The sequence below is a fragment of the Mesorhizobium sp. LSJC285A00 genome (assembly GCF_000503155.1).
Taxonomy (GTDB): domain Bacteria; phylum Pseudomonadota; class Alphaproteobacteria; order Rhizobiales; family Rhizobiaceae; genus Mesorhizobium.
In genome coordinates this window covers 57672-115342 of the sequence record NZ_AYVK01000010.1, presented here as the reverse complement: position 1 = coordinate 115342, position 57671 = coordinate 57672, and the positions used below count along the sequence as shown (strand labels likewise).

Here is a 57671-nt window from a genome sequence, read left to right as displayed (position 1 = left end):
GAGAGCATGCCGGCCTCGCTCGATTCGACCACCTGCCAGCCGTCGAGGCCGAAATTGGGATCGGCAATGGCGTCCATCATCAGCTGATTGGATCCGGGCTCGATCCCGTACATCTTCTTGCCGAACTTGTCGGCGAATTTGTGCAGGTCCGACAGGTCCTTGACGCCGGCGTCCCAGACATAGGTCGGCACGGCAAAGGTGTATTTGGCGCCGACCAGATTGACGCGCACATTCTCGATGGAGCCGTCCTTCTTGTAGGGCTCGTAATAGGTGACCATGGCCGGATCCCAGTAGCCGAGGAACAGGTCGAGGTCTTTGTTCTTCATCCCCTCGTAGATGACGTTGATGCCGAGCACCTCGCTCTGCGGCTCGTAGCCGAGCGCCTGAAGCAATACCTTGGCCACGCCGGTGGTGAAGGCGAGATCGTTCCAGCCGGGCTCGGCCATGCGGACCGTTTTGCAGCTTTCGACCTCGGCGGCCCGGGCCGCCTGCGAAGCCAGCGTCAGGGCCGCGACACAGACGCCATTCGCAAGCATGCGCAACATTCCGGTTCTCCTCTTTCCGACTTTGACCTATTGGTCACTTTATTGTCCTGCTGGTCAATTGTTGATCTGAACGGACGAAGATGTCAATATGGATTCGCAATGGATGGGTCGACCCAGTGAAGCTCACGCCTCTCAGCGACATACGCCGCAAGGAATTGCGCCAGGCGGCGTTCGCCGTTCTGGAGCGCGAAGGAATCGCCGGTGCGACGCTGGAAAAGGTCGCGGCCCAGGCCGGCGCCTCCAAGGGCATCGTGCTGCATTATTTCCGCAACAAGCAGGAGTTGTTCGAGCACGCCATGCGCGAGGCGAACGCCGTGCTCTGCCACGCCGTGGTCGCCCGGCTGCAGCGGGCGCGCACGCCGATGGAACGGCTGGACGCGGTGATCGAGGGCAATTTCGAGGAGCATCTGTTCCTGCCGCCGCTCTGCCATGCCTGGCTGTCGCTCTGCGCCGAAGTGCCCCGCGACGAGCAGCTGGCGCGCATCCAGAAGGTCATCCATGCGCGCATGCGCTCGAACCTCTTGTCCGGCCTGCGCGGCCTCGCTTCGCCGGAACTGGCCGACGAAATCGTCGTTGGCATCACCGCTTTGATCGACGGGCTATGGCTCAGGCTCGGTCTGCAGCCGGGCAGCGTCACGCGCGAGCAGGCCGTGCGCCAGGTCAAGGATTTCGTCGCGGGGCGGCTTTGCCCCGCGCCAGCCTAGGCCCTTCGGCCTTGCCTCGGTCGGATAAAGTTCATAGCCGGCGGGGTCGTACCCTTGACCGCCCAATTGCGGGAGCATGGCGATGCGACTCCAACGAAGCGGGCGCTGGTCACCCGTGGGTCGGACGGCATCGGCCTGGCAATTTTTCGGAAGCTTTCGCCCGCGAAGGCGCGGATGGCTGATCGTGGGGCGCGACCCCGGCAAGCTGGAAACCTTGTGCAACACGCCGCGGTCGAAACGCTGTCGACCGATCTCGCCACCAGCGAAAAGGAGATCAAGTTCACTTATCCCTTATCTGCATTTGGACAAAGTTGGGGGCACGACCACGGTAGAGAATCCTCGTTACCACTAACAGCCAGATTTCGATCCGACGCTAGTTCGTCGGCAAGTTGCGATCAAACAACAATCGTTTGTAATTCAGAACAACCGCTCCCACCGTGAAAACTACGTCAGGATGGCCTAGCTCCCGCGCCCGCGCCCGCCTAGGACTGCCACATATTTTCCCAGTCCATCATTGCCGCCACCCCGCATGACGACGATAGCAAAAGCACGTCTCCTCGATAGTGGTCTAACGAAGTAGCGGTCTCCCGCTACCAACGCCCAACGGCCGGTCCGAAAAGGCTGACAACACCGCCTATTTTGCACGCCGGGACCGCCATTTTCCGCTAAAGCCGAATGCACCCCTTCCCTCTGCACTGAAGGCCCGATTACGGCCAACGCATGCTGAGGTATCGACTTGTAGGATTCAGAAGTCGTGAAGCGGTGTTCGTTGACGTCACGTCCGGTGACCGCCGAGCGCATCGAGCGAGCGCTCGATCGCATCGCGGAGATCATTGTGGCGCGAGGGGACCAAGGCGAGGCCTGGCTGCCGTTATATGAACATCTGGAACGTGCTCTGCGAGACCACAAGGCGAGGGAAAAGCGTATGGCGGCTGTGCGCGAGCGCGTCACACGATCGAGGGGTCAAAGGGAAGCACGATCTTCATAAGCTCTTCCTGCCACATCTTCATGTCGCCACCCTCGCCATATTTTGGCCGGTCGATCGTGTGGCCCATAAGCATACGCCGAAGTTCCTCGTCCAGCCTGCCGTTCTTCATACGGTCTTCGAACGAATGGCGCAGCGAATAGACCGTATGATCCTCGGTGGGAAACAATCCGTGGCTCTTGAAGTGCTTGTTAAGCAGGGCTGACAACGATGCCTCGCGGTCCTTGTACCGTGGGAAGCCCTTTGAATATTTCTTGAACACCTCAAGCGCCACGCCGACCAGTGGTATCTTGCGCACTGACGAGGCGGTCTTGATTTCTCGCGGATCGTCAGGGTCGTCGCGCGGTTCGACCGAGATGTGCGGGACATCGTGGTCAAGATTGATGACGCCGGCATGTAAATTCGCAAGCTCGCTCGGTCTCGCGCCTGTCTCCGCAAACGCAAGGACGATACCCCGCGCGTCCTCGTTGAGCGTTGTGAGCGCGCCCGGCGCAAAATCTTGTCCCGGATCCAGTCGGTCGGGAATGGCGGCCGGCTGCGCTTTGACTTGTCGCTAAATGAGAGATCGGCGAAGGGGTTTTTCTGTTCGGGGAAACCGAGATGCCGGTAGTAGTCGGCGTAGAGGGTTCGCAGGTTCCCCATGTTTCGGTTGCCAGTAGACGCCGAACGGTCTGCCCTCCCTGTCTGGGGCGCGATACGATTCAGCCAGTAGTTATGCACCACTCGAGCGTCGTCGCGCGTGATCTCACCCATGCCTTGTCGCCGACCAGGCCGATAAACACATCGACGCTCATCTCGCGTTTTGCCTTCCAGCGCTTCTTCTGATCGGGGCTTTTGGTACGGATTTCGTCGCGGGTGATCTCGTCGAAATAAAGCTCCAGAGCCTCTGATATCTTGTCGTCAGGACGGGCAGCGGTGCCGCCGACTGCGTCCACCGATGGTGATGTGGCGGGTGCTCCGATCGTGCTCTCGACTCTCTGCAGGATCGTGTCGAGCGGCTCGGCGATGAGAATCTCGGCAAGCGGCCGATAAACGAACCCCAACGATTCGGCGCGCTTGATCGCTTGGCCGTATCGGGCGCGCGCCGCCTGTGGATTTTCGCCCAGGATTAGTGACGCCCACAATGCATTGTCGGCTGCCTCGTGAAGATCTCTGGCTGTGCGCGCCTTTATTCGCTCAGTGGTATCGAGGGCACGGCGCACGAACTCACCCCGTTCGTCGAGGTGCCTGACCTCTTGTGGCACCCGGCGTCGGCAATGGAAGTGATCCCCCCTGAGTTGCAGGAAGCGGTCGGGATCATGCTCTTCGCGTCGTCTGCCCAGTGTTCAACACGGCGTTTGTGTCACGATACGTATCACATTATGTATCACAAACGGCGCGAAAGCGCAACCTAGGCGAACCTTTCGCCGAAATTTGCCCGAAATTTGCCAATGAATTCAAATGCTTATTCGGAAGGTCGGTGGTACCGTTGGCTGGGATCGAACCAGCGACCTCCGGATCCACAATCCGGCGCTCTAACCATCTGAGCTACAACGGCACGTTCATGAGCCAGATCGTGGTGAAAATTCATTCTCCGAGATCCGCTCTGTCGTTCGGCGATGCGTCCAATACGGTCTATCAGAGACTAATTCAAGGCCTTTGATAAGGCAAAGCCGGTTCCGCCAACAGGCGCCGGTTTCTTCGGCAAAAGAAAAAGGCCGGCGGGAGGAGGTGCCGGCCTTTTCCTGTTACGAGCCAGCGGGAGGAGGTGCTGGCTGGTCACCCCGGAGAGCAGAGGGAGGAGGTTCCACTCGCCGGGTATTCATCTGGACAACTCTATCGCACACCTATTTGTCTGACGAAATGCGACGTTTTGATGCATCGCAGAGTTGTGCGCAATTATTAGGCGGCCTTGATGTCCTTCAGGGCCTTCTCGAAAGCGGTCTTGACCGGCTTGGAGACGTCTTCGGCAGCCTTCGAAGCAACAGCCTGGAAGTCCTTAGCCTGCTCGACGGTGGTCTCGACGCGCTTGCGCAGGAAGGCGGTCTGCAGTTCGACCACTTCCGACAGCGACTTGGCGCCGATGAGGGCCTCGAGATGCGAGAAGCCGGCTTCGGCATTGGCGCGCAGAGCGGCGATGGTCTTGAGCGACAGGTCGCTGGAAACGGTCTTGGCAGTCTCGAAGGTCGATTCCAGGACTTTCTGGGTCTCTTCGGCGCCGGTCTTCAGCTTGGAGTAGGCTTCCTTCGACTGCTCGACGCCCTTTTCGGCGAAAGCGCGGATCTGGTCGGTTGCCTTGGAAGCGTCGAAGCTCGGGAATTCGACGTTTTCGATGGTCTCAGCGGTCTTGGCCTTGGTCATTTTCCATCCTTTCGGGGTAGCGGCTTTGACAAAAAGCCGTCTCGTTCATGTATGATGGCAATATAGCGGTTTTTTTGTGCGATGCAATATCTTTGTTGCAGTGCACCATAAATTTCTTCCCATGCGTCACCCAAGAGGTTATCCAGGGACATTCCGAGAGGCTGTTAACCAAGTGGCCAGAGATTCCACCTGCTTCCCGCCATGGCTTGTGGACCTTCGCCGCGCGGGCTTTTATTAACAAAGCGTTAACTGCAAATTGCCCGCCTTGTGGTTCGCCAAGAGGGGTTCGCCAAGAGGTTTCACCGAAAGGGTCCGCCAAGCGCATGCCTTCCGAGAACTACTCTTTCCTCGATGTCGCCGTGCTTGATGCGGTTCGCCAGCGCTTCGCCGCCGGCGACGCGATCGCGATTCTGTCGGCCGACCTCGAACAGGTGATCTGGGCCAACGGCCCGGGCGCTGCGGTGTTCGGCTATCCCGATATCGAGGCCATCATCGGCGCCTCGGCTCAGCTGCCGCTGATCGCCAGGCGCCAGATCATGGCGACCGCGGGCTTCCCGCAGATCGGCAGCGACCGCGCCATTACGGTACGGCTGGCGACCGGCATCACCAGCCGCGCCGTCGGCTTCCTGGCCAGTGCGGTGACTATGCCGGACGGCGAAAGCGCCATTATGCTGGTGGTGCCGGCAGCGCAGGCCGGCTCGCGCAGTGCTGCCGACATTGCGGCCCGCGCCATCAGCGGCTTTACCGAAGACGGCCATTTCATCGCCTTTGTCGACGCCGCCGGCACTGTCGAGGCGGCTTCGGATGGCTTTGGCGCGCTCGCCATCCGGCCTGAGACGCTGGCCGCGCTTGTCGCCGACGTGGCGAGCCAGGACGACCGCATCGTCAAGCGGCTGGTCCCCGGCGGCGCCACGTCCTATCCGGCCGGCTTCGCGCGCCTGACCGAGTCCAGGCATCTGCTGGTGGTCATCGACGAGGATCAGCTCGGTGAGGAAAACCCTGTCGGCGAGCTGGATGCCGAACCTGCTGCAGCGCAGGTCGACGATGGCCCGGCGCAAGCCGCCGCGGAGAACGCGGTAACGGTGGATGCGGTGGCTGACCACCCCACCGCAAGCGGGAATCAGGGCGCCCCACTCGCGGCCGCGCCTGATGTCGGGGAGACAGGTCCGGCTGCCACCGAGCATGATGCTTCGGCGTCAACCGATACAAAGGCGGACCATCGCGAGCAGACGACCGGCCGCGAGCAGGCGGCGAATGACAGCGCGCCGGCGCAACATGATCATTGGTACTTCCATGCCGGCGAAGAGCCGCAGGCGGGCGAGCCGGACAGCCCGGCGCAGGCCGAGCCGGACTCTGTTTCCCCGGCCGAGAGTGCGCAGTTGGACAGCAGTGCCGCTGCGCCCGCCCTGCCGTCTGACGCAGCCCCACCGGCTACGCCTCCCGCCAAACGTGAGGTCGACCGCTCGGCGCCGCCGCTGCGCTTCGTCTGGCGCACCGACGCCGACGGCAAGTTCAGCGCGCTGTCGCCGGAATTCGGCGACATTGTCGGCAAAGCCGCCGCCGACGTGATCGGCCGCCGCTTCAAGGACGTCGCGACAATTTTCGGCCTCGACGCCTCGGGCGAGATCGCGGGCCTGCTTGAACGGCGCGACACCTGGTCGGGCCGCTCGGTACTGTGGCCGGTTGCCGGCTCCGACCTGAAGATACCGGTCGATCTGGCAGCACTGCCTGTCTATGGCCGCAGCCGCGCCTTCGAAGGTTTTCGTGGTTTCGGCGTCGCCCGCGCCGGCGATGCGGTGGTCGATCCGGAAGCAATCGGCATGGCGCTGGTCCCCAATGGCGCGCCAGCGGCAGCAGCCGAGCCGGCCCCGGAACAGCCCGTGGCGGAAGCTCCCAAGGCGGCCGATCCGTTTGAGGGCGAAGTGCCGGCGCTGACCATCGTGCCGAAGCAGGAACGTCGTTTTGCCGACAAGGTCATCCGGCTGGCCGAGCATCGGCAGCCCGCCAACGACAAGCAGCCGACAAGCGAGAGGGGCCTGTCGACGCTGGAGCGCAGCGCTTTCCGCGAAATCGGCGAGCGGCTGAAGAAGGACAATCCCCCGCCGGAGCAGCCGGAGACTGCCAAGCAGGCCGAACCGGCCAATCCGGATCAGGTAACGCCAGACCAGGCCAAGGCAGATGAGCTCAAGCCGGATCATGTCGAGGCGAACCAGGCTGAAACAGCCGCGCCAGCCCGGCGGCCCGCCGAGGTCTCGAGTCCGGGCGAAGCCGGCCCGGCTGCCGTGGCTGAACCATCGGCAACCGCACCCGAAAATGAAACGGCTGAGGCCGAACCGCCGGAAAGCGATGCCGAGGACGAAAAGGATCTCGCGCGGCTTGACGGCGAGCAGCCGGACGACGGCCTTGCGGACGGCGAAGCAGGCGAGGCGAAGGCGCCGACAGTGTCGCGCTCCCTGCTCGACTATGCCGATCCCGAACCAGGCTCCGTCACCGAAAACAGTACGGAAGCAACGTCGTCCAACGACGAACCTGCGCCGGCTTCCGAACCGGATGATACGCAAGCCCAAGAGATCGTCGAGGCCGCAGAGCCACAGCCGGTTGTTGCCGAGACGCCGGCCAATGCCGGTGAAGACGACAGCATGACGTCGGCCGATTTCCGTGATGCCGAGGACATTGAGGATTGGGCGCCGTCCGACGAGGCGACTGACTCGGCCGTGGAAGACGGGGACAAGGCCGGCGATGCGGACACAGTGCCGGCAGAACCACAGCGCTTGAAAGTGCCGCCGCTCAAGCTTGAGGGGTTCATGCCTTCGGCATTCTCGGCCGGAGATGAACACAAGGCCCCTGACACGTCGATCCTCGGCAAGCTGCCGGTGCCGCTGCTCATCCATTCGGGCGACGAGCTTCATTACGCCAATGAGGAATTCCTCGGCCTGACCGGCTATGACACGCTTGAGGACCTGAGCGACGCCGGCGGGCTCGACGCGCTGTTTGCCGATCCCTATTCAGAAACGGCCGGCGAAAGCGACCACACACTCAAACTGAAGACGCGCGAGGGCCAGGAATTTCCGATCGAAGCCATTTTGCGTTCGGTGCCGTGGCGCGCCGGCAAGGCGCTGATGCTGGTGGTGCGACGTACCGGCGATAACGAGCCGCCGATGGTTGCGCATCTCGCAGCCGAGGAGCAGACGCAGCCCGATGTCTCCGAACTCAAAGCGCGCATTGCCGAGATGCGCACCATCATCGACACCGCGACCGATGGTGTGGTGTTGATCGGCCGCGACGGCGACATCCGCTCGATCAGCCGGCCGGCCGAGGCGCTGTTCGGCTTCGACAGCGACGACGTCACCGGTAAACCGTTCGCCTCGCTGTTTGCCATCGAAAGCCAGCGCGCGGCGCGTGACTATCTGAACGGCCTGTCCGAGCCCGGCGTGGCGAGTGTGATGAACGATGGCCGCGAGGTGATCGGGCGCGAGGCGCAAGGGCGCTTCATCCCGCTGTTCATGACCATCGGCAGGCTGCCCAATGACAGCGGCTTCTGCGCCGTGGTGCGCGACATCACGCAGTGGAAGCGGGCCGAAGAGGATCTGACCCAGGCGCGCGCGGTGGCCGAGCGCGCCTCCTCGCAGAAGACCGATTTCCTCGCCCGCATCAGCCACGAGATCCGCACGCCGCTCAACGCCATTATCGGCTTTTCCGAGCTGATGGTGGACGAGAAGTTCGGCCCGGTAGCCAATGACCGCTACCGCGACTATCTCAGAGACATCAACCGCTCGGGCAACCATGTGCTCGATCTCGTCAATGACCTCCTCGACATTTCGAAGATCGAGGCCGGCCAGCAGGAAATGGACTACGAGGCGGTGTCGCTCAACGATACGCTGGCCGAGACGGTGGCGATGATGCAGCCGCAGGCCAACCGCGAGCGTGTCATCATTCGCTCCAGCTTCGCCTCGCGACTGCCGGAAGTCGTCGCCGACCTCAGAAGCGTGCGCCAGATCGCGCTCAACATCCTGTCCAACGCCATTCGCTATACGCAAGCCGGCGGACAGGTGATCGTGTCGACCGCCTATGAAACCTCCGGCGACGTTGTCATGCGGGTGCGCGATACCGGCATTGGCATGAGCCATGCCGAGATCGAGCAGGCGCTGAAGCCATTCAAGCAGATCAATGCGCTGAAGCGCGGGCGTGGCGACGGCACCGGTCTCGGCCTGCCGCTGACCAAGGCGATGGTGGAAGCCAACCGCGCCCGCTTCACCATCACCTCGACGCCGGGCGAAGGGACGCTGGTCGAGGTCGCCTTCCCGTCGACGCGGGTGCTGGCCGAATAGGGCCGGCCATTCCCGGGCGAGAATCCCGGACAAAGAAAAGGCGTCCAACAGGACGCCTTAAATGGGATTTGCTGTCACAACGGGGGCTTGAGCGAATCTGATCCTCAGGGGACGAGGAACGGGATTTCTCCCTCAAGTTACGTGCGACTATCGACGCCGGGCCTTAATAACTCCTTACCGGCCGTCCAAAAAATTTACGAATGTGTACCACTCATGAAATCTAGGTAAATTCGACCGACATATCTGGTTAACCATACCGGCCGCGTCACTCAGCCAGCTGCGGCAGGTTCCTGAACAGCTCCAGCGCCTCTGGATTGGCCAACGCTTCCTTGTTCTTGATGGCGCGGCCATGCACCACGTCGCGCACTGCAAGCTCGGTGATCTTGCCCGATTTGGTGCGCGGAATGTCGCTGACGGCGACGATCCTTGCCGGCACGTGGCGCGGGCTGGCGCCGCTGCGGATCTTGGAACGAATGCGCTTTTCCAGATCCTCGTCCAGCGTCACGCCGGCGGCCAGCCGCACGAACAGCACGACGCGGACGTCATTGTCGAAATCCTGACCGATGCACAGCGCCTCAAGGATCTCCGGCATCTGTTCGACCTGATTGTAGATCTCCGCCGTGCCGATGCGCACACCCCCCGGATTGAGCGTCGCGTCGGAACGGCCGTGGATGATCATGCCGCCATGCGCGGTCCATTCGGCGAAGTCGCCGTGGCACCAAACATTGTCGAAGCGCTCGAAATAGGCGGCCTGGTATTTCTTGCCCTCAGGATCGTTCCAGAAGCCGATCGGCATCGACGGGAACGCTTTTGTGCAGACCAGCTCACCCTTTTGCTCGCGGATCGGCTTGCCGTCATCGTCCCATACATCGACGGCAAGGCCGAGGCCGGGACCCTGGATCTCGCCGGTCCAGACCGGTTGCGTCGGTACGCCGAGCACGAAACAGGAGACGATGTCGGTGCCGCCGGAAACCGAGGCGAGATGTACGTCCTTCTTGATGCCGTCATAGACGAAGCGGAAATCCTCCGGCGACAACGGTGAGCCGGTCGAGGAAATAGCCCGCACACTCGACAGATCATGGCTGCGGATCGGCTTGAGCCCGGCCTTGCGTACGGAATCGATAAATTTGGCCGAGGTGCCGAAAAAGGTCATCTTCTCGGCATCTGCGAAGCTGAACAGCACATTGCCGTCGGGGTGGAAGGGCGAGCCGTCATAGAGCAGCAGCGTGGCGCCCGAGGCCAGGCCCGACACCAGCCAGTTCCACATCATCCAGCCGCAGGTGGTGAAGTAGAAGAAGCGGTCGCCTTCGACGAGCCCGGCATGCAGCCGGTGTTCCTTGACGTGCTGGACCAGCGTGCCGCCGGCCGAATGGACGATGCATTTGGGAATGCCGGTGGTACCTGACGAAAACAGGATGTAGAGCGGATGCGCAAACGGCAGCCGCTCGAACGTGACCGCTTTGGCGGCAAAGGGTGACAGCGCCTCTTCGAGCGCCACGGCCTTATCGATGACCGCGGCGATGTCACGCGACGTACCGAGATAGTCGACGATCAGGACCTTGGCTACTGTTTCGAGCTTCGCTGCAACGGCAGCGATCTTGTCGGCGACCTCGATTGCCTTGCCATTGTACCAATAGCCATCCGGCGCAATGAATATGACCGGCTCGATCTGGCTGAAACGGTCGAGCACGCCCTGCTCGCCGAAATCGGGGGAACAGGACGACCAGACCGCGCCGATGGAGGCGGCCGCCAGCATGGCGGCGACGGTTTCCGGCATGTTGGGCATCATCGCCGCGATGCGGTCGCCCTTTTTCACCTTGAGCGACAGGAAAAGCTGCTGAAAGCGCGAGGTCAGCTGGTGCAGTTCGCTCCACGACAGCCGCCGCTCGATCTTGTCCTCGCCGCGAAAGACAATCGCGTCGCCGGAACCGATCTTCTTCAGCAGGTTCTCGGCGAAGTTCAGCGTCGCATCGGGAAAGAACGATGCGCCGGGCATCTTGTCGCCATCGACGAGCACGGTCTCGCCCGCATCGGTCCCTTTGTCGCCGACAATGCCGCAAAAGTCCCACAGCAGGCTCCAGAAGCCTTCGCGATCCTCGACCGACCAGCGGTGCAGGTCGGCGTAGGAGGCGAAGGATGTGCCGCTTTTTGCCGCTGCTGCCTTCATGAACGCGGTCAGTGGTGCTGCGTCGATCTGGTCTTGCGTCGGGGTCCAGAGCGGTGCTTCGGCAGCCATGATCGATCCTCCTTGAAGCCCGTCGCGTCGCAAGATAGATATGCTTTTGTTTTGATGCACGTCGTTGTCCCGGAACCGCTGCACTCTTCCGGGCGACATGCACTAGCCTCAGCTTTACAGGCGCCGCTGTCCCAAAAACGCCGCGCCTCGTAGCAGGCTGAAGCTGCATCGCTTATGCCTACCACCGTGCGGCAGAGCAAGATTTTGTTCCGCTAAAACTCGGCCATATGTTCGCAATTGCCATCGCCGGGCCATAAAGACTTGAAATGCCTCAGCCCTAAGTCGTAGTGACGACTGGAAGGCGTGGTGACAACTGGCGGTTACACCCGTCAGGCGATTTTTATCGGAATGAAAGCAACCGGGGCAATATGCCATCACCTTTGATCCGGCGCGGAATATGGGCGATCGGCGTTGCCGTGCTCGTCATCGCGCTGGTCGTCGCCGCTCTGCCGCTGTTTGCCTCGACCCGGATCGTGCGCGATCGCATCGCCTGGGAAATGAGCGCGTGGAGCGGTTTCAGGGTCACCATCGCCGGTTCGCCGCGCATCGAGGTGTGGCCGAAGTTCCGCGCCATATTGAGCGACGTCACGCTGTCGCAGTGGACCGAGACCGACGCGCCGCCGGTGATCGAGGCCGAACGCGTCGAGGTCGACCTTTCGGCCATGGCGGCGCTGCAGGGCGATGTGGTGTTTTCGACGGCGCGGCTGGTGCGGCCGACGATCCGGGTCCAGCGCGCCGCAAACGGCATATTCCTGCCCGCCATACCAACGGGCGGACGCATCACCCGCTCCATCGACACGGCGCGCGGCGTGGTCAACGCCGATCCGACGAAGCCGGATCTGAGCAAGCTGCCCGCCGATCCGTTCGGCACCGTGGAATTCAGGGACGGCCGCATGGTCGCCTCCGTCGGCGGCAAGGACGTCGAATTGCTGACCAGCCTGTCCGGCCAGGCGAGCTGGGCAGCGATGAACAGCAACGCGACCTTGTCGGCGACCGGAATCTGGCGCGGCGAGAGCGTCACCGTCAATGCCGCCTCGCCCAAGCCGCTGGTGCTGTTTGCCGGCGGCGCCGCACCGGTCACGTTTTCGTTCAAGGCAGCGCCGGCCAGCTTCTCGTTCGACGGCACGGCCAGCATGTCGCAAAACGCCTATTTCGATGGCCAGGCGAAATTCGCCGCGCCCTCGCTGCGGCGCGTGCTGGAATGGTCGCAGGCCGGCATTGCTCCTGGTACGGCGATCGGTTCGGTCTCGATTTCGAGCAAGATCACGGCGACCGCCGGCCGCGTCAAATTCGAAAACACCGCGGTGACGCTCGACAACAACCCGGGAATGGGGGCGCTGGATTTTTCGTTCGGCGACGCCTTGCCGGTGATATCAGGCACACTCGCCTTCGATACGCTCGACCTCAGGTCGCTGTTTTCGGCCTTCACGCCGCTGGCGCCGACCGGCGAGACCGGTCCCGGCGAAATCGACACCAGCTTCGCCGACCGGATCAATCTCGATCTGAGGCTGTCAGCGGCGCATGCCTCGGCCGGCGCAATCCAGCTTGCCGACGTCGCCGCCACGGCGCAGGTGAAGAACGGGCTTGCCGTCTTCGATATCTCCGATGCGTCGGCCTTTGGCGGCAACGTGCAAAGTAGCCTGCGTTTCGACCGCAAACCGGAGGGCTCGCAGGTCGAGATCCGGCTGCTCGCCTCCGACATTGACGGCGCCGCTTTCGGCACCGCGGCCGGAATGACGCGGCTGGTGCCGGCCAGCACCGGCACTGTCTCGGTCATTCTCAAAGGGCCGGGCAAATCCTGGGACTCGATCTTCGAGAACGCGGACGGCTCGGTCTCTGCGACGTTCGGGCCTGGCGCGCTGAGCGGGCTCAATTTGCCGGCATTTCTGAAGCACACGGAACAGGGCGGCTTCTTTGCGCTCGACGACGTCTCGGACGGGACACTGCCGATGGACGGCGCCGAGCTCAAGGCCACCATCTCGAAGGGTGTGGCAAGGCTGGACAAGGCCGAGGCCAATTCGGCGAAATACAAGGTCTGGCTGTCCGGCATCGCCTCTTACGGCGGACGCGGGCTGGCGCTTTCGGGGGGTGTCACCCAGGCCGACCCGGCAGCGGCACCGGTCAATGGCCAGCAGGGATCCAACCAGTCGTCATTCTTCGTCGGCGGCACCTGGAGCACGCCGTTCATCTCGCCGATCAGCCGCGGCGTCTCAGGCGAATAGGCGGACCCTTACCGGGACCGCCCTATCCCTCGTTTGACGCAATCAACCGCGCTGCGCGGCCTGTTCGTCGAGCTGGCGTTGCACCTCACGCCGCTTGTTGGCGACCGAAGCGATGATGACGCCTACCGCCACGACGGCGATCAGGATGGTGCAGGCGGCGTTGATTTCCGGCGTCACGCCGAGACGCACCTGGCTGTAGATCTTCATCGGCAGCGTGGTGGCGCCAGGCCCGGAGGTGAAGGAGGCGATGACCAGGTCGTCAAGCGACAGGGTGAAGGCCAGCATCCAGCCGGAGACGATGGCCGGCATGATGACCGGCAGCGTGATCTGAAAGAAGGTCTTTACCGGCGTTGCGCCGAGGTCCAAGGCAGCTTCTTCCAGCGAACGATCGAACGACACCAGGCGCGACTGCACGACGACAGCCACGAAGCACATGGTCAAGGTGATGTGAGCAAGCGTCACGGTCAGGAAGCCACGGTCGAGACCGACGGCAACGAACAGCAGCAACAGCGACAGGCCGGTGATGACTTCCGGCATGACCAGCGGCGCAAACACCATGCCGGAAAACAGGATGCGGCCGCGGAAGCGGGTGTAGCGGGTCAAGGTCAGTGCTGCCAGCGTGCCGAGCACGGTTGCCACAGTGGCGGAGATGACACCCACACGCGCGGTCACCCAGGTGGCGTCCATCAGCCCCTGATTGTGGAACAGCGAGGCATACCATTTGGTCGAGAAGCCGCCCCAGACGGTGACCAGCTTCGACTCGTTGAAGGAGAAGACGATGAGCAGCACGATCGGCAGATAGAGAAAGGCAAAGCCCAGCACGACCGAGGTGACGTTGAAGCGGCTCCAGGTGGCGTTCATTTGTCCTGCTCCTGGGCGCGCGCCTGGGCCTGCTGGAAGAGCATGATCGGCACGATCAGGAGCAGCAGCAGGATGACGGCGACGGCCGACGACACCGGCCAGTCACGGTTGGCGAAGAATTCATTCCACAAGGTCTTGCCGATCATCAGCGTCTGCGAGCCGCCGAGCAGATCGGGAATGACGAACTCGCCAACCGCTGGAATGAACACCAGCAGGCAGCCGGCGATGACCCCGGGCAGCGACAGCGGGAACGTGATCTTCCAGAAGGCTGATGTCGGCGGGCAGCCGAGATCCTTTGCCGCCTCGATCAGCGAGTAATCCATCTTTTCCAGCGACGAATAGAGCGGCAGCACCATGAATGGCAGGTAGGAATAGACGATGCCGATGAAGATCGCCGTGTAAGTGTTGAGGATGATCAGTGGCTGATTGATGATGTGCAGCGACAACAGCAGCTGATTGAGCAGACCCTCGGGCTTGAGGATGCCGATCCAGGCATAGACGCGGATCAGGAACGACGTCCAGAACGGCAGGATTACCAGCATCAGCAAGGTCGGACGGATCGTCGCCGGCGCGCGGGCCATGCCGTAGGCGATCGGGAAGCCGACGAGCAAGGTCAGGATCGTCGAGACTGCAGCGATGATAACGCTGGTCACGTAGGCTTTGAAGTAAAGCGCGTCCTGCGTTAGCCAGACATAATTGTCGAAGCTGAGTTCGCGGAAGCGGACAAAGAACCCGGACATGCCGTCCCTGAAATCGAGCGCCGGCGTGTAGGGCGGCATGGCGATCGCCGACTGCGACAGCGAAATCTTGAAGACGATGATGAACGGGATGAAGAAGAAGAACAGCAGCCAGAGATAAGGCACGATGATGACGAGCCGGCTGACGAAGCCGGCACCGACCCGCGTCAGGAACGGTTTGGCCGCGGCCGATGGACCGGCGTCGGTGAGTGCAATGTTGGACATGGCCGCCCCCTACCGTGTCAGCACGACGCCGGCATCCGGCCGGAAGGAGACCCAGGCGCGGTCGTTCCAGGTCAGCGGATCATCGGTGACGCGTGCAGCGTTGAGCGCGCTTGCCCTGATGATCTGGCCGTCATCCAGCCTGATGTGGTAGACGGTCATGTCGCCGAGATAGGCGACGTCGTAGACCTCGCCCTCAAGCGCATTGACTGCGTCGGCCGGTTTCTTCGACGACACCTTGATCTTCTCCGGCCTGATGGCGAAGACGATGTCGGAACCGGCCTTTGTATCGGTGCTGTTTTCGACGACGATCTGGGCCCCTGTCGCGCCGGTAATGCGCGTGGTGTTTGCCGCACGCTCGGCGACCTTGCCCTCGAACATGTTCACATTGCCGACGAAGTGGGCAACGAAGCGCGAACTGGGGGCTTCATAGACTTCCGCCGGCGTCGCCACCTGCATCACCTCGCCCTTGTCGATGATGGCGATGCGGTCGGCCATGGTCATCGCCTCTTCCTGGTCGTGGGTGACGACGACGAAAGTGAGCCCGAGATTTTGCTGCAGGTCCATCAGCTCGAACTGCGTTTCCTCGCGCAGCTTCTTGTCGAGCGCGCCGAGCGGCTCATCGAGCAGCAAGACTTTTGGCCGCTTGGCAACCGAGCGGGCGAGCGCGACGCGCTGGCGCTGGCCGCCCGACAATTGGTGCGGCTTGCGCTTGGCGAACTGCTCTAGCTTCACCAGCTTCAGCATCTCGGCGACGCGCTTTTCGATATCCGGTCCCGGCATGCCTTCCTGCTTGAGGCCGAAGGCAATGTTCTTTTCCACGCTCATATGCGGGAACAGCGCATAGGACTGGAACATCATGTTGACCGGGCGGCGGTAGGGCGGGATGCCGCGCAAGTCCTGGCCGTCGAGAAGGATACGGCCGGCGGTGGGCTCCTCGAAGCCGGCAAGCATCCGCAGCAACGTCGACTTTCCGCAGCCCGACGCGCCGAGCAGGGCGAAGAACTCGCGCTCGAAAATGGTCAGCGACAGATTGTTGACGGCGGTGAAGTCACCGAACTTCTTGGTGACGTTCTCGAATTGGATATATGGCTTGGCGTTCGGGTCGTTCCATGGCGCGAAATCCCTGCGGATGCTGCCAAGCGATTTCATGTCCCACTCCGTCCTATTTTTTTGCTTCTTGCCCCAGAGAAGAATGGTCCCGGCAGGTGGCTGCCGGGACCATGTCGCATTGCTTACTGGCCGGTGACGATCTTGGTCCAGCTGCGCGTGATCAGGCGCTGGGTCTTGGGATCGTAGGGCTGGACCGTATAGAGCTTTTTCAAGGTCTCGGCGTCCGGATAGACCGCCGGATCATCCAGCAGCGCCTTGTCGACGAACTGCTGCGAAGCCTTGTTGCCGTTGGCGTACAGCACATAGTTGGACGACTTGGCGATCACTTCCGGCTTCATCATGTAGTTGAGAAATTCGAGTGCCTCGGCGGCATGCGGCGCATCGGCGGGAATCGCCATCTGGTCGAACCACATCTGGGCGCCTTCCTTGGGCACGGAATAGCCGATCTCGACGCCTTGCTTGGCCTCGACCGCGCGGTTGCGCGCCTGGAAGACGTCACCCGACCAGCCGACCGCCAGGCAGATGTCGCCGTTGGCGAGCGCGTTGATGTATTCGGACGAATGGAATTTGCGGATATACGGACGCACCTTCAGCAACGTCTCCTCGGCCTTTGCGATGTCGTCAGGTGAGGTGCTGTTCGGATCGAGGCCGAGGTATTTGAGCGCCGCCGGGATGATGTCGGCCGGCGAGTCCAGCACATAGACGCCGCAGTCCTTCAGCTTGGCCAGGCTGTCGGGATTGAAGAACACATCCCAGCTGTCGATCTTGTCGGTGCCGAGTGCTGCCTGCACCTTCTTGATGTTGTAGCCGATGCCGACGGTGCCCCACATGTAATTGATCGAGTATTCATTGCCGGGATCGTATTTGGCGGTCCGCTCCGAAACCGTGTCCCACATGTTGGAAATGTTGGGCAGCTTCGACTTGTCGAGCTTCTGGAACACGCCGGCCTGGATCTGGCGCGCCAGGAAGTTGCCGCTGGGCACGACGACGTCATAGCCGCTGCCGCCGGCAAGCAGCTTGGTTTCGAGGATTTCATTGGAATCGAAGGTGTCGTAGACGACCTTGATGCCGGTCTCCTTGGTGAAGTCGTCAATGATCGAACTGTCGATGTAATCCGACCAGTTGAAGACGTTGACGACGCGATCCTCGGCATGGCCGCCGACGGCGAAAAGCGTCAGAAATGCCGAGGTTGCCGAAAGCCAGAGCGCTTTGCGGATCATGCTGTTCTCCTTTGATGAGTGTTCCTTCGCCAAGTCGTCGCTGTTCGAGCGCGATTGGGCATTTGCTTCAGAGTATTGAGCTTTCCGGGCAGCCACAAGCGTGAACTGCCGGCGCCATCCGGGCGGTTCGACAAGCGGCAGATCATGGCTCTGTGTGCCCGCATGGCGGGCGCGCTGACGCAGTCAGAGGCTTTCGCCGTGGCGCGGGCAGGGATACGACGCTGTGGTCCGGTCTTGGTCCGACCGGCGGGGACACTTGGCAAGATAAGCCTGTCTTGTTGTTGCCGTGCCCCCAGCCTGCCCGTGCCGCAGCAAGGTTGTCAATGGCCCGCGCGGGGAAGCTCGGTCAATAGGGCGTGCGGCTTCGCTAATTGGGGAAAGACGGGCGTAATTACGGAAGACGGGCTCAACTAAGGGAAAGGCGGGTCAATTAGGCGATGGCAGGCCGGTGGTCCCCGGCCGTGCAGGCCTCGCCTGGCGCTTGAATTCAAGCCCGATATGGACGAGCAGCGCGGCGACCACCACCGCGCCGCCGATGATGGTGCGCACCGAGGGCACCTCGCCATGAACGAGCCAGACCCAGATCGGTCCGAGGATCGGCTCGAACGTGCCGAGGAGTGCTGCGATCGCCGCCGGAACCAGCCTCGCGCCGGTGGCGAAGAAGGCAAGGCCCAGGCCGAGATTGATAACGCCGAAGGCAAACAGGAAAGCCATGTCGTGGGTCGACGTGGCAAACTGCGTGGCTTGCGATGCGGCGAAAGCCGCTGCCAGCATCGTGCCGAGGCACGTCGCCGGCGTCATGCGCACATGGGCGAAGCGCCGGGTGATGACGGTGGCAATCGAGAACATGACGGCGATCAGCAGCGACAGCCCGTCGCCGATGGGCGATACGGCGCCGTCGAGCGATTCCGACACCATGATGGCGACGCCGGCGATGACGGCGGCGATCGCCACCCAGGTCGCGACGGCGACGCGTTCGCGAAACAGCACCCAGGCAAGCAATGCCGCCAGCAGCGGCACACCGGCCTGCATCAACAGGATATTGGCAACGGTGGTGTAGGCGAGCGCGACAACGAAGCACGTCGACGCCGTGGCGAAACAGACGGCCACGGCAAGGCCGGGCAGGCCCATGTCGCGAAACAGCCGCAACATGCCGCGCCAGCCGTCGCGCCAGGCCATGAAGCAAATCAGGAACACAGCCGCCCACAGCGAGCGCCAGAACACCACCGTCCAACTGTCAGCGGTGTCGATGAAGCGGGCGATGGTGCCGCCAAAGCTCCACATCAGCGCCGACAGGAACACCAGCAGCAAGCCGACCCGCTCTTCGCGCGGCGAGACGATCGGCGGTGCGGCGATTGGAGAAGATGCGGTATCGGTCATGGGGTGCGACTGTCGGCTATCTCGGGGTGGCATGATGCACAATGGACGACAGAAACGTGCCGTATTCGCCTAGCGCATAGGCTACCGCTGGACGTGACCCAGCCCGGCATTCCCTTTGGCGCACCGCCAACCGGCAGCCATACGGGCAAACACCGCCGTTTCTAGGACATTGCCCTTGTTGCCGCGGATAAAGCGCCAGAGACCGGCCAACGGCACCAGCAGCAGAATGCCGAACTTTTTCAGGGCGATGAGCGCGACTGCAATCAGGCCGGCCTTTGCCGCGAGTTTTCCGGCGATGAGGCCGCCAATGCCAACCGCGGCGACCGTGTCGGTGCCTGGCAGAAAATCGGTGTATTTCTTGCCGGTGTTGAAGTCCGCCACGCCCAGCACTTCGTCCAGGCTCTGCTTGATCTCCGGCAATTGTTCGACCGTAGCGATGTAGCTCATCACGAAGACGCCTTCCCGGCCGAGGAAACGGACGTCGTAATTGAGCGTGTGGACGGTATCGTCTCCGAACTGCAGTTCCTTGGCCCAGTGCAGCCGCTTGTGGACGAAATCATAGACCGGCGGCGAGGCCCAGCCGATCAGCTTGATCGGGGGAAAGCCGTCCTTCACCCGCTGATCGTTGGCCGACAATGTGTCCGCCTGCATGCTGCTCAGCAATTCGGTGTAGTCGATGGATGCGGCGTCGGCGTCATCGACATGGCCGATCTTTTCATAGCGCAATTCGATGCCCCAACCGTTGCCGGCGATGGGCTCGTACTTGGCCGGGAAGATCATGCCGATTGCTTCGGACGCGGTATCAGGCGGATTGCCCCAGGCCTCGGTCAGGACGGACGTCGCGTCCTTCTTGCCCAGAAAATAGAACTTGTCCTTGAGATCGAGATGGATGCCTTCGGGAAGGTCGACCGCGCCGGTCTTTGGATCGATTTTGTCCAGGAATGCCTTGCCGTCGTCACTATACTGTTGATAGTCCTTGAAGAATTCCGAGGATTTTTCTGCCAGAACAGGCCCCGCCAAAAGGGCAAGCGCCACGCCAAGCCACAAAGCTTTCCTGTTCATAAGCCGTCCCCCCCTTGGCTGCCCTGCGGCTCACCTTTCGATAGCGCAGCGCCGATGCTTAATCAATATTTGGTTCGGCGGTGGTTCGGGCCGCACTCTATTGCTTAAGGCCAATAGCTCCAGTCTTCCGGGACGGCCAGCTCGAGAGCATCACTGGAAATCGAAAGCGCTCAGGCCCGTCACCATCTCGTCGAGGCCCAGCGGACGGGTCACCGGCGGCTCGGCGCGGGCGAGGCAGCCGATGCGTTCGCACAGCCGGCAAGCAGGACCGACCGGCGTGGCGGCGCCCTGTCCGGCCTTTGCCGGCAGCCCGGCGCCATAGACGATCTCGTCGCGAAAGCCGATATCGCAGCCCAACAGCAGCGCGGTGCGGCGCGGACGCTCGGAGAACGAACCCTGCGGCCCTTCGAGCGTGCGTGCGATGCAGAGGAACTCGGCGCCGTCGGGCATTTCCACCGCCTCGACCAGTATCTGGCCAGGCGAAGCGAAAGCGGCATGGACCGGCAGTTTCGGGCAGCCGCCGCCAAAGCGGCTTTGCGGAAAGCCCTGGCCGCCGGCCTTGCGGAAGCGGTTGCCGGCATTGTCGACCTCGAGCATGAAGAACGGCACTCCGGACAAGCCAGGGCGCTGCAGCATGGTCAGGCGGTTCGCCGCCTGTTCGAAGGAGACGCCGAAACGCGAGCGCAGCACATCGATGTCGTAACGAGCCCGCACGGCGGCGGCATGAAATGCCTGATAGGGCATCATCAAGGCATTGGCGGCGTAGCGGCCGAACTCGAAGCGGGCGAGCCGACGGGCTTCGTCCGTACCGAGCTTCAGCGTCTGAATTTCGCCGGCGACAGCGACCGTCATGCGGATCAGGCAGGCCTCCATGGCGACTTCGCGCAACTGGTCGAACGGCGACAGCCGCTCCGATAGAAAAAGACGCTGCGAATGACGGTCATAACGGCGGCGCCAGTTCGGCATGGTGGCGACCGGCAGCACCTTGACGACGATGCCATACTCGCGCTTCAGCCACGCCTTCAGCGCGCCGAACAGATCGTCGCCGGGGTCGAGCATCGAGGTGAAGGCCTCGGCCTCCTCCTCCAGTGCTGCAAAATGGTTCGGCCGGCGCTCGAAAATCTCGTGCACTTCGTCGATCGGCAGCCGCGCACCGGACAGCGCCGTGGCGCGGCCCTCGCGCGCCAGAAGCTCGTTGAGATCGGACAGCCGCTCGGCCTGCTCGCGGTAAGCGCGAAACAGTTTTATCATCGCAGCCGATGCATTGGGGGCGGCCTCGGCCAGTTCGATCAGTTCCTGGTCGCCCGGCAGCTCACCGGCAAGCAGCGGGTCGCCGAACACTTCCTTCAAGGCCGAGATCGACCCTCTCGCCTCACCCTGCAATTCATGCGGGTCGACCTTGTAGACAGAGGCCAGCTTCAGGATCAGCTGCACCGTCAGCGGCCGCTGGTTGCGCTCGATCAGGTTGAGATAGGACGGCGAGATGCCGAGCCCCTCGGCCATCGCCGTCTGGGTCAGGCCTTTGGCGATGCGGATGCGGCGGATGCGCGGCCCGGCGAATATCTTCTGGTCGGCCATCGGCTTTCCTTGACAGGAATTTACACGACTTGCGAGCGATGAACGGCGCACCATCTTTTTACAATCATGACAGATTTACAGCGGCAAGCAGTCAAACACAACACAGGTTTTCTCTTATTTTCTACCGGAAATGGCGGTTTTCCTCGCTCTCGTCGCGGCGCAATGTAAATGATGTCACACACAGACGACGCACACCATCCCAGGGCGCGGCGTTTCAAGACACTGGCATCGATTGATCTGGAGTGACCAATGACTGATTTTTACAATCTTGTCCCATCCGCGCCCGAAGGCCGCTTCGACGGCATCGAACGAGCCTATTCGCCGGACGATGTGAAGCGGCTGCGCGGGTCGGTCCAGATACGCCAGAGTCTTGCCGAAATGGGCGCCAACCGGCTGTGGAAGCTCATCCACGAGGAAGACTTCGTCAATGCACTCGGCGCCATGTCGGGCAACCAGGCGATGCAGCAGGTGCGTGCCGGGCTGAAGGCAATCTATCTCTCGGGCTGGCAGGTCGCCGCCGACGCCAACACCGCGTCGGCCATGTATCCGGACCAGTCGCTCTATCCCGCCAATGCGGCGCCCGAACTGGTCAAGCGCATCAACCGCACGCTGCAGCGCGCCGATCAGATCGAGACCTCGGAAGGCAACGGCCTGTCGGTCGACACCTGGTTCGCGCCGATCGTCGCCGATGCCGAGGCCGGCTTCGGCGGACCGCTCAACGCCTTCGAGATCATGAAGGCGTTCATCGAGGCGGGCGCTGCCGGCGTCCACTATGAGGACCAGCTGGCCTCTGAGAAGAAGTGCGGCCATCTCGGCGGCAAAGTGCTGATCCCGACCGCTGCGCATATCCGCAACCTCAACGCGGCGCGTCTGGCGGCCGACGTGATGGGCACGCCGACGCTAGTCGTGGCACGCACCGATGCGGAAGCGGCAAAGCTTCTGACCTCCGACATTGACGAGCGCGACCAGCCTTTCGTCGACTACGATGCCGGCCGCACGGTTGAAGGCTTCTACCAGGTCAGGAACGGCATCGAACCGTGCATCGCGCGCGCCATTGCCTATGCGCCGCATGCCGACCTGATCTGGTGCGAAACATCCAAGCCCGATCTGGCGCAGGCCAAGAAATTCGCCGAAGGCGTGCGCAGGCATCATCCGGGCAAGCTGCTCGCCTATAATTGCTCGCCGTCGTTCAACTGGAAGAAGAACCTCGACGACGCGACGATCGCCAAGTTCCAGCGCGAGCTCGGCGCCATGGGCTACAAGTTCCAGTTCATCACATTGGCCGGGTTCCACCAGCTCAATTTCGGCATGTTCGAGCTGGCCCGCGGCTACAAGGCGCGGCAGATGGCGGCCTATTCCGAGTTGCAGGAAGCCGAGTTCGCGGCCGAAGTCCACGGCTACACCGCGACCAAGCACCAGCGCGAGGTCGGCACCGGCTATTTCGACGCCGTCTCAATGGCGATCAGCGGCGGCCAGTCCTCGACCGCCGCCATGCATGAATCGACTGAGCACGCCCAGTTCAAGCCGGCAGCGGAATGAACCGATTGACATAACCAACAGAGGAAACGCCCGAAGGGCAAGGGAGAAGAAAATGGCATCCATAAGCCGCGTCAAGGAACGTGCAGAAGAGCAGTCCACCACGATGAGTGTCGACCAACAGGCGACCATCCGCATGCTGGCCAACGACCTGCACCGGCTCAATCAATCGGTGATGAAGGCAGTGGAGGCCGGCGTCTCGGTGGAACTGGTGCGCTCGGCCCGGCATCATGGTGGCGACGGCAATTGGGGCGACCTGCTGATCCCGGTGATCGTCACGCAGAAGAGTCACGGCTGATCTTCCTTAACGGAAGCTTTGTGCTTGTGGAACCTATGGGCCCCGCCGCTCACTGGCCGATTTCAACGTCACCCGCGGGTTTTCAGCGCGGGTGACTTTCGCTTTTGAGCGTAAACTTAACTACAGTTCGAAAACAGACCTTGTCTCCGGGTTTTAATATTTCCGGCTATATTTCGCAGGTCCGTCATTTCAGCTTGACATGGCGGGCGATCTCACGCCAATTGGCTCTCGGATTTCAACCCTGCATTGAAGCAGCGCCGAGTGCCCGCCCCGCCCATGTGCCCTGTGAACCGCGAGACCGACACCGCCAAACATCTGAATTCGTCAAGCAGGGACGCGAACTCCGAGATATCAACGGATTTCTCCCACGTGCTGGTCGTTGGAAAATCGCCGATCAACCGGGTGGTGGTGTCGAAGATCGTCGAGAAGTCCGGACTGAAGCCGATCTCCGAGTCGCCCGAAATGGCGGCCAAGACATTGCGAACCCTCATTCCGGGCGCCGTCGTTCTCGATGGCGGCCCCGACAACGAGGACTGCCGCGCGCTGATGGCGGCCATCGACGCCTTGCGGCGGACATCTGGGCGGTCGCTCCCCAAGGTGATCCTGCTTTCAACCAAGACCGGCACGCCCGACAGCCTGGGCCTGTCGAGCGTGGTCGATGTGGTGGTAACCAAGCCGATCACCACCGAAAGGCTACAGCCGGTGGTCGACCGGCTGATCAGTCTCGGGCGCGGCTGATCGCAATCCGCCCGAACGCGTGCGGGGCGGTCAGCCTTCCTTGCCGATGCTCTCGATCAAAGCCGGCAGTTCGCCAAGATCGACAATCTGGCGGAAGCGCGGTGCTGCCATCGGCGGTTCGACATGTTCGAGCACCCAGGTCAGTTCGTGCGGGATGTACACACCCCAGCTCCCGGCCTCGAGGGCCGGCACCACGTCCGACTTGAGCGAATTGCCGACCATCATGCTGGTCTGCGGGCTGCCGTGACGGCCAAAGATCCTGGCATAGGTGGCGGCGCTCTTGTCGCTGACGATCTCGACGGCATCGAACAGGTCGCCAAGGCCGGACGCCGCCAGCTTGCGCTCCTGGTCGAACAGATCGCCCTTGGTGATCAGCACCAGATGGTAGGCGCCGGCGAGCCTTTCCACGGTCTCACGCGCATGCGGCAACGCCTCGACAGGATGGCCGAGCATATCGCGGCCGGCAGCCAGGATTTCGGCGATGGTCGAGGCCGGAACGCGGCCCTCGGTCACGTCGATCGCAGTCTCGATCATCGACAAGGTAAAGCCCTTGATGCCGAAGCCGTAGACGGCGAGGTTGCGCTTCTCGGCCTCCAGCAGCCGCGCCGAGATGTGCTCGGCCTCGCCATGATCGGCGAGCAGGGCTGCAAAGTGCTTCTCGGTCAGGCGGAAGAACTGTTCGTTCTGCCACAGCGTGTCGTCGGCGTCGAAGCCGATGGTGGTCAGGGGCATGGTCGACTGTCCCGTTTCAAGTGAAGGCAGTGATGTAGACGTTGTCGCCGCGCACTGCTAGCTACGGCAAGGGGAATGGTGGGCAACAATGCCGGAATTGGGCGCCTGGAAGCGTGAACTGGAGCAAATTCTGAGCTCCTTGCCAGGTCGCGCTCCGACCGAACTCATAAATGCCATCCGAGATCTTGGCATCGCCATGGGACACGATACCGGCGAGGCGTTGCTTGAAACCTACCCGGAGATCCTTTCGCACCGACCGGCGCTGACCGCCGCATTCGGCAAGATGGTGCAGGCGCAAGATGCCGCCGAGATCAGGCAGATGCTGGATCAGGACCTGAGCGGTCCGGCATCGTTCAGACAGATCGCAGCGGGGAAAACAAGCATCGGCGTGCTGTCATCAAAGGATGCCTATAACCGCCTCGACGAAGTCTTCGATCATGTCGATTTCAATAATTGCCGCCGCGCTGTCATGGTCGGCTGCGGCGGGCGACCGTTCACCATGTTCCGTATTCACGACCAGACAACTGTCCCTGAGATCATCGGCCTCGACATCGTTCCCGAAGCCGTCGAAACGGCAAACAGGCTCGCCGCCAAGCTCAGCTATGCGCGCATGCGGGCCGAGCTGCGACGGATGCGATTATGATTACAGCGACGCTCAGGTTGTCTATGTCGCGAGCATGGTTTCGCCTAAGGCAGCTGTCGTGTCTCGTATCGCCGATACCGCGGCCGAGACTGTGCAGATGGTTTTGTGGGAGCCTGTTTCGCTAGGCAGGCTTTGGGCTGAAAATGCGGAACGCACACTTGACCCTCGGCTAGAGGTCATCGGCCGCACGAGCATCTCGCGAAACATGACCAGAGACGTGTTCGTCGCCCGACGAGACGGTTCATCTTCGACCCGGCAGCTGGGCTGATCGTGTCGGCTCTTGGAAAGAGCGATCGAGTGATCCTCGCCCTGGCGCGGGCATGGTGCCTGGTGCGCCATCCCATGATTTGCAAACGCACATTCGACCATAGCGGCATGCTGCCGGATCCGGCGAGACCGGCTTCCTATGCAGACAAGTTCCTGTGGCGAAAGCTTTTCGATCACAATCCGTTTTTCACGACAGCTTGCGACAAGCTCGCCTCGAAAACCTACGCTTTGTCCACCTGCCCCGAACTAAAGACTGCCGAGGTCCTATGGTCCGGGGAAGACGCAACAAAGATTCCGGCGGAGGTTCTTGCCGGCAATGTCATGGTGAAGGCCAATCATGGCTGCCGCTGGAACATGATGGTGCGCAACGGTGAGGTGGACAGAGCCAGGCTGCGCCGGCGTACAGCTCGCTGGATGCGCCGTCGCTACGGCAGGAAATTCGGCGAATGGGGCTACAAGTACGCCAGCAGGCGCATCCTTGTGGAAGAGATGCTCCTTCAGGACAGTCAGCCTGTCGCTTTGGAGTACAAATTCCACGTGTCCAACGGGACGACGGCCTATGTCTATGCCGCACGTCGGGATGAGCACGGCAACGAACAGAAATGTCATTTCGACCGGGACGGAACCTATGCGCCGCCACCGCCAGGCAGCGGCCCCCAGTGGGTCCGGATCGACCTGCCGGCATCCTTCCCGCGCATGCTTGCCATCGCCGAGCGGCTGACCGTGCCGTTCGATCACATGCGTTGCGATTTCTACGAAATCGACGGCGCGATCTTCTTTTCCGAATTCTCGGTCTATCCGCTATCCGGCAAAGGCATCATCAACACAAGGCTCAGGGATCTGTGCGCAGACAGCTGGGACCTCAGCCAATCCTGGTTCCTGACCGCGCCGCAAAGCGGATGGCGCAGGCTCTATGCCGGTGCCTTGCGCAGATGGCTGGATGCAAATGCGCTGCCCGGCAAGGCCGTCTGACAGAGGCCGTCCAGCCTCGTTGCCGCACCTATCGGGCCGGCTCCCCTTCCCTTCCATCACCGGCAACAGCTATACTGTGATAATTGCAACCCAAACTGGTGAATGATGCCGCCTGCGAAAAAGGAAGTCCGTCCGTCGACCCGCGGAGGACGCGTCCGAACGCCTGCCTTCGTGAAAAATCAACGCGGCGTGAAGAACTGGAAGGAAGTCAGCGCTTGGCTGGAATGGCGCGGCATCGAAGACATAGAATGCATCACGCCTGATCAGGCTGGCGTCGCGCGCGGCAAGATGATGCCGTCGAAGAAATTCACTTCCAACACCTCGCTGGCGCTGCCATCGGCAGTGTTCATGACGACGATTTCGGGCGGCTATCCCGAGGATGGCAACGGTTTCCACTATCCGGAGGATGATGGCGACCTGAAGCTTATGCCGGATCTGTCGACGTTGACCGTCGTGCCGTGGGAAGAAGACCCGACGGCCGCCGTCATCTGCGACCTCGTCCATCAGGATGGCCGTTCGGTCGAGTTCACGCCGCGCAACGTCCTGAAGCGCGTGGTAGCAGCCTATGACAAGCGCGGGCTGAAGCCGGTGGTGGCGCCCGAGATCGAATTCTATCTGGTGCGCAAGAACCCCGACCCGGATTATCCGTTGACCCCACCCGTCGGGCGTTCCGGACGGGCAATCGGCGGCGGCGCCGGCTATTCGATCGCCGGCGTCAACGAGTTCGACGAACTGATCGACGACATCTACCATTTCTCCGAAAGCCAGGGCCTGGAGATCGACACGCTGATCCACGAGGAAGGCGCCGGCCAGCTCGAGATCAATCTGCGTCACGGCGATCCGGTCGAGCTCGCCGACCAGGTGTTCATGTTCAAACGCACCATCCGCGAGGCAGCGCTCAAGCATGAGATCTATGCCACCTTCATGGCCAAGCCGATCCAGGGCCAGCCAGGTTCTGCCATGCACATCCACCAGTCGATCATCGACAAGAAGACCGGGCTGAATATCTTTTCGGCGAAGGACGGCTCGGAAACCGACGACTTCTTCCATTTCATCGGCGGCATGCAGAAGCATGTGCCGAACGCGCTGGTGATGTTTGCCCCTTACGTCAATTCCTACCGCCGGCTGACGCAGTCGGCCTCGGCGCCGGTCAACAACAAATGGGGCTATGACAACCGCACCACGGCGTTCCGCGTGCCGCGCTCGGATCCGGCGGCGCGGCGTGTCGAAAACCGCATCCCGTCTTCCGACGCCAACCCCTATCTGGCGCTGGCGGCCTCACTTGCCTGCGGGCTGATCGGCATCACCAACAAGATCAAGGCCGAGCCTCCGGTGCTGACCACCGCAAACGCCGATGAGATCGACCTGCCGCGCGGCCTGCTCGAAGCCGTCGACCTGTTTGAGGGCGACGAGGAGCTGTGCGCCCTTTTGGGCAAGTCCTTTGCCGCAACCTATGCAGCGATCAAGCGGGCGGAGTTCGAGACCTTCATGGAAGTGATCAGCCCGTGGGAGCGGGAGTATCTGTTGCTCAACGTGTGAGCGGCGACTTCGTCGTGTGAATGGTGAATAGTGAATGGTGAGTAGTTTCATATTGGATGGATGAGCGCAGACGTCGTGCGTCTCGCAGCCATTCACCATTCACCATTGGCTGGTGTCCCCATGCCTTACCAATCACCTATCTCCCCCGGTCGCTCCTGGTACGAAGACACAGCCGGACCACGCCCTGAGTACCCTGCCCTGGACGGCGACCGCAGCTGCGACGTCGTCGTCGTCGGCGGTGGCTTCACCGGGCTGTCGGCGGCCGCTCATTTGGCCAAGGCGGGAGCCGACGTCGTTCTGATCGAGGCGCATCGCTTCGGCGACGGCGCTTCAGGGCGCAATGGCGGCCAACTCGGCACGGGCCAGCGCGCCTGGGCCGAAGAGATGGAGGCCGAATACGGCTTCTCCCGCGCCAAGGCGCTGTTCGACCTTGCCGAGGAGGCGAAAGCGCACCTGCTCGAATTCGCCGCCGTCAACCAGATCGACATCGACTATATGCCCGGCCAGTTGTCCGTGGCGCACAAGCCGCGTTATCTCGACGACTACAAGGCGCATGCCGAGATCATGGCGGGCCGCTTCAATTATCCGCACATCGCCTTCATGGATGCCAGGGAAACGGCCGAACGGCTGGGCTCCACACGCTACTTCGGCGGCACCCGCGACACCGGCACCGGACACATCCACCCGATGAAGCTGGTGATCGGCACGGCAAAGGTCGCGGCAGCGGCCGGCGCGCACCTGTTCGAGCAGACACTATCGACCGGTGTTACCTCCAGCGGCGGCAAGGTCAGGGTGACGACTTCGAGAGGAACCATCACCGCCCAGAAATGCCTGATCGGTGTAAATGCCTATGGCGGCACGCTCGAGCCGGTGAGTGCCGCGCACATCATGCCCATCGGTTCCTTCATCGGCGCGACGGTGCCGCTGGGCGTCCATTCGAAAGTGCTGCCGGGCGGCGAGGCGGTCGACGATTCGCGTTTCGTCGTGCGTTATTTCCGCAAATCCAGGGATGGAAGGCTGCTGTTCGGCGGGCGCGAGGTCTATGGCGTCAACGATCCGAAGGACATCCATGTCCATATCCGCCGGCAGATAGCCGAGCTTTATCCGGAACTGAGCGATGTCGAGATCACCCATGGCTGGGGCGGCTATGTCGGCATCACCATGCCCAGGAAACCGTTCGTGCGCGAGGTGATGCCCAATGTGATCTCGGCCGGAGGCTATTCCGGCCACGGCGTGATGCTGTCGAACTTCTTCGGCAAGCTCTATGCCCAGACCGTCGCCGGCAACCGCGACAGACTGAAGCTGATCGAGGACCTGAACATCCCGGCTTTCCCCGGCGGCCGGCGATTTAGAACGCCATTATTGTTCTTGGCACTGAACTGGTTTGCCCTGAGGGACCGAATATAGGGAAAGTATCTCATATCAGCCGTGGCTGGTACTGAGCTGATTCTATTGAGCTGTTGGTTGCCGCAGCGAGACGTTGCAGAATCCTTAACAAGAGCGCACAATTCCCCTGAGGGCGCACTGATGCCACAATCAAGGGCAAAGGATGCCGGTTCTGGGCGATTGAACGGGGATTTCTGCGGGCCTGCCCGCTTTGTTGTTGGGACCGATGCCGATCGAATGCCGGGCTGCCGGCGCCGATCGAAAGAACACCGGCTCATCTTTTGGAGGTGGCAAGAGTGAACGAGCCCTTCAGTTTCGGCGCGCCGGAACGTCGGCGCTTCGCCATGCAATTCGGTTATGACATGCGGCCCTCCTTCTGGCAGGGGGTGCGCACGAATTCGCATCTGGTGATCGCCGCGGTCGGCACCGCAGCGCTGCTTGGTGTGGCGGGCATAGCGCTTTGGCTGGCATTGCCGGCCAACGACCGGCAAGCGATCGCCAGCACACAGCAGAACGTTCCGACTTTTCCGGTCAAGACGACCAAGATTGCCCCGGTCGCGGCGACGGCTACCGCGGTAGCGGCGCCACAAGCCGCGCGCAAGGGCGACGCGGTTTCATCGACGGTCGCTGTGGGTGGGGCTGCGATGCCGCCGCTGTCGGCCAACGATCCGCGCTGGACTGCGGCGCAATCCAACAGCGACCCTGCCGCGACGCCATCCGATCAGGCGCCTGCCGAGCAGGCTGCCGCCAAACCGTCCGATGCCGCGGCATTCGAAGAACCGGCGGCCCAGGGCGACGCCACGACGCAGTTGTCAAAGGTCGCTGCTCCCGCCAATGACGACGACGCGGAAACCGCCGCCATACCGACGCCAAAACCGCAACTTCCAGACGAGCAATCTTCCGCCGCAACGAACGATACCCAGGCCAAGGCCAAGCCACAGAAGGTGGCTGCTGCCGCCGGCACCGGACGCATCCTCAGGACGGTGACAATGCGCAGCGGTCCGCAGAAAAACGCCGCCGCCATGGGGACCGTGCCCGCCAAGTCGTCGGTGCAGGTGGTGAGTTGCAAGAAATGGTGCCAGATCGTCTACAACGGCAAGCGCGGCTGGATCTACAAGAGCTACATCAAGACCGGGGCTTGAGACACAAGCCGCCAGATCTGGTCAGCCGCCGAGCAACCACCTGAAACGGTGTCTCCTGCGAGCAAGTTTGCGCTTCGCCAGGAAATCCCGGTGTTCCTCGAACGGCACCTCATAGAGGCCGCACATTTGGCAGCTTTCTGACCTGCCGCATAGCGGGGTCCAGCATTTCACATCGTGCGTCCAGGCGAGCGCGATCCTTTCCAGATGAAGGTTGGACGAACTTTTCAGCAGAATCAGTTCTCCTGGGACTGCCGTCTGTTTGATGTGATCCGAAACTTCCTTGGCAGTGCGAAGCTCAATGAAACGGCCGCTGTCGCGGTCGGCCTGGCTGGCGCGCGAGCGATGCGCATTGTCGCCGGTATAAATGACCTCATCGGCGATTTCGCGCGCGATGTTGTAGGCGGCGCCGTATTTCCTCGACGAGCCGGCGTAGTCGGATATCTGCCCAAGCACAATGCGCTTGCGAGCGGCCTTGGCCTTTGCAATCATCTCCAGAGCAATGTTGAGCGAATGCCAGGGCGCTTTGGCCGTATCGACCAGGAATTTCGGACCCGCGGATACCTCTTGCACCGTAGAGCGGTTGGGCAGTGGTGCAAACGATGCCGTTCTTGCTACGACTTGCTCTGGCGGGACGCCAAGTTCCAAGGCGGCGGCCATGGCCGCTGCAGTCGGCAGCCAGAATTGCTCGCCGGGAAAAGGCGCTTGAATATTCAGGCTGCCACCGCGCCAATGAAGGGTGAACCGCAGCAATTCCGGATACGCGGCATGCACGTCACTCACGCGGTAGTCTGCCTCGCCGGACTGGCCGAAGGTCGCAATCCGGCATTTCGCGCCAGACGCCATGCCGATCACCAGTGGGTCATCGCAATTGAGAACCGCAAGTCCATCAGGTTGGAGTGCCCCGACCAGCGCCCGCTTCTCTCCCGCCACAGCTTCCAGAGTCTTGAACTTGCCGAAATGCTCCAGACGGATCATCGTAACCACCGCCACACTCGGCTTCAGCATCTGCGCCATGGCGCTGATCGTGCCGAAGTCGGAAGCGCCGGCTTCGAAAACGACGTAATCGACTTTGCCGGCCTTCCTCAGGCGCTTGTAAAGCGTTCGGATGAGCGCAGGCATTGTATTGGCCTGGGCCTGTAGATGCACCTTGCCTTGGGCGGCCAGTATGTGTGCAAGCAGGCTGGTGGATGTGGATTTGCCGGAGCTGCCGGTAATGCCGATGAACGTCGCTTTGTTACGCGCCCGCACCCAGCGCGCCTGCAGCCGTCGCAGCGCCCAGCCCAAGTCCTTGCGAATTTTCAGCAATTCCAGTTTCACACCCCGCCAGCTTTTAGCCCAGCCTAATATGCGTCGTGCCAAGTTCCAGAGTCAAACGGGCGCTGGCGTGCTTCAGCCAAAGATTCTAGCGGCCGAGGAGCCGCAGCAGTCTGTGCTTGCGGCGCTTCGATTTTCTCTGCGCCACAAACTCACGGTGCTGCTCAAACGGCACTTCATAGAGGCCGCATTGCTCGCATCCCTCGGTCTTGCCGCATACCGAAACCCAGCACTGGACGTCGTGGGTCCAGGCAAGAGCGACACGCTCGAGGTGCAGATTGGACGAGCTCTTGAGCAGGATCAACTCGTCAGGCTGCGCGGTTTGGGCGATGTAGTCCGACACTTCCCTGGCCGTGCGCAATTCGATGAAGCGGCCGCTGTCGCGATCTGCCTGGTTCGCCTTGGAGCGATGGGCATGATCGCCGGCATAAATCACCTGGTCTGCAATCTCGCGCGCGCTGCTGTAGGCTTGGGCATATCTGTTATTCGAGCCGGAAAAATCCGATAGCTGGCCAAGAACGATACGTTTTCGCCCGAATGTCGATCCGGCTACCATGTCGAAGGCAAGGCTCAGCGAATGCCAGGGCGCCTTTGCGGCATCCACGATGAAGTCGGGGCCGCCCGCGGGGACGAGCACCTGGCCGCGATTTTCCAGAGGCTGGAACGTCGCGGTTCTGTCCTTGACCATCTGCGCAGGCACGCCCAGTTCAAGAGCGGATGCAACCGCCGCTGACGTCGGCAGCCAGAAATGCTCGCCGGGGAACGACGTCTCGATATCGAGCACACCGCCGCGCCAGTGGAGCGAGAACCGCAACGGCTTGGGATAGGCTGCCTCGATATCGCTGACGCGATAATCCGCCTGCTCCGATGTGCCGAATGTGACGGAACGGCAATAGCTCGCCGAGGCCATGCCCATCACAAGAGGGTCATCGGCATTGAGCATCGCGAAGCCGCCCGGCTCCAGCGCCGCGACTAGGGCGCTCTTTTCTCGAGCGACGTTTTCCACAGTCTTGAAACTGGCCCGATGCTCCAGCCGGACCATTGTGACAACAGCCACGTCGGGGCGAAGCAACTCGGCCATGGGCTTCATTGTATCCGGGCCGAATGCAGCAGCCTCGAAGACGACGTAGTCGGTTTTGCCGCCCTTTCCCATTCGCCTGGATAGGGTCGAGACCAACAGTTTCATAGTGTTGGCCAGAACCTGTGTGTGGACCGAACCCTGGCCAGCCAGGATGTGTCCAAGCAGGCTTCCCGCCGTCGTCTTGCCGGAGCTTCCGGTAACACCGATGAAAATTGCCTTGCTTCGCGCCCGCGCACGCTTGGCCAGGTAAAGCCGCAGCCGCCATCCCAGATCGTAGCGACTTTTCTGCTGCCTGATCTTCATCACCCGCCAACACTATCCACGATCCGTTATGCCTTTCGGGGGATCGAGAAGTCAAACTGGGGTCCGGCGTGACGACGTCAACTGTTCGTTCCTCGGCCGGCCGGCGCACCGATGCGAACTCTTGCCGACATTGCTCTGTCTGCCATGCATTGCGAACAGCGAGGTACTTCCCGAATTGCTCAAATGCAGCGGCCGCCGTCGACCTCCAGCGCCACACCGGTGATGAAGGCGGCTTCGTCCGACGCAAGCCAAAGCGCAGCGTTGGCGATATCGAGCGGCGTCGACAGACGGCCGAGCGGTATCGAGGCACGGAATTTCTCGCGGATCTCCGGCGTGTCAGTGCCCATGAATTTCTCCAGCATGCCGGTCTCGCCGGCGACCGGGCAAAGGCAGTTCACGCGGATGTTCTTGGGCGCGAGTTCGACCGCCATCGACTTGGTCGCGGTGATCGCCCAGCCCTTCGAGGCATTGTACCAGGTGAGCCCCGGCCGCGGCCGCAGACCGGCGGTCGAAGCCGTGGTCAGGATGACGCCGCCGCCCTGCCGCTCCATGATCGGCACCACGGCAAGTGCGGCGTGATAGATCGCCTTCATGTTGACTGAAGTGATCAGGTCGAAGGTCGCCTCGTCGACGTCGAGCATGTCGCCATTGCGGTGGGTGTAGCCGGCATTGTTGACCATGATATCGATGCGGCCGAAGGCGCTTTTTGCGGCATGGACCATCTCGTCGAATTCGGAACGCTGCGAAACGTCGGTCTGGGTCCAGATCGCGGCCTGGCCGATCTCTGCTGCAACGCGCTCCGCGCCCTTGGCGTTGAGGTCGGCGACGACGACCTTGGCGCCCTCTTCGGCAAAGCGCCTGGCCATGCCTTCGCCGAAACCTGACGCAGCACCCGTGATGACGGCAACCTTGTTTTCCAGACGCATGCTTTTTCCGCTCATTGAAGACCCACCTCGCAAGCGCATTTTCCTTTTTCTTTGATGCGTGTCTGTCTCCCAGAACCGCTTCGCACTTCTGGGCGACACGCATTAGCTTTCGTCACATTCCCGCTTTATGTTGCAGGCGCGAAAGCCCCGGGACCATCGCTTGACGAAAAGCCTCCGGGTGGCAGCCAGTGTCAAGGCACATTTGGAGCGAATCAATATGCAGTGATTTGGCCTCGATGTGACACCATGGCACTGGATAGTTTAAATCGATTAGATTATATCCTGCCGCGTCACAGCGAGCGGCGTCAAAGCGGACAGACCATGACCAGCCAGATCATTCCCGTCGAGCCTTTCGACTTCATCATTTTCGGTGGCACCGGCGACCTGTCGGAACGCAAGCTGCTGCCCTCGCTCTACCACCGCCAGCGCGACCACCAGTTTTCCGAGCCGACCCGCATCATCGGCACCTCGCGCTCCAAGATGAGCGACGAGGAATTCCAGGCTTTCGCCAAGCAGGCGATTTCCCAGCATGTTAAGCCGGCCGACATCGACGCCGAGGAACTCAAGACATTTCTTGCCCGGCTGTCCTACGTATCGGCCGACGCGACGACCGGTGCCGGCTTCGACAAGCTGAAAAAGGCGATCGGCGAAAGCGACCGCATCCGCGCTTTCTATCTGGCGGTGGCGCCGGCGCTGTTCGGCGACATCTCGCACCAGCTGAAAGCCCACAATCTCATCACGCCGAATTCACGCATCGTGCTGGAGAAGCCGATCGGCCGCGACCTCGATTCGGCGCGCAAGCTCAACGACGTGGTTGGAGACGACTTCCACGAAAGCCAGATCTTCCGCATCGACCACTATCTCGGAAAGGAGACGGTGCAGAACCTGATGGCGTTGCGCTTTGCCAACGCGCTCTATGAGCCGCTTTGGAATTCTGCCCATATCGACCATGTGCAGATCACGGTGGCCGAGACCGTCGGTCTTGAAGACCGCGTCACCTACTACGACAAGGCCGGCGCGCTGCGCGACATGGTGCAGAACCACATGCTGCAGCTGCTCTGCTTGGTTGCCATGGAGGCGCCATCGTCGATGGATGCCGATGCCGTGCGCGACGAGAAGCTGAAGGTGCTGCGGGCGCTGAAGCGCATCAACGGCAATGAGGCACCCAAGCACACCGTGCGCGGGCAGTACCGCGCCGGCGCCTCTGCAGGCGGCGCGGTGAAAGGCTATGTCGAGGAACTCGGCAAAGACAGCTCCACCGAGACCTTCGTCGCCATCAAGGCCGAGATCGGCAATTGGCGCTGGGCCGGCGTGCCGTTCTATCTCCGGACCGGCAAAAGGCTGGCGACCCGCGTTTCGGAAATCGTCATCGAGTTCAAGCCGATCCCGCATTCGATCTTCGGCGACAGCGCCGGGCCGATCTCAGCCAACCAACTGGTGATCCGGCTGCAGCCCGACGAAGGCGTCAAGCAGTTCATCATGATCAAGGATCCAGGCCCGGGCGGCATGCGGCTGCGCCAGATTCCGCTCGACATGAGCTTTGCAACATCTTTCGACGGTCGCGCGCCGGACGCCTATGAACGGCTGATCATGGATGTTATCCGCGGCAACCAGACGCTGTTCATGCGCCGCGACGAGGTCGAGGCGGCATGGAAGTGGATCGACCCGATCCAGAACGCCTGGGAAAGCGCCAGGCAGGAGGCGCAAGGCTATACGGCCGGCACATGGGGTCCCTCGGCCTCGATTGCGCTGATCGAACGCGACGGGCGGACATGGCACGAAAGCAATTGAGCGAGCCCGTCTATAACTGGAACGGCTTTGCCGGGCGCCAGGACCTGGCGGCAGCCCTTGCCGGCAATGTCGCGGCGCGCCTGACCAAGGCCATCGACGAGCGCGGCACGGCCCTGCTTGCCGTTTCCGGCGGCACCACGCCGGCAAAGTTCTTTGCAGCACTTTCGGCCATTCCGATCGCCTGGAACAAGGTGACGGTGACGCTGGTCGACGAACGGTTCGTGCCGGCCTCCTCGCCGCGCTCGAATGCGGGGCTGGTCGCGGCCAACCTGCTGCAGAACAAGGCGGCTGCCGCGCACTTCGTGCCGCTCTACCATGAGGCGGCAAGCATCGAGACCGCCGCGGCGGCCGACGATGCGGCGCTGAAGGCTCTGCCCTGGCCCCTCGATGTCGTCGTGCTCGGCATGGGCGGCGACGGCCACACCGCCTCGTTCTTTCCCGACGCCGAGAATCTCGGCGATTTGCTCGACCCGGCCTCATCAAGGATCGTGCTGCCGGTTCACGCGGCAAGCGCCGGCGAACCCCGGTTGACGCTGCCGCTGGCGCGGATCGTCGACGCCGGCTTCATCGCGCTGCATATAGAAGGCGAGGACAAGCGCACCGCCTTCGACGGTGCGATGGGACCGGGTGCGAAAAAGCCCATCCGCAAAGTGCTCGAAGCGGCACCCACCCCGGTAGAGGTGTTCTGGGCACCCTGATTTCACGCAAAGCAGTCCCGGCAGACGGTGGAGGACGTTCTTCCGGGGCTCGAAAGGACCGACCATGACAGCCAGACGCGACATCGAAGCCATCACGGAACGCATCCGCCAACGCTCGAAAGCCGGCCGCGAGCGCTATCTCGGCCGCATCGCCGAGGCCTCCAGCCGCACCGTCAACCGCAGCGTCCTGTCTTGCGGCAACCTCGCGCATGGCTTTGCCGTCTGCAGCCCGTCTGAAAAGCTGGCGCTCGGCGCCGACAAGGTGCCGAACCTCGGCATCATCACCTCCTACAATGACATGCTGTCGGCGCATCAGCCCTTCGAAACCTTCCCGGCGCTGATCAAGGAAGCCGCGAAGGAAGTTGGCGGCATCGCGCAAGTGGCCGGCGGCGTGCCCGCCATGTGCGACGGCGTGACCCAGGGACAGCCCGGCATGGAGCTGTCGCTGTTTTCGCGCGACGTCATCGCCATGTCGGCGGCGATCGGCCTGTCGCACAACATGTTCGACGCCGCCGTCTATCTCGGCGTCTGCGACAAGATCGTGCCGGGGCTGGTGATTGCAGCCCTCACCTTCGGCCATCTGCCGGCGGTGTTCGTGCCGGCCGGGCCGATGACGACGGGCCTGCCCAATGACGAGAAGGCCAAGGTTCGCCAGCTCTATGCCGAGGGCAAGGCCGGACGCGCAGAACTGCTCGAAGCGGAGTCCAAATCCTATCACGGGCCGGGCACCTGCACCTTCTATGGCACCGCCAATTCCAACCAGATGCTGATGGAGATCATGGGCCTGCATACGCCCGGCGCGTCCTTCGTCAATCCAGGCACGCCGCTGCGCGACGCGCTGACGCGCGAGGCGACCAGGCGAGCCCTGGCGATCACCGCGCTCGGCAACGCCTACACGCCGGTAGGCCGCATGATCGACGAGCGCTCTTTCGTCAATGGCGTCGTCGGCCTGCACGCCACCGGCGGCTCTACCAACCACACCATCCATCTCATCGCCATGGCCGCGGCGGCCGGCATCACGCTTACCTGGCAGGACATTTCCGACCTGTCGGAAGCGGTGCCGCTTCTCGCGCGCGTCTATCCGAACGGGCTTGCCGACGTGAACCATTTCCACGCCGCCGGCGGGCTTGGCTTCCTGATCCGCGAATTGCTCGACGAAGGCATCCTGCATGAGGATGTGCAGACGGTATGGGGCGAAGGCCTGAGGCCCTATGCGGTCGAGGCCCGGCTCGGCGAAGATGGCGGCGTCGTGCGTGAAGCCTCGCCGCTGCAGAGCGGCGACGAGAAGGTGCTGGCGCCGTTCAAGAAAGCCTTCCAGCCGACCGGTGGCCTGAAGGTGCTCGCCGGCAATCTCGGCCACGCCGTCATCAAGACGTCCGCCGTGAAGCCGGAACGCCGCGTCATCGAGGCGCCGGCCAAGGTGTTCGACAGCCAGCAGGGACTGAACGAAGCCTTCAAGGCCGGCACGCTGACCGGCGACTTCATCGCCGTCATCCGCTTCCAGGGCCCGAAGGCAAACGGCATGCCGGAACTGCACAAGCTGACCACCGTGCTCGGCATCCTGCAGGATCGTGGCCAGCGCGTCGCGCTGGTCACGGACGGGCGCATGTCTGGCGCTTCCGGCAAGGTGCCGGCGGCGATCCATGTAACGCCGGAAGCGGTCGAGGAAGGGCCGATCGCCAGGATCCATGACGGCGACATCATCCGGCTCGACGCCGATGCCGGCACGCTGGAAGTGCTGGTGCCGGGGCCCGAGCTCGCGCTGCGCCGCACGGCCGACATCGATCTCATCGGCAACGAGTTCGGTTTCGGCCGCGAGCTGTTCGCTGGTTTCCGCCAGTTGGTCGGCCGCGCCGACCACGGCGCCAGTGCTTTCGGCACGGCTTGAGGCATCATTGCCTATTTTGTAAAAAGGGCGGCTCGAGCTCGGTTTGAGGCCGCCCTTTGGTGAGGGATGGATGGCGATTACGGCTGAACCGTAATCTCGCTCCGTTCGCCGGCCTTGACCGTCACCGGCATTTCCTTGTCATGGCCTTGATCGGACATGTGGCGGAGGACGACATAGTCGCCGGCTGGGATAGTCTGCTGCCAGGTGTCGCCATAGTTCAGGCCGAGCGCTTTGCGGTTGCCCTGGATATCCTTCTTCGACGACAGCACCTCGATCGAATAGGCGCCCGGCGCCGACATCACCAGCACGCCGGCATCGAGCGTCACCTTGACGTCCCTGACGTCGCCAACCTTGACGCTGAAAGGCTGCTCGACGGTTGCGAGCTCAAGCGAGGTGACCGCGACATAGTCGTCCGGCGGCAGCCAGAACTTGCTGTCGGGCCCATAGGAGTGAGCGACATCGTCACGCGAGCCGTCGATCTTTTTCTTGGCCTTGACGATCTGGACGCTGATGCCCGAGGAGTCGGCCTTGTCGCCACCTGCAGTGTAGTAGGCGTTGACGGCGGCATGGCCGACGCCGACGACTATGTCTTTTTCCACAGTCTGCCCGGCGGCGAGCTGGATGTTCTCGGTCACCGAGCCGCTGCCGATCGCAACCGTCACCTTCTGCTCACCAGCCGGCACGATGATCCTGGTGTCGCCATAGTGGGTGGTGCTGCCGCCCGGGAAGGCGAAGTCGACATGGGCTTCGTCACTGATCTCGGCGCCCTGGCTTGGCTTCGGATGGATGAGCATGGTGCCGGCGTTCAAGGTGAAGAGCGGCCTGTAGACCTGGCCCGCCTCGATCTTGACCTTCTGTTCCGCCTGAGCTTCGTCGGCGCGCGCGACGACGACATATTCGCCCGGCTCGAGATTGGCCTCGTAGTTGTTGTACTGGGTGGTGACGGCCTCGCCGCGCGTGCCATCGGCCTTGGCCTTGTAGACCTCCCAGGCATTGCCGTCGGTGATCGGATCGCCGCCTTCCGCCATGACCACGCTCGGGATGAAATTGAATTCGGGCTTTGCCGGTTCAGGGGCAGGCGCCGGAGCGGGTTCGGGTGCCGGCGCCGGAGCCGGCGCGGCGACGGTTTCGACCAGTGCTTCCTGCAGCGCCTTCTCGTCCGAGGCCTGGATATATTTGCCGCCGGTGTTGTCGGCAAGGCAGGCGATCTGCTTGCCCTCGTCAGCGGTCAGGCCGAAGCCGACGACGTCGACGGTGAAATCGACGCCTGAGGCCTCCAGTTCCTTGCCCAGCGCGCACGGGTCACCTTCGCAGGTTTCAAGCCCATCGGTGATGAGAACCACGGTCGCCTTGTCCTCGGTGTATTTCAGAGCTTCGGCCGCCTGCTTGACGGCTGCGGTCAGCGGCGTCTTGCCGAGGAATTTCAGGCTGTCGGCAGCGGCCGAAATGGCGCTAGCCGAGCCGGCTTGCGGCGGCACGATCAGCTCGATGTCGTCGCAGCTGCCCTTTTCGCGGTGGCCATAGGCCATTAAGCCGATCTCGTCGTCGCCCGGGACCGACTGCAGTACGGTCCTCAGCGATTCGCGCGCGATCTCGAGCTTCGGCTTGCCGTCGATCTGGGCCCACATCGAGCCTGAAGCGTCAAGAATGATGATAACCTTATTGGCGGCAAAGCCGAGCGAAGTCATCGACAAAAGGAGCAGCGCCGCAGCTACGCTCCGCAAAAGTCCCGCCATCGAAATCTCCTTGAGGCCGCCCTCTGATCCGCGCCGGAAGCTATTTGACAGCGCGTCCGGACACAAGCCTGGAGCGGGTTACTAGATCATGATGAGATTTGGATGAAATCTCATCATGATCTAACCCTTTGTTAGAGCACGATCTTTTCCAAAAACCGGCACCCACTTTTTGGGATCATGCTTCTAACGGTTGCAGTGTAACAGGATCGGCGCCGGCAGAGCTGGTAGCACGAAATCAGTAGGTGGTGCGCCGCTCTTCGGAAGGCGGACGGCCGAACTGCAGCCGATAGCTCTGCGCGAAATAGGAGTGCGAGGTAAAGCCGGTGGCAATGGCCACGTCGAGGATCGGCATGTTGGTCTGGCGCAGCAGTTCGCGCGCCCGCTCAAGCCTGAGCCGCATGTAGTAACGACCGGGCGTGACGCTCAAATGGCGCAGGAACAAGCGCTCGACCTGGCGCACCGACAGGCCCGCCGATTTGGCAAGCTGCACGGCTGATAGCGGCTCGTCGAGATGGTCGGCCATCAGTTCGACGATGCGCCTTAGCTTCTCCGACTTGCCGGTCAGGTCGCGCTCCGGCCCGACGCGCTGGCGGTCGCCGGCGGAGCGGATGCGCTCATGCTGGAACTGGTTGGCAACGCCGTTGGCGAGGTTCGAGCCGAAGTCGCCACGCACGATCTCCAGCATCAGGTCGATCGAGGTCGTGCCGCCGGCGCAGGTGTAGCGCTTGCGGTCGATCTCGAAGACGTTGCCGGTGCAATTGATGTCGGGAAAGCGCTCGACGAAGCCGGCGCGGTTTTCCCAATGGATGGTGCAGCGATAGCCTTCGAGCTGACCGGCTTCGGCCAGGAGGTAAGAGCCCACCGAAAGCGCGCCGAGCGCATTGCCGCGCCGGCCCCAGCTGCGCAGCGCCGCCAGCACCTTGCTCTTGCCGGGGAACTCGACCGACAGGCCCACCGACACGAACAGGATATCGACCGGTGGCAAATCGGCGACGGCATAGTCGATCTTGAGCGGCAGGCCGTTGGAGGCCATGACGGGATCGCCGTCGGCCGAGACCGTCGTCCAGCCATAGAAATCGCGGCCGAGCAGGCGGTTGGCCGAGCGGAAGGTATCGATCGCCGCTGCCAACGAAAACATCGAAAACTTGTCGACCAGCAGGAACGCGAATTGCCGGCCCCCTTGAACGGGATCATCCACGACCGGCCGTTCAGAGGGTATAGTAAGGTTCGGCAAAGAAGCTGCTTTCTGGGTCAGAAGGAAGGCCGCTTCAAGCCGGCCGCAAGGTAGGCTGAGGCTAACGTATTGGCCATCAGCATGGCAATGGTCATCGGTCCGACACCGCCGGGCACGGGGGTGATGGCGCCGGCGGCCTTGGCCGCTTCGGCATAGGCTACATCGCCGACGAGGCGGGTTTTGCCTTCGCCCTTCTCGGGTGCGGCAATGCGGTTAATCCCGACATCGATCACGGTGGCGCCGGGCTTGACCCAGTCGCCCTTGATCATTTCGGGCCGGCCGACGGCGGCAACCAGAATGTCGGCTGTGCGGGCCAGCGCCGGCAGATCCTTGGTGCGGCTGTGGGCAATGGTGACGGTGCAGTTGGCGGCAAGCAACAGATTTGCCATCGGCTTGCCGACGATGTTGGAGCGGCCGACGACGACCGCGTTGAGGCCGGAAAGATCCTTGCCGCGCACGCGTTCGATCAAAAGCATGGAGCCGGCCGGCGTGCAGGGCACGAAGGCTGTTTCGAGTTCGCCGGTGCCGAGCTTGCCGACATTGATGAAATGAAAGCCGTCGACATCCTTTTGCGGTGCGATGGCCTGGATGATCTTGCCGGCATCGATATGGGCGGGAAGCGGCAGCTGCACCAGAATGCCGTTGATGGCCGGATCGGCGTTGAGTTCGCCGATGATCTTCAGCAGTGCCGCTTCGGACGTGTCGGCCGGCAGCGTGTGCTGCAGCGAATGAAAGCCGCATTCCTTGGCGGTGCGCGACTTCGACGCGACATAGACCTGGCTTGCCGGATCCTCGCCGACGATGACCACCGCTAAGCCGGGCTGGGCCTTTCCCTTGGCGACCAGGTCCTCGGTCAAGGCCTTGACCTTCTGAACCACGTCTGCGGCGACGATCTTTCCGTCAATCACTTCGGCCATGAACCATCCTCGACATCATTCCAGCCAAGGCGCGGCGCGCGCCTTGAACGTTGCTTCGTGCATGTCGTTGTTCCAAACGTTCCGCCCATTCGGGTAAAGCCCGACGGCAGCGCTTTTTGGGCGCCATGCTGCGCGGCATTGTCACGAAATTTGGCCTAAGCAATCCCGTCAAAGCGCCGTCACATGCCGTAAACTCGAAACCGGCAGCTTTTATTCTGTGCTGACGGGCTCAGAGCGACTCATCCTTTCACGGAAAGGCTGAACCGCTCTATATTCTTGTTTTGACGCAATTCCCAAGGGAAAGCGCGCTACGCGCTTTTCCCGGGAAAACCGTTTCACACTTTTCCTGGAATTGCTCAGAAATAGCGGCGGTGCGAACGGCTTTCGGTGAGTTCGCGCACCGCTTCGCGAAATTCGCGCAGGCTGGCGCGGATATCGTCGATTTGCGCCTGCTGGTCTTCCGGCGCCGCCCCAGCGGGCTGCGGAGAAGACCACGGCCCGGACGCCGCGGGCAGCGGCTGAGCCTGCGAATAGGCATAGTCAGCCGGCTGACGAGGCTGCGCGTAGCCAGGCTGCTGCGCAGGGGAATTGGCGTGCGGAACCTCGTTCCGGAAGTCCGGCTGGCGATAGCCCACAGGCTCCTGCACCGGCCTTGTATATTCGGCGGCTGGTTGGGCGCGGTAGGTCTCGACGGGTTCGCCTGACGTCCCGCTACCCGGCGCGGCTTTGCGCATCGCCGAGAACAGTCCGTCGAACAGACCTGGGCTCCGGGCGGGAGCGGCCGCGGTCGGCAACACCGGAGGTGCTGCCGGTGGCGGCGCCACAGGCAGCGGCGCGCGATAGACCTTGTCCTCGACCGGAGGGCGGCGCTCGTCCATTCTGCCGCGCGAACGCGAATTGGCAGCGCCGCGCAGGCTGGCAAAGGCGCCGCGCATGGCGCCGACACCGATGCCCGAAGCAAGCCCGAGCAGCAGGCCGGCCATCGCTATTACAGCCCGCGACGGTCCGTTGGGTTCGAGCGGCGGTTGCGCGGGGGNCATCAGATTGATGTTGGTGGTGTTGATGTTTTGCTGTTCGCCGGTCTCCTTGGCGCGCAGAAGGTACTGTTCGTAGACGGAGCGTTTGGCCGTGGCATCACGCTCCAGTTCGCGCAGGCTGACCAGATCGCTGTTGACGTCGCCGCTCTGGACCTTTGCCTGAGCCAGGCGGGAAGCGAGATCCTGCTCAAGCTGGACCGAGCGCTTCAAGTCGACCTGCAGCGACGAGGCGATGCGGCGCAGTTCGCCTGCGATGCGCTCGCGCGAGCCGTCGAGCTGGGCACTGAGCGCCTGGTATTCGGGATGACGCGGTCCCAGACGCACGGCGGCGCGGTCGGCCTCCTGCTTCAAAGCTGCATATTGCGCGCGCAGTTCGCTCATCGTGTTGGAATTGATTTCTTCCGGCAACGTGCCGTTGATGACCGAATTGACGTCCAGCGAACGCGCCGACGCGGCCCGGGCATTGAGTTCCAGCGTACGGGCCCGGGTGACTGAGAGCTGCTCGTTGAGCTTCAGCATCTGGTCGTCGCTGATCAGATGGCCCTGCGCGTCGACGAGATCATGCGTGGCCCTGAAATCCTCGACCTTGCGCTCCGCTGTCTCGACATTCTTGCGCAGGTCATCGAGCTTGGCCGTCAGCTGGTCCGTCGCGCGCCCGGCCATCCCGAACTGGTATTGGGCCGCCTCCTGCTGGAAAACGTCCCTGGTCGTATTGGCTATCTTCGCCGATTTGTCGGCGCTTTGAGTGGTGGCGCTGATGGAAACGACAAAGCTCTTGCCGCTGCGCTCAACCGACAGGCTCTTGGCCAGATTGCCGACCGCCAGCGCCTGGCGGCGCACTTCACCGCCGCCGCCAGGGCCATCCTGGCGCGACAGTATCGAGCGAATGAGCGACAGGACGCCAAGGCCGCCAGAGCCCTGTCCGTTGAATTCCGGATCGTCGACGAGATTGAGATCGGCCACGACCTTGTCGAGGACCTTGCCGGATGTCACCATCTTGATGCGGGTTTCGACAACAGCCAGCGCCGCATCGGGCTGCCCGACCGGTTGGGTGAGATCGTTGTCGGAAAGCTTCAGGTCGCCTGGCTCGATGACCATCTGTGTGGTGGCTTCGTATTTCTTCGGTGTCGAAACGGCGACGGCGACGCCGAGCACCGTGCCCAATATCGTCGTCGAGACGATCAGCAACTTGGAACGACTAATGCCGCGGACGACCTGGAGCGGATCGATCAGCGGCTTCCATTCCTGCCCGTCATCGTCGTCGCGGTCCGGTCGCTGCTCGTGGAAAGAGCGGAGCTCATAGGCGGCGTGCTGCTGACGCCGGCCGGAAACAGGCTCCTCACGCGCGCTGGCGGCCGAAACGGGTTCGCCGTCGGCCTGGAACTGCGGCGGCTCGGGCGGTGACGTTGGCGCCGGATTCGACCGCGCCTCGCGTTGCGAGCGGGCTATGCGGTGACGCGTGGCGGCGTCCTCGCGCCATGACGGATCCACCCGGTCACCGATCGAGACCGCCGACGCATCCGCCGCCTCATCGCCGCGCACGGCTTTGCCGAGCGCCAGGAGGGAGCGCTCGCGCCTCCAGTCTTCACGGTTTTCCCTGTCGACCATTGTCTCGAAACTTTACCTTCGACGGCGCAGGAGCGGCGGTCGGCCAATCGTTAAGTCACGCTAAACAGGCATGGGAAACAAAAGGTTAATTTCCGAAGTCTGCAAGTGAAAGTTTCTCGCTTCGCCACGCATTGCCGGGATCTGTAAAATGGCGTCAGAACCGCACGTTAAGCTTTGCGGCTTACGGCTTTCCTCGATATGACGCAGGCCAGCGACATACCGCAAAGGCGGACACTCGCCCGCATCGGCACCTTCCTCGCCGAAAGACGGGGGCTGGTTCGCGACTATCTTTCAGCCATCAGCGGCGCCGGCGGGCGGCTGGTGTTCTCGCTCGCCTATTTCATCGCACTTGCCAACACGCTGTCGATTGCCGAGTTCGGCATGTTCGCCACCGCCTCGGCGGCCGGCGTCATGCTGTCGCGCATCCTCGCTTTCGGCTTCATCTCGGCGCTTTACCGCACAGCCACCATCCGCCCCAATCTGATCGGCACCTTCACCGCCGGCTTCCTTTTGCTTGGCGCCGTGTCCTTACCACTGCTGGCGGCGGCCTCCTGGGGCGTCTACCTGATCTTCTTCGCCAGCACCGTTCCGCTGGCCGTCTTTGCCGCAATCGTCTTTGCAGAGGCGCTTTTGTGGCGGCCGGTCGAGGTGGTGCTGATCGTCAACAACGGGCTCGGCAAATTCGGCCGCGCCGCCGTGCTGTCGATCGTGGCCACGGCGTTCCGCGCGCTGGGCGCCGTGCTGTTCATGCTATCGGGCCAGCACAGCGTCTGGATCTGGTCGTTGTTCTACATCGGCGCCAACGCCGCCTCGCTGCTGCTGGCCTTCGGCTTCTATTATCCACGCCAGCGGCTGAGGCTGCGCACCGAGCTCTATCTCAGGCGGCTTGCCGATTCGATCTATGTTGCAGGAGCCGAAGTGCTGTTCTACCTGCAGTCGGAATTCGACAAGCTGCTCGTGCTGGCGATCGGCGGGCCGCATCTGGCCGGCATCTATGCCATCATCATGCGGCTGGTCGACCTGACGGCAATCCCGATCCGCACCTTCTCGATGATGCTGGTGCAGAGGATGATGCGGGCGCCGGAGCTGTTGTCGCGACTGCGGGTCAAGAGCGGTATCGAAGCCGGCGTGTTCCTGGTGTCGACATTGGCACTGGCCGCACTCGGCATCGTGCTGCATTTCTTCCCCAATGCACTTGGCCGGAATGTCGCCGAGGCGGCGCCCTTGGTGGCGTTGGCAATCGGCGTGCCGGGACTGCGCAACCTGGTCGAATACCAGGCCGAGCTGCTGTTCGCGCGCGGCCAGACCGCGCTCAGGGCGCTCAACCTCGGCCTGCTGGCGGGGCTGAAGGCGGTGCTGTTGACCTATGTGCTGACCACGATTGCCGACACGCCCAGGCTTGTCGTATCGCTCAATGTCGTCTTCCTGCTGCTCTATCTCGCCTCGGCGCTGCTAACCTATTCGGCGCTGCGCAAGCCCGCCAAGGCAATCTAAGCCAATCCGATCAGGCGGCGGATGCGGCCGATATCGGTGCCGATGAAGGATTGCATGCCGATCGCCACCTGCCCCGGTGCCATAGCGGCGACGAAGCTGCGGAATTCGTCATCCGACAGCGCCTCCCCGGTCCAGTGCACGCGGCAGAATTCCTCCGAGCCGTGGAAATGGCCGGCGCCCCCCAGCACATCGTCGACATAGCGGCCATAGATCATGCATTCGGAGAACCGGCGCACTGAAGCGATGACCTCGACCCAGCCGCGCGCGTGCACCTTCTCGATCTCGGCGCACATCGCCGTCACGGTCTGACGGCGCCAGGCGATCAGCGTCGAAATATAGTCGTGGTTCGAAACCTCGGATGCATCGATACCAATCGCCGAGGCCGCATTGCGCGACCAGATGCGATGCTCGTCGTGACCGTCGCTCGACAGCACGCCGTCGCGCCGGAACAGCCGCACCTTGCCGTCGCGCCAGAAGGCGCTCAGATCGAATGGCTTGAGGAAGGCGACGTCGGAATCGCAGAAGACCAGCACGTCTTCTCCAGCATGCGCAGCGATGGCGATGCGGCGCAGCTGCTGCACATGCCAGCCGCGCAGCGGCTGGGTCTTGAGACTGAGCCAGATGCGACGGCGAAAGAGGCTCATCGGATCGTCGAACACACGCAGCCAGCGCGGCAGCAGGTCGCGCTCGTCGACAACGCTGCGGCGGTCGTTTTCCAACTGGCGAAACAGCGCCACGTCGCGGTGCTCGACCAGAATGTAATGATGCGCCAAGCCGGAGACATGGCGGTCGAGGGTCTCGCACAACAGGCGGCAGCGTTCGAAATCCGGCGCATAGCTGGCGGTCACCACCGCCGCCGTCGGCGTTTGCGGCAGGGCACCGGTCTCGGCTGCAGGGCTCGGCACGACGCGGCTGTTCACCGCAACTCTCCGGCGGGCTCGGGCCGACGCGAGAATTTCTGCCTGACGACACGCAGCAGGAACACCGGATTGCCGACGACGTAGCGGCGCCACAGCCGGCCGGGCTCGATGCACAGACGGAACAACCATTCGAGCCTCAGCTGGCGCATCCACAGAGGCGCCCGCGGCACCGTGCCGGAGAGAAAATCGAGCAGCGCGCCGACGGCGATCGGCAGCGTGCAGTGGCGGGCATCGATATGACGGGCGATCCACAATTCCTGGCGCGGCACGCCCATGGCCACAAGCAGCACGTCGGGCCGCAATGCCTCGATGCGATCGACGATCGCCTGCTCTTCGGCGGGGGAGAAATAGCCGTCATGGATGACGACGAATTCGTGCTGCACCGCCAGAGCGGCTAGCCTGACCGACGCCGCCTCGGCGTTGGCGCGGGTGGCGCCAAGCAACCCGACGGTCAGCGGCCTCGCCGATGCCTGCAGAAAGGCCGGAATGAGATCAGTGCCGTTGAGATTGTCCGGGAACGGCGCGCCGTAGAGCAGCTTTGCCGCCAGATCGACGCCAACGCCGTCAGGCAGGATGAGGAAATCGTCGAGCGCCTCGGCAAAGACCGGATCGGTAGAGGCGATGTTGGCGTTGTGAGCGTTGAGAAAACTGACCTTGGTGAAGCGCCGCTCGGCAATCAGACGAGCGAGCAGCGCGATCGCGTCATCCCAGCCGATGGCAAGGACCGAAATGCCAAGGATCGTCTTCAGCGTATCGAGCCCGAAGGCGGCGCGGGCGGTGTGCATGTTCATGCAAACACCTCCTCCCCCACCGACCCGAGCTTTTCCAGGCCGAGCCTGATGGCGGCATCCAGTGCCTTGATCTGCCGGCGGTGAAAGGCGCTGCCATCGACATCCTTGACATCGGCCGCCGCTGCCTCCAGCGCGCCGGCGAAGGCGGCCGGATCGTCGGTGACGAAGCAATTTGCCGGGCGATGATCGATGCCGCGCAGCGAACGGCTGGTGGCGACCGACGGCAGGCCGAGCTCGAAGGTTTCGATGGTCTTGAGCTGAACGCCGCTGCCCGCGGTGCTGATCAGTGGAATGACGGCGGCGCCGCGCACGAAATTCTGGGCGTCGGACACGCGGCCGACAAATTCGACACCGGGATGGGCAGAGGTGATATCCGACGGCATGTTGCCGGCGACCCTGATGCGAAAGCTCCGGCGAAGATGCGGCACGACTTTTTCCAGGAACCAGTCGAGGCCGATGCGGTTCGGCTGCCAGGTCCAAGTGCCGATCAGCGCCGCGTCGCAATCGATGCGGCGCGGCTTGACCGGCTTTGGGGCCGTGGCAGTGGTCACCAGCGGCAGCACCGCCGAGCGGTCGTCGCTGGCAACGCCGAGTGCGGCGCGGTCTTCCTCGGCCAGCGTGAAGACGAAGCGAGCCCGGCGGCAGAGCCGCTCCTCCATGGTCTTGAGCAGCCTGGCCTCGCGGGCAAACAGCAGGCGCTGGAAGCGACTGTTTGCTGCTGCCGCATTCTCTTTGGCCGAACCATGTTCGACATTGTGGGCGACGAAAATCGAGGGACGGTCGGCGAACAGTTTTTCAAAGGCGCCGGCGAACTGCACCGAATTCAGGACATAGCCGTCGAAGGGACCGGCGCGCTCGATCGCGGCACGGACTTCGCTGTCGGAAACCGCGCGCAGCTTCACGGAAGCGAAGGTGAGCCCTGACAGCACCGCCTTGCCAAGCCAGGCGAGCTTCTGCCGCGCCGAGGCGCTTTCCGTGCGCACGTCGACGGCGCCGAGCACGATGGTGTTTTCGGGGTCGCTGGGCGCCTTGCCCGGCCAGATGAAGCCGATGACGGTGACGCGCACGCCGGCGCGCCGCAAGGCGGCGATGATCGCAGCGTTGGCGATCTCATAGCCCGAAGCGAGAGCGCCGTCGGGCACGATCGATGTGGCGAACAGCAGATGCATCTCACCTATCCAGGCGTCAGCCACTAGCAAAGCTGGGTGAACCCTTGATTAAATCATGCGACGCAACGGCTGAAAGGCGCGGACCAGCAGGCGCCGCTGCGAAAGGTGATTAACGAAACGTTATCGTCGCGGTGTTATCAAAAAGTCAGATTCAAAACATGCGGCTGGAGCGGATGATCCCTTTGCCATCGGACGGTTCGGTATCGATTGCGGGACGCTCTCCGGGGCTCGCCGCAGAGACGATCGCTGCCGTCGTCACGCTGCCGACCTTCAAGCGGCCGCAACTGCTGCTGGAAACGCTGGCGTCGCTGAAGGCACAGCAAACCAGCCGGCGCTTCGCCGTCATCGTCATCGAAAACGAAGCCAAGGCGCGTGAGGGCGCCAAGGCGGCCGTGCCGCTGTTCGAACGCGACGATATGAAAGGCATGGTCATCATCGCGCATGAGCGGGGCAATTGCAGTGCCTACAATGCCGGCTGGCAGACGGCGATCCTGCATTTTCCGGATTTCCGCCACCTGCTGGTCATCGACGATGACGAGATCGCCGACGCGGACTGGCTGGAGCGCATGTGCAAGACGGCGGAGACGCTTGGCGCCGACATTGTCGGTGGCCCGCAAGTGCCGGTGTTTACCGATCCTGCTCACGCCAAATGGGCCGAGCACCCGGTGTTTGCGCCGCCCTATCGCCAGACCGGGCGCGTGGCCGCACTCTATTCCTCGGGCAACCTTCTGGTCGGACGCAATGTGCTCACCATCATGGGGCCGCCCTTCCTCGACCTGCGGTTCAACTTCATGGGCGGCGGCGATTCCGACTTCCTCAGCCGCTCGGCGCAGAAAGGTTTCGTGCTTGGCTGGTGCGCCGAGGCAAAGGTGCGCGAAGGCGTTCCAGCCCGGCGCATCGAGGCTGACTGGATCCGCGCCCGATCCTTACGCAACGGTGTAATCTCGACGCTGGTCGAAAAGAAGAAGCGCGCCGGCACGCCATTCGCCGGCGCCAAGGTGTTTGCAAAAAGCCTGGCGCTGCTGATAGCCTCGCCCGTGCGCGGCGCAATCAAATTGGCGCGGACAGGATCGCTGTCGACGGCGCTTTACCCCGTCTATGTCTCGCTCGGCCGCGTGCTTGCCGAATTTGGATACGCCAATGAGCAATACAGGCAGCCTGAGAAGAACTGACGAGCTGCTGCTGGGCGGCATCGTCACCCGCGACGGCGTGGCGACGGCGATTGCCGCGCTGTTGTTTGCCGTCGTCATCGTGTCGTTCCGGCCGTTTCAGCCGGCAGGCGCGGAACTGACCGGCGACGGCGGCGACATCGTCAACCAGCTCGGCTTCAGTTCGCTCGGCGCCATTTCGATCTTCTCACTGCTGACGTTCGCCGACCCCAAGGTGGTGCGCTCGCTGCTCAGCCCGTCCTGGATTCTGATGCTCGGCTTTTTCATGCTTTCGGTCATCAACGCGACCGACCCGTCCTCGGCCATGCGCGCGGCCTTCTTCACGCTGCTTGGCGTTTTGACGATAGCGACGGTCCTGGTGCTGCCGCGCGACGCCGACAGTTTTTCGAAAGTCATCATATTCTGCGCGATCGTCGTTATCGGCCTGTCCTATATCGGCCTCATCGTCTTTCCGCATGAGGCCCTGCATACGGCCGATTCGCAGGAGCCCGAACATGCCGGCCTGTGGCGTGGTGTGTTCGCCCACAAGAACATTGCCGGACCAATCATGGCCTGCTTCAGCTTCGCCGGCCTCTATCTCTTCCGGCGCAGCCAGAAATTCTGGGGCGTGGCGATCTTCGGCGCGGCGATGATCTTCATGCTGCACACCGGCTCCAAGACGACGGCCGGCCTGGTGCCGTTCTCGATCCTGATCGTCGTGCTGCCGAGCCTGATCGGCATGCGGTTCGGCACGCCGGTCCTGTTTGCACTGGCGATCATTGCGACGGCCATCGGCACCTTAGGCATCGTCTTCATCCCGCCGGTGAAGGAGCTGGCGGCCACCTATTTCCCCGACCTCACCTATACCGGGCGCGCGACGCTGTGGGAGTTCTCCGGCGAGATGCTGGCGAAGAAGCCCTGGACCGGCTACGGCTATGAAAGCTTCTGGGGCACGCCGCTGCTGCTCAGCCAGGACCAGCCCTTCGACCGGGCCTGGGACATCCGGACGATCGTGCATGGCCATGACGGCTATCTCGACATTGCGGTGCTGATGGGCATCCCGGCGCTGTGCGTTGCCGTCTACACTTTCCTGATCGCGCCGCTGCGCGACTACATGCGCATCCCGCCGCGCAAGGAGAACATCTATCTCGGTGACTTCTTCATGATGGTGGTGCTGTTCACGGCGCTGAACGCGTTCCTGGAAAGCTTCTTCTTCCATCGCGGCGACCCGGTGTGGCTGTTCTTCGTGCTCGGCGTGCTTGGCTTGCAGCAAGTGTCGCTTCGGCCGATCGCGGTGCGCCGGCGACCTTGACCGGCTGGCCTGATCCAGCACCCCTTGAGGGGCTTTCCCGTCTGCCCGCTAGCGTCTAAGGAGAACCCTTGTCTCGGAGGGCTCTCAATGACGATCAGGCTTGTTCTCGCCGGTTGCGGCAATATGGGTTACGCCATGCTTGCGGGCTGGCTGAAATCCGGCAAGCTTGCCCCGCAAGCCGTGTTCGTGGTCGAGCCCAATGCCGAATTGCGCAAGCGCGCCGAGCACCTCGGTTGCAGTGTCGCCGCGGACGCGAACGGGATCCCCGCCGACGCAGAGCCCGACCTCGTCGTCATCGCCGTCAAGCCGCAGGTGATCCGCGACGTCACCGCCGCCTACAAGCGCTTCGGCGACGGCAGGACCACCTTCGTCAGCATCGCCGCGGGCACGCCGGTCGCCACCTTCGAGCACATCCTCGGCCATCTCGCGCCTGTTATCCGCTGCATGCCCAACACGCCGGCCGCGATCGGCAAGGGCATGATGGTGGTCTATTCCAACCCGCTGGTGACCGACGACATCAGGCGTTTCGTTGCCGAGCTGCTGTCGGCGAGCGGTGTGGTGACGACGATCGACGACGAAGGCCTGATGGACGCGGTGACGGCGGTTTCGGGGTCCGGTCCGGCCTACATCTTCCATTTCATCGAGGCGCTGACGGTTGCAGCCGAGAAGGCCGGGCTGCCGACCGAGACCGCCAGGCTGCTGGCCATGCAGACCGTCTATGGCGCTGCTGCACTCGCTGCCGAAAGCGGCGAGGAGCCCGGCGTCCTGCGCCAGCAGGTGACCAGCCCCAACGGAACCACGGCAGCCGCCCTTGCCGTGCTGATGGGCGAAGACCGGCTGACGAAGCTGCTGACCGAGGCGGTGGAAGCCGCGCGGCTGCGGTCGGTGGAATTGGGGAAGTAGCCCAGACGCTCGCGGGGCCGTATCAGCCCCACTTCATCTCACCCTTGGCGACCTTTGCGCCCAGTTCCAGCGACGAGACGTCCAGAAGATCGGGATAGCGCCGCTTCATCGCTGCAATCAGCTCGACGCTGGATTTCGCTTTTTCGGCTTCCTTATTGAAAGCTTCGAGGTAGGCGCGGGTGAATTCCACGGCCGCCAGACCGTCCGGTGCACCGGCTACCTGATGGGACGGCACCACGATGTTTGGTTTGCGGGACGCGATTTCGTTGAGCGCGGCAATCCATTTCTTGCGGTCGTCTACGGTTGGCTCGTCGGCAACCCAGACATGTACGCCGGACGAGATCAGCACGCCGCCGAACACCGCTTCAAGGCTGGGCACCCAGAGATACCGCCGGTCTTTCAGATCGGCGACGGTGACGATCTCGATCTTGTTTCCTTCGATTTCAAGTGAGGTGATATCGGAGGCCTCGGGAATGACGACATCCGCCAGGACCTTCGGTCCATTGTCCTTGAGCTGTGGGCTCCAGACATCCAGCTTGGCTTGCACATTGGCTTTGATGGCCGCAACCGTTGCGCCGGCCGCGATGATCTTGGCGCCGGGGAAAGCATCCGCGACGGGACGGAGGCCAAAATAATAGTCAGGGTCGCTGCAACTGACATAGATCGTCGTCAGGGTCTTGCCCGTCGCCTTGATCGCATCCGCGACCGCACGGCCATCGGACAGGGTAAATCCGCCGTCGAGGAGGATGGCTTCTTTTTCCCCGGTCAGCAGCACCGGCGTGCGGCGGAAACCATTCTCGTCAGCCTGAAAATGGGTCCATTTCAGCTTGGCGGCGGCCTTGGCTGCAAAAGCCAGAGGCTGAAGCATGGCAACCATGCCCGTTGCCAGAAGGGTTTTCATCGTCTCGCGTCTTGTCCAAATGGTTTGCACGATTTCAATCCTCAATGGGGGTTCAACTGATCGAGATTGGCATCTCGGCATCGTTTGAAAAACCCGGATCAAAGAGACAGACTGTATGAATGGATCATACAATGGCAGCCGATGGTCTGCGTCGTCAGCACGAGCGCAATGATCAGGCGTGTTGCGCGAGCAGGTCAACAGCCCATGGCGCGAGCGCGGCAGCATTTGGCCTGCTGGGCGGGAGCGGCTGACGAAGCTGCTGGCCGAATCGTGGAACTGGGGCAGTAGGATCAGGCCAGATCGGTGTGGGAAAAGTCTTTCCCTTTGTAGAGCAAGGGCATCCCACGGCTTTTTGCCGAGGCATATGACAGGCAGTCAGCGAGATTGAGCTGAGCCGGGTGGCCGCGACCTTTGCCATAGTTCGAAAAAGCCTGGATCGCGAGCTTGGCATCACCTCTTTCGATCGGAACCACCTCGATCGCGGCTTCGCGCAGGAAGTCTCCTATTGCCCTTTCGGCGAGAGCGGCTCCACCACCAACTTCGACGAAAGCCGCATCGCCGCTTCGAGCACGACCAGCGGAGATGTTATCCGTATCGAGGCCTGCCCGATCCGGCGGCTCCAATCGGCGGCGTCTTCCTCTCCGGCGAGGACAGCGATCACCACCGAGGTGTCGATGAACATCAGGAATGTCCCCACATCTCGTCGATCTCATCCTTAGTCAAATCCCTGCCGCCGCTTCCCGCCTTGGCCTTCAGATCGTTCGATATGGCGGCCAGCCGCTCAGCCAGCGGAACTCGTTCACGTTCGCGCTGAAGCTCGGATTCGAGCGCCTCGATCACCGCCTCGGTCATTGAAATCTTTCGCTTTTCGGCAAGCTGCCGGGCGAGGTCACGGGCGCGCGGGTCTCTGATCTGGAGATTCATCCTGGAAGCCTCCGTTCGGTGCCACTACAACATAGGGAGTTGTCATGACAAGGCCAGCCCGACTGGCCTGTCATCCAATCTCAGCTCCCGTACAGCATCTCATCCTGCAGCTTGCGCAAAGCGAACAGCCTGGTCGTGCGGTCGGGTGTGGCGTTGTCGGTGGTGATGAGCTCGCCCTTCCTGACCGGCTTCAGCACCTTGCCGCCTTCGAGCAGGCCGACCGCGACGGCGCTGACGGCGCGGGCCTCTTCGACGGTCATTGTCCAGGAGCGGTAGCAGGTCTCACCGATGGCATCGAAGGTCTCGCCCATGGCGAGATCGCGCTTGGCGACCGCGCAGACCTCGGCCACCGGCTTCGGCAGCGGCACCATGTCGGGGCGGCCGTAGAGCATGATACGCGCTGCCGTCAGCGGCACTTCCAGCGAGGTCAGATGGTAGGGCCGGAAGAAGCTGTAATAGGGGCCGTGGCCGATATGCAGATCGTCCATGCGCTCGACGATGCGCGGATGCGTCGCCTCGACGATGACGAACACGCCGGGCGCCACGCCCTTGCCGATGGTGTAGTCGACAACGCCCTTCTTCGACAGGATGCCGCCATCCGCCTTCGGGATGAGCACCTTGGCCAGCTGATCGCGGTCGGCCTTTGGGCCGTGCATGCCGGGAACGTCTGGGACCAGCCCGGTGGCGTTGGCGATGGCGCACATCTCGACCATGGTTTTGGAACCGTCGACGAATTCGACCAGCATGCGCGGGTTCATGTTGCGGCGGATCGCTTCGTCGCGATAGTCGTCCGGAACGGCATCGTGGTTGAGCGGGTTGTTCTTGCCCTTGCCAGCCGAGACGATGGTGTAGCCGAGCGCCGACGCAAATTCGATCAGCTCCATGCAGCTCGACGGCTCGTCGCCGGCGCCGACCGAATAGACGACGCCGAGCCGGTCTGCCTGCTGCTTGAGGTAGCAGCCGATCGTGACGTCGGCCTCGACATTCATCATCACCAGGTGCTTGCCGTGCTCCATCGCCTTCAAGTCGAAATCGGCGGCGACACCAGGCTTGCCGGTGGCGTCGATGACGACGTCGATCAGCGGATTGGTGACCAGCATCTCGTTCGTGGTAATGGCGATTTTGCCCGCCTCGATCGCCGCGGTGACTTTCGAGCCCCTGTCCGCCTCGACCGCCATCGCCTCATCGCCATAGGCGATGCGGATGGCGTCACGGGCGGTGTGCGGGCGGCGTGTCGAGATGGCCGCGACCGAGATGCCGGGCATCAGCATGCCTTGCGTGACCAGGTCGGTGCCCATTTCGCCGGAGCCGATGACGCCGATGCGCACCGGGCGTCCCTCGGCGGCGCGCCTGGCGAGATCGCGGGCCAGTCCAGTCAGGGCGACATTGGTCATGCAAGCGTGTCCACGGCTTCTTGATTTGCAGGCGGGAATAGCAGGGAACGGCCCCGCTTTGCCAACGAAACCAGCGGACGGCGGCAATTTCTCCGGCAACAGGCCCGACAGGTGAGGCCAACCCCGGTAGAGGCTGATTGACCCGCCTCGGCGTCAAACCACCCTGATATAGCTCGTCATCCCGGTTTTCTGATGTTCGATGATGTGGCAGTGCAGCAGCCAGTCGCCGGGATTGTCCGCGACGAAACCGAGCTGAACCTTCTCGTTGGGCTGCATGAGATAGGTGTCGGAGATGACCGGCTGAACCTGGCGTGTCGACGACGACAGCACCTTGAAGCTCATGCCGTGCAGATGCATCGGATGCGATTGCGGCGTCAAATTCTCCATGTCGATGACATAGCTTTTGCCGAGCTTCAGCTCGGCCAAAGGCGCGGTCGGGTCCGGCGTGTCGCCCGGCCACGGTACCTTGTTGATGGCCCAGAAGGAGTAGCCTAGCGTGCCGCATATGCTGTCGCTCGGCACGTTTTCCGCCGTGGCGCTGAGCGAGAGCGCTATGTGTTTCGCGCTGGCGAGATCCACCTCCGGCACCGGGTTGGCTTCCAGCGGTGCGAGGCCGCGCAGGTCGCGCTTGAGCGAGCTGCCGGTGGCGCGCAAGGTGGCGAGGACCTTGGGTTTGGTGCCCCTGATGTCGCCCAGGCTGACGATCGCGCCCTCCTGGTCAGGCATGCGGATGGCGAGCTCCATGCGCTGCCCCGGTCCGAGCAGCAAGGCATCGGGCGCAAAACGCTGCGGCACCGGATTGCCGTCGAGCGCGATGACCGCGGCCTCGGCACCCTCGACGCGAAACGCGTAGATGCGGGTGACATCGGTGATGGCGACCCGCAGCCGCACCAACCCGCCGGCCGGCGCGTCGAATTGCGGCTGGTCGAGCCAGTTGGCGGTGCGCACCGTGCCATAGGTTCCGGTTTTTGCGGCATCGCGCGGCCGGAATTGCTGGATGAACTGCGCGTCGTCGCCGAGGCGCCAGTCGCGCAGATTGACGATTGCCTCGGCGTCGAATTTGGGATCGTTGGGGTTTTCGACCACGATCACGCCGGTGAGGCCATGGCCCATCTGCTCCAGCGTGTTGCAATGCGGGTGATACCAGAACGTGCCGGCGTCGGGCGGCGTGAAGGCGTAGTCGAAATGATCGCCGGTATAGACGTAAGGCTGAACTAGGAAGGGAACACCGTCCATCTTGTTTGGAACGCGAATGCCGTGCCAATGGATGGTCGTCGGGTCGTCGATGGCGTTGACGAGACGCGCGGCAAAGGGCTCGCCTTTTTTCATCCTGAGCACCGGCGGCATTCCGGCCTCTCCATAAGTCAGCACATCGCGGGTCTGGCCGATATCCATG

The 57671-nt window shown here is 62.6% G+C and carries 47 protein-coding genes and 1 tRNA gene (2 of these 48 cut by a window edge); 18 read left to right on the top strand and 30 right to left on the bottom strand.

Translation table 11 applies throughout. The features are described 5' to 3' along the window. A protein-coding gene (gene choX / locus X726_RS157660) for a choline ABC transporter substrate-binding protein (protein ID WP_023669332.1) crosses the window boundary here: on the bottom strand, positions 1-545 show its 5' portion. The gene continues 394 nt to the left of window position 1, outside the view; only the first 545 of its 939 coding nucleotides appear in the window; its start codon is at positions 543-545; its stop codon lies beyond the left edge, outside the window. Between the two features lie 80 nt (positions 546-625). Between choX and betI the strand changes: the two genes are divergently transcribed. Beyond that, complete coding sequence (gene betI, locus X726_RS157665; RefSeq protein ID WP_023669331.1) at positions 626-1249, top strand: transcriptional regulator BetI; 624 nt, start codon at positions 626-628, stop codon at positions 1247-1249. Positions 1250-2196: 947 nt separating this feature from the next. Here betI and X726_RS1000000171600 read toward each other — a convergent pair. From X726_RS1000000171600 to X726_RS157675, 4 genes are all read right to left on the bottom strand, one after another. Continuing rightward, the gene (locus tag X726_RS1000000171600) at positions 2197-2532 is read right to left on the bottom strand and encodes a hypothetical protein (RefSeq protein ID WP_245272098.1); all 336 of its coding nucleotides are present in this window, start codon (positions 2530-2532) and stop codon (positions 2197-2199) included. Positions 2533-2935: 403 nt separating this feature from the next. Then, entirely contained in the window at positions 2936-3478 is a 543-nt protein-coding gene (locus X726_RS1000000171595) for a hypothetical protein (protein WP_348626755.1), read from the bottom strand. Positions 3479-3694: 216 nt separating this feature from the next. After that, positions 3695-3771: transfer RNA gene (locus X726_RS157670), tRNA-His, on the bottom strand. Between the two features lie 344 nt (positions 3772-4115). Next, complete coding sequence (locus X726_RS157675) at positions 4116-4574, bottom strand: phasin (RefSeq protein ID WP_023669330.1); 459 nt, start codon at positions 4572-4574, stop codon at positions 4116-4118. 323 nt (positions 4575-4897) lie between these two features. Between X726_RS157675 and X726_RS157680 the strand changes: the two genes are divergently transcribed. After that, entirely contained in the window at positions 4898-8902 is a 4005-nt protein-coding gene (locus X726_RS157680; RefSeq protein ID WP_023669329.1) for a PAS domain S-box protein, read from the top strand. A gap of 265 nt (positions 8903-9167) precedes the next feature. Here X726_RS157680 and X726_RS157685 read toward each other — a convergent pair whose 3' ends face one another. Continuing rightward, complete coding sequence (locus tag X726_RS157685; RefSeq protein WP_023669328.1) at positions 9168-11138, bottom strand: acetoacetate--CoA ligase; 1971 nt, start codon at positions 11136-11138, stop codon at positions 9168-9170. A 368-nt stretch (positions 11139-11506) separates the two neighbouring features. Here X726_RS157685 and X726_RS157690 point away from each other — a divergent pair, with 368 nt between their 5' ends. Continuing rightward, a complete protein-coding gene (locus X726_RS157690; protein WP_023669327.1) occupies positions 11507-13360 on the top strand; it encodes an AsmA family protein in 1854 nt (617 codons plus the stop codon). 42 nt (positions 13361-13402) lie between these two features. Here X726_RS157690 and X726_RS157695 read toward each other — a convergent pair whose 3' ends face one another. The 7 genes from X726_RS157695 to X726_RS157720 form a co-directional block, all read right to left on the bottom strand. Continuing rightward, a complete protein-coding gene (locus X726_RS157695; RefSeq protein WP_023669326.1) occupies positions 13403-14221 on the bottom strand; it encodes an ABC transporter permease subunit in 819 nt (272 codons plus the stop codon). Further along, positions 14218-15183 (bottom strand): ABC transporter permease subunit, encoded by a 966-nt coding sequence (locus tag X726_RS157700; protein ID WP_031214828.1) that lies wholly within the window; start codon positions 15181-15183, stop codon positions 14218-14220. Before X726_RS157700 ends, X726_RS157695 begins: the two co-directional genes overlap by 4 nt. 9 nt (positions 15184-15192) lie before the next feature. Continuing rightward, positions 15193-16332, bottom strand: a complete 1140-nt coding sequence (locus X726_RS157705; protein ID WP_023669324.1) for an ABC transporter ATP-binding protein — start codon at positions 16330-16332, stop codon at positions 15193-15195. 83 nt (positions 16333-16415) lie between these two features. Next, positions 16416-17513, bottom strand: a complete 1098-nt coding sequence (locus X726_RS157710) for a polyamine ABC transporter substrate-binding protein (protein WP_023669323.1) — start codon at positions 17511-17513, stop codon at positions 16416-16418. 426 nt (positions 17514-17939) lie between these two features. Next, positions 17940-18893 carry a DMT family transporter gene (locus X726_RS157715; RefSeq protein WP_023669322.1) on the bottom strand — a complete coding sequence of 318 codons (954 nt, stop codon included), beginning with the start codon at positions 18891-18893 and terminating at the stop codon, positions 17940-17942. 81 nt (positions 18894-18974) lie between these two features. Next, positions 18975-19955, bottom strand: coding sequence for a DUF2167 domain-containing protein (locus X726_RS0134955; protein WP_084630699.1), 981 nt, complete (start codon positions 19953-19955; stop codon positions 18975-18977). A 150-nt stretch (positions 19956-20105) separates the two neighbouring features. Next, a complete protein-coding gene (locus tag X726_RS157720; RefSeq protein WP_023669320.1) occupies positions 20106-21533 on the bottom strand; it encodes a helix-turn-helix domain-containing protein in 1428 nt (475 codons plus the stop codon). Between the two features lie 249 nt (positions 21534-21782). Between X726_RS157720 and aceA the strand changes: the two genes are divergently transcribed. The 3 genes from aceA to X726_RS157735 all read left to right on the top strand — a co-directional run bounded on the left by aceA (position 21783) and on the right by X726_RS157735 (position 24105). After that, positions 21783-23072 (top strand): isocitrate lyase, encoded by a 1290-nt coding sequence (aceA, locus tag X726_RS157725; RefSeq protein ID WP_023669319.1) that lies wholly within the window; start codon positions 21783-21785, stop codon positions 23070-23072. Between the two features lie 52 nt (positions 23073-23124). Next, positions 23125-23367: a hypothetical protein gene (locus X726_RS157730; RefSeq protein ID WP_023669318.1), complete on the top strand. Its 243-nt coding sequence runs from the start codon at positions 23125-23127 to the stop codon at positions 23365-23367. Between the two features lie 276 nt (positions 23368-23643). After that, positions 23644-24105, top strand: coding sequence for a response regulator (locus X726_RS157735; protein WP_023669317.1), 462 nt, complete (start codon positions 23644-23646; stop codon positions 24103-24105). Between the two features lie 30 nt (positions 24106-24135). On the opposite strand, the gene X726_RS157740 is transcribed toward X726_RS157735, so the two are convergent. Then, the gene (locus X726_RS157740) at positions 24136-24837 is read right to left on the bottom strand and encodes an HAD family hydrolase (protein ID WP_031214827.1); all 702 of its coding nucleotides are present in this window, start codon (positions 24835-24837) and stop codon (positions 24136-24138) included. A gap of 88 nt (positions 24838-24925) precedes the next feature. Between X726_RS157740 and X726_RS157745 the strand changes: the two genes are divergently transcribed. The 5 genes from X726_RS157745 to X726_RS157765 all read left to right on the top strand — a co-directional run bounded on the left by X726_RS157745 (position 24926) and on the right by X726_RS157765 (position 30786). Next, positions 24926-25480, top strand: coding sequence for a hypothetical protein (locus X726_RS157745; protein ID WP_023669315.1), 555 nt, complete (start codon positions 24926-24928; stop codon positions 25478-25480). Between the two features lie 297 nt (positions 25481-25777). Further along, positions 25778-26719: an ATP-grasp fold amidoligase family protein gene (locus X726_RS157750; RefSeq protein WP_023832755.1), complete on the top strand. Its 942-nt coding sequence runs from the start codon at positions 25778-25780 to the stop codon at positions 26717-26719. 102 nt (positions 26720-26821) lie between these two features. Beyond that, the gene (locus X726_RS157755) at positions 26822-28258 is read left to right on the top strand and encodes a glutamine synthetase family protein (RefSeq protein WP_023669313.1); all 1437 of its coding nucleotides are present in this window, start codon (positions 26822-26824) and stop codon (positions 28256-28258) included. Between the two features lie 120 nt (positions 28259-28378). Next, complete coding sequence (locus X726_RS157760) at positions 28379-29665, top strand: FAD-binding oxidoreductase (RefSeq protein ID WP_023669312.1); 1287 nt, start codon at positions 28379-28381, stop codon at positions 29663-29665. 275 nt (positions 29666-29940) lie between these two features. Beyond that, positions 29941-30786: an SH3 domain-containing protein gene (locus tag X726_RS157765; protein ID WP_023669311.1), complete on the top strand. Its 846-nt coding sequence runs from the start codon at positions 29941-29943 to the stop codon at positions 30784-30786. A gap of 21 nt (positions 30787-30807) precedes the next feature. Here X726_RS157765 and X726_RS157770 read toward each other — a convergent pair whose 3' ends face one another. The 3 genes from X726_RS157770 to X726_RS157780 all read right to left on the bottom strand — a co-directional run bounded on the left by X726_RS157770 (position 30808) and on the right by X726_RS157780 (position 34410). Then, positions 30808-32103, bottom strand: a complete 1296-nt coding sequence (locus X726_RS157770) for a Mur ligase family protein (protein WP_023669310.1) — start codon at positions 32101-32103, stop codon at positions 30808-30810. Positions 32104-32188: 85 nt separating this feature from the next. Beyond that, positions 32189-33484, bottom strand: a complete 1296-nt coding sequence (locus X726_RS157775) for a Mur ligase family protein (protein ID WP_023669309.1) — start codon at positions 33482-33484, stop codon at positions 32189-32191. A gap of 179 nt (positions 33485-33663) precedes the next feature. After that, complete coding sequence (locus X726_RS157780; RefSeq protein ID WP_031202922.1) at positions 33664-34410, bottom strand: SDR family oxidoreductase; 747 nt, start codon at positions 34408-34410, stop codon at positions 33664-33666. A 321-nt stretch (positions 34411-34731) separates the two neighbouring features. Between X726_RS157780 and zwf the strand changes: the two genes are divergently transcribed. The 3 genes from zwf to edd all read left to right on the top strand — a co-directional run bounded on the left by zwf (position 34732) and on the right by edd (position 38787). Continuing rightward, complete coding sequence (gene zwf, locus X726_RS157785) at positions 34732-36201, top strand: glucose-6-phosphate dehydrogenase (RefSeq protein WP_023669307.1); 1470 nt, start codon at positions 34732-34734, stop codon at positions 36199-36201. Then, positions 36183-36899: a 6-phosphogluconolactonase gene (pgl, locus tag X726_RS157790; RefSeq protein ID WP_023669306.1), complete on the top strand. Its 717-nt coding sequence runs from the start codon at positions 36183-36185 to the stop codon at positions 36897-36899. The genes zwf and pgl overlap by 19 nt, the downstream gene beginning before the upstream one ends. Before the next feature lie 64 nt (positions 36900-36963). Beyond that, entirely contained in the window at positions 36964-38787 is a 1824-nt protein-coding gene (gene edd / locus X726_RS157795; RefSeq protein ID WP_023669305.1) for a phosphogluconate dehydratase, read from the top strand. 77 nt (positions 38788-38864) lie between these two features. Here edd and X726_RS157800 read toward each other — a convergent pair whose 3' ends face one another. From X726_RS157800 to X726_RS157815, 4 genes are all read right to left on the bottom strand, one after another. Next, complete coding sequence (locus tag X726_RS157800; RefSeq protein ID WP_023669304.1) at positions 38865-40523, bottom strand: VWA domain-containing protein; 1659 nt, start codon at positions 40521-40523, stop codon at positions 38865-38867. A 235-nt stretch (positions 40524-40758) separates the two neighbouring features. Beyond that, the gene (locus X726_RS157805) at positions 40759-41757 is read right to left on the bottom strand and encodes a GlxA family transcriptional regulator (RefSeq protein WP_032888631.1); all 999 of its coding nucleotides are present in this window, start codon (positions 41755-41757) and stop codon (positions 40759-40761) included. Positions 41758-41774: 17 nt separating this feature from the next. After that, positions 41775-42674, bottom strand: coding sequence for a bifunctional methylenetetrahydrofolate dehydrogenase/methenyltetrahydrofolate cyclohydrolase FolD (folD, locus tag X726_RS157810; protein WP_023669302.1), 900 nt, complete (start codon positions 42672-42674; stop codon positions 41775-41777). 356 nt (positions 42675-43030) lie between these two features. Next, positions 43031-45319 carry a GumC family protein gene (locus tag X726_RS157815; protein ID WP_023669301.1) on the bottom strand — a complete coding sequence of 763 codons (2289 nt, stop codon included), beginning with the start codon at positions 45317-45319 and terminating at the stop codon, positions 43031-43033. A 198-nt stretch (positions 45320-45517) separates the two neighbouring features. On the opposite strand from X726_RS157815, the gene X726_RS157820 reads away from it, so the two are divergent. Further along, positions 45518-46813, top strand: a complete 1296-nt coding sequence (locus tag X726_RS157820; RefSeq protein WP_023669300.1) for a lipopolysaccharide biosynthesis protein — start codon at positions 45518-45520, stop codon at positions 46811-46813. Here the strand turns inward: X726_RS157820 and X726_RS157825 are convergent. From X726_RS157825 to X726_RS157835, 3 genes are read right to left on the bottom strand one after another with little or no spacing between them, the layout of a single operon-like run. Further along, entirely contained in the window at positions 46810-47733 is a 924-nt protein-coding gene (locus tag X726_RS157825; RefSeq protein ID WP_023669299.1) for a DUF6492 family protein, read from the bottom strand. The two genes, X726_RS157820 and X726_RS157825, sit on opposite strands and share 4 nt — an antisense overlap. Beyond that, positions 47730-48524, bottom strand: coding sequence for a WecB/TagA/CpsF family glycosyltransferase (locus X726_RS157830; protein WP_023669298.1), 795 nt, complete (start codon positions 48522-48524; stop codon positions 47730-47732). Before X726_RS157830 ends, X726_RS157825 begins: the two co-directional genes overlap by 4 nt. Then, positions 48521-49693 carry a glycosyltransferase family 4 protein gene (locus tag X726_RS157835; RefSeq protein ID WP_023669297.1) on the bottom strand — a complete coding sequence of 391 codons (1173 nt, stop codon included), beginning with the start codon at positions 49691-49693 and terminating at the stop codon, positions 48521-48523. Before X726_RS157835 ends, X726_RS157830 begins: the two co-directional genes overlap by 4 nt. Positions 49694-49866: 173 nt before the next feature. Between X726_RS157835 and X726_RS157840 the strand changes: the two genes are divergently transcribed. From X726_RS157840 to proC, 3 genes are all read left to right on the top strand, one after another. Next, positions 49867-50865, top strand: coding sequence for a glycosyltransferase (locus X726_RS157840; RefSeq protein ID WP_023669296.1), 999 nt, complete (start codon positions 49867-49869; stop codon positions 50863-50865). After that, positions 50834-52153, top strand: coding sequence for an O-antigen ligase (locus X726_RS157845; RefSeq protein ID WP_023669295.1), 1320 nt, complete (start codon positions 50834-50836; stop codon positions 52151-52153). The genes X726_RS157840 and X726_RS157845 overlap by 32 nt, the downstream gene beginning before the upstream one ends. A gap of 87 nt (positions 52154-52240) precedes the next feature. Next, entirely contained in the window at positions 52241-53056 is an 816-nt protein-coding gene (gene proC / locus X726_RS157850) for a pyrroline-5-carboxylate reductase (RefSeq protein WP_023669294.1), read from the top strand. A gap of 22 nt (positions 53057-53078) precedes the next feature. Here proC and X726_RS157855 read toward each other — a convergent pair whose 3' ends face one another. The 6 genes from X726_RS157855 to X726_RS157870 form a co-directional block, all read right to left on the bottom strand. Continuing rightward, positions 53079-53978: an MBL fold metallo-hydrolase gene (locus X726_RS157855; RefSeq protein WP_023669293.1), complete on the bottom strand. Its 900-nt coding sequence runs from the start codon at positions 53976-53978 to the stop codon at positions 53079-53081. Positions 53979-54247: 269 nt separating this feature from the next. After that, complete coding sequence (locus tag X726_RS1000000172245; protein ID WP_280792065.1) at positions 54248-54430, bottom strand: type II toxin-antitoxin system VapC family toxin; 183 nt, start codon at positions 54428-54430, stop codon at positions 54248-54250. Between the two features lie 29 nt (positions 54431-54459). Further along, positions 54460-54639, bottom strand: a complete 180-nt coding sequence (locus X726_RS1000000172240) for a type II toxin-antitoxin system VapC family toxin (RefSeq protein ID WP_245261319.1) — start codon at positions 54637-54639, stop codon at positions 54460-54462. Further along, the gene (locus X726_RS157860; protein WP_023669292.1) at positions 54639-54881 is read right to left on the bottom strand and encodes a type II toxin-antitoxin system VapB family antitoxin; all 243 of its coding nucleotides are present in this window, start codon (positions 54879-54881) and stop codon (positions 54639-54641) included. Before X726_RS157860 ends, X726_RS1000000172240 begins: the two co-directional genes overlap by 1 nt. A gap of 80 nt (positions 54882-54961) precedes the next feature. Further along, the gene (locus tag X726_RS157865; protein ID WP_023669291.1) at positions 54962-56275 is read right to left on the bottom strand and encodes an NAD(P)H-dependent oxidoreductase; all 1314 of its coding nucleotides are present in this window, start codon (positions 56273-56275) and stop codon (positions 54962-54964) included. Positions 56276-56428: 153 nt separating this feature from the next. Next, positions 56429-57671: the 3' portion of a multicopper oxidase family protein gene (locus X726_RS157870; protein WP_023669290.1), read on the bottom strand. It continues 152 nt past the right edge of the window; the window shows 1243 of its 1395 coding nt (coding positions 153-1395); its start codon lies off the right edge, out of view — the gene reads right to left on this strand; its stop codon occupies positions 56429-56431.

Coding starts and splice junctions, on each gene's coding strand:
- X726_RS157680 (WP_023669329.1), top strand. CDS start 4,898: ATGCCTTCCGAGAACTACTCTTTCCTCGATGTCGCCGTGCTTGATGCG.
- X726_RS157820 (WP_023669300.1), top strand. CDS start 45,518: ATGACGCAGGCCAGCGACATACCGCAAAGGCGGACACTCGCCCGCATC.
- folD (WP_023669302.1), bottom strand. CDS start 42,674: ATGGCCGAAGTGATTGACGGAAAGATCGTCGCCGCAGACGTGGTTCAG.
- X726_RS157830 (WP_023669298.1), bottom strand. CDS start 48,524: ATGAACATGCACACCGCCCGCGCCGCCTTCGGGCTCGATACGCTGAAG.
- X726_RS157775 (WP_023669309.1), bottom strand. CDS start 33,484: ATGAAGATCAGGCAGCAGAAAAGTCGCTACGATCTGGGATGGCGGCTG.
- X726_RS1000000172240 (WP_245261319.1), bottom strand. CDS start 54,639: ATGTTCATCGACACCTCGGTGGTGATCGCTGTCCTCGCCGGAGAGGAA.
- X726_RS157710 (WP_023669323.1), bottom strand. CDS start 17,513: ATGATCCGCAAAGCGCTCTGGCTTTCGGCAACCTCGGCATTTCTGACG.
- X726_RS157700 (WP_031214828.1), bottom strand. CDS start 15,183: ATGTCCAACATTGCACTCACCGACGCCGGTCCATCGGCCGCGGCCAAA.
- proC (WP_023669294.1), top strand. CDS start 52,241: ATGACGATCAGGCTTGTTCTCGCCGGTTGCGGCAATATGGGTTACGCC.
- X726_RS157755 (WP_023669313.1), top strand. CDS start 26,822: ATGATGCCGCCTGCGAAAAAGGAAGTCCGTCCGTCGACCCGCGGAGGA.
- X726_RS157740 (WP_031214827.1), bottom strand. CDS start 24,837: ATGCCCCTGACCACCATCGGCTTCGACGCCGACGACACGCTGTGGCAG.
- X726_RS157780 (WP_031202922.1), bottom strand. CDS start 34,410: ATGCGTCTGGAAAACAAGGTTGCCGTCATCACGGGTGCTGCGTCAGGT.
- X726_RS157745 (WP_023669315.1), top strand. CDS start 24,926: ATGCCGGAATTGGGCGCCTGGAAGCGTGAACTGGAGCAAATTCTGAGC.
- X726_RS157690 (WP_023669327.1), top strand. CDS start 11,507: ATGCCATCACCTTTGATCCGGCGCGGAATATGGGCGATCGGCGTTGCC.
- betI (WP_023669331.1), top strand. CDS start 626: ATGTCAATATGGATTCGCAATGGATGGGTCGACCCAGTGAAGCTCACG.
- X726_RS157865 (WP_023669291.1), bottom strand. CDS start 56,275: ATGACCAATGTCGCCCTGACTGGACTGGCCCGCGATCTCGCCAGGCGC.
- X726_RS157845 (WP_023669295.1), top strand. CDS start 50,834: ATGAGCAATACAGGCAGCCTGAGAAGAACTGACGAGCTGCTGCTGGGC.
- pgl (WP_023669306.1), top strand. CDS start 36,183: ATGGCACGAAAGCAATTGAGCGAGCCCGTCTATAACTGGAACGGCTTT.
- X726_RS157835 (WP_023669297.1), bottom strand. CDS start 49,693: ATGCATCTGCTGTTCGCCACATCGATCGTGCCCGACGGCGCTCTCGCT.
- X726_RS157840 (WP_023669296.1), top strand. CDS start 49,867: ATGATCCCTTTGCCATCGGACGGTTCGGTATCGATTGCGGGACGCTCT.
- X726_RS157675 (WP_023669330.1), bottom strand. CDS start 4,574: ATGACCAAGGCCAAGACCGCTGAGACCATCGAAAACGTCGAATTCCCG.
- X726_RS0134955 (WP_084630699.1), bottom strand. CDS start 19,955: ATGAACAGGAAAGCTTTGTGGCTTGGCGTGGCGCTTGCCCTTTTGGCG.
- X726_RS157685 (WP_023669328.1), bottom strand. CDS start 11,138: ATGGCTGCCGAAGCACCGCTCTGGACCCCGACGCAAGACCAGATCGAC.
- X726_RS157735 (WP_023669317.1), top strand. CDS start 23,644: ATGTGCCCTGTGAACCGCGAGACCGACACCGCCAAACATCTGAATTCG.
- aceA (WP_023669319.1), top strand. CDS start 21,783: ATGACTGATTTTTACAATCTTGTCCCATCCGCGCCCGAAGGCCGCTTC.
- X726_RS157720 (WP_023669320.1), bottom strand. CDS start 21,533: ATGGCCGACCAGAAGATATTCGCCGGGCCGCGCATCCGCCGCATCCGC.
- X726_RS157715 (WP_023669322.1), bottom strand. CDS start 18,893: ATGACCGATACCGCATCTTCTCCAATCGCCGCACCGCCGATCGTCTCG.
- X726_RS157760 (WP_023669312.1), top strand. CDS start 28,379: ATGCCTTACCAATCACCTATCTCCCCCGGTCGCTCCTGGTACGAAGAC.
- X726_RS157705 (WP_023669324.1), bottom strand. CDS start 16,332: ATGAAATCGCTTGGCAGCATCCGCAGGGATTTCGCGCCATGGAACGAC.
- X726_RS157730 (WP_023669318.1), top strand. CDS start 23,125: ATGGCATCCATAAGCCGCGTCAAGGAACGTGCAGAAGAGCAGTCCACC.
- zwf (WP_023669307.1), top strand. CDS start 34,732: ATGACCAGCCAGATCATTCCCGTCGAGCCTTTCGACTTCATCATTTTC.
- edd (WP_023669305.1), top strand. CDS start 36,964: ATGACAGCCAGACGCGACATCGAAGCCATCACGGAACGCATCCGCCAA.
- X726_RS157695 (WP_023669326.1), bottom strand. CDS start 14,221: ATGAACGCCACCTGGAGCCGCTTCAACGTCACCTCGGTCGTGCTGGGC.
- X726_RS157860 (WP_023669292.1), bottom strand. CDS start 54,881: ATGAATCTCCAGATCAGAGACCCGCGCGCCCGTGACCTCGCCCGGCAG.
- X726_RS157800 (WP_023669304.1), bottom strand. CDS start 40,523: ATGGCGGGACTTTTGCGGAGCGTAGCTGCGGCGCTGCTCCTTTTGTCG.